A 54,791-nucleotide genomic window follows, 5' to 3' on the forward strand; every position below is an offset into this window, starting at 1 on the left:
GTCACGCCGTGACGAGCGTGCCGATGGTGCGACCGCGCAGAGCGGCCGTGACGTTGCCGCCGGGCTCCATGCCGAACACGCGCATGTTCATGCCGTTGTCCATGCAGAGACTGAACGCGGTGGCGTCGACGACCTTGAGACCGCGCATCAGGGCGTCCGAGTACGTGACGTGGTCGAGCTTCGTCGCGGTGGGGTCGGTTCGCGGGTCGGCGGTGTAGACGCCGTCCACGCCGTTCTTGGCGACGAGCACCTCGGTGGCGCGGATCTCGAGCGCGCGCTGGGCGGCCACGGTGTCGGTGGAGAAGTAGGGCAGGCCCGCGCCGGCGCCGAAGATCACGACGCGCCCCTTCTCGAGGTGGCGCTCGGCGCGCAGCGGGATGTAGGGCTCCGCGACCTGACGCATCTCGATGGCGGACTGCACGCGCGTGGCGGCGCCGGCCTGCTCGAGGAAGTCCTGCAGGGCGAGGGCGTTCATGACCGTGCCGAGCATGCCCATGTAGTCGGCGCGGGAGCGGTCCATGCCGCTCACGGCGAGCTCGGCACCGCGGAAGAAGTTGCCGCCGCCGACGACGATCGCGATCTCCACGTCCTGCGACGCCTCGGCGATCTCGCGGGCGATCTGGCTGACGACGTCGGGGTTGACGCCCAGCTGACCTCCTCCGAACGCCTCACCGGACAGCTTCAGCAGCACGCGCCGCTTGCTCACTACGCTCACACTCGATCCTCTCGTCGCCGATACACGCTACCCGTCGCAGGCGGCAGCACCCTGTGCTCGACCCGCGGATGGCCGCATGCGGCTTCCCCCGGGCAGAGGAAGGGGGCTCGGATCCGCGGATCCGAGCCCCCTTCATCACGTCGTTACGCGCCGACCTTGAAGCGCGCGAAGCCGGTCACGGTGATGCCGGCGTCCTGCGCGACCTTCGCGACGGACAGCTTGTTGTCCTTCGCGTAGTCCTGGTCGAGCAGCGCGACCTGCTTGAAGAACGCGTTCACGCGGCCTTCGACGATCTTCGGCAGGGCGGCCTCGGGCTTGCCCTCGTTGCGGGAGATCTCGGTGACGATCTCGCGCTCCTTCTCGACCTCGGCCGCGGGGACCTCGTCGCGGGTGAGGTACGAGGGGTTGGCGAAGGAGATGTGCTGCGCGATGCTGCGCGCGGTCTCCGCGTCGTCACCCGAGTACGCCACGACCACGCCGACCTGCGGGGGCAGGTCCTTGCTGGTGCGGTGCAGGTAGATCTGGAAGGCGTCGCCGTCCAGCGTGCGCACACGACGCAGCTCGACCTTCTCGCCGATGATCGCCGCCTCGTCCGAGATGAGCTGGTCGACCGTCTGGTCGCCGGCCGAAGCGGCGAGGGCGGCCTCGACGGAGTCCGCACCGGCGGCGGCGGCCGCGTCGGCCACCTTGTCGGCGAGGGCGACGAAGCGCTCGTTCTTCGCGACGAAGTCGGTCTCGCAGGCGAGCTCGACGAGGGTCGCCTTGCCGTTCAGTTCACGCGCGACGACGAGGCCCTCGCTGGTGGCGCGGTCCGCGCGCTTGGCGTTGCCCTTGGCGCCCTTGAGGCGCAGCAGCTCGACGGCCTTCTCGACGTTGCCGTCTGCCTCTTCGAGCGCCTTCTTGGTGTCGACCATGCCGGTGCCGAGCTGCTCGCGCAGCGCCTTGATGTCCGCGATGGTGAAGTTGGCCATGAGTGCGGGCTCTCCTTGATTCGTGGTGGGATCTGAAGCGCCAGGCGGGCCCGATCGGGCCCGCCTGGCGTGAGCTTTACTCCGCTGCGGGAGCGGCAGCGACCTCGGCCGGAGCGGCCTCGGACTCCGCCGGAGCAGCCTCGGTCTCGGCGACCTCGGCCGGAGCGGACTCGACCGGAGCGGACTCCGTGGAGCCCTGCTCGAGGAGCTCGCGCTCCCACTCGGCCAGCGGCTCCGCCTCGCCCTCGGGGTTGTGCTTCTGCTGCAGGCCCTCGGCCGCGGCGTCGGCGATGATGCGCGTCAGCAGCGACACCGAGCGGATCGCGTCGTCGTTGCCCGGGATCGGGTACTGCAGGTCGTCGGGGTCGACGTTGGTGTCGAGGATGCCGATGACGGGGATGCCGAGCTTCTTGGCCTCGTCGATGGCGAGGTGCTCGCGCTTGGCGTCGACGACCCAGAGAGCCGAGGGCGTCTTCGACAGGTTGCGGATGCCGCCGAGCGACTTGTGCAGCTTGGCGAGCTCGCGGCTCTTGAGCAGGAGCTCCTTCTTGGTGAAGCCCGTGCCGGCGGGGTCGTCGAAGTCGAGCTCCTCGAGCTCCTTCATGCGCGCAAGGCGCTTCGACACCGTCGAGAAGTTGGTGAGAAGGCCACCGAGCCAGCGCTCGTTGACGTAGGGCTGGCCCACGCGGGTCGCCTGCTCGGCGAGCACCTCCTGCGCCTGCTTCTTGGTGCCCACGAAGAGGATGGTGCCGCCGCGGGCGACGGTCTCCTTGACGAAGTCGTAGGCCTTGTCGATGTAGCCCAGCGACTGCTGCAGGTCGATGATGTGGATGCCGCTGCGCTCCGTGAGGATGAAGCGCTTGACCTTCGGGTTCCACCGACGGGTCTGGTGTCCGAAGTGAACGCCGCTGTCGAGCAGCTGGCGGATGGTGACGACGGCCATGGTCGTACTCCTTGTCTGGGCGCTCTCGCGCCTTGCGGTTGATTCCGCCGGTCAGTCGACCGGCGAGCCTGGTGCCCGACGCACTCCCGCCCTTCGAGAAGGGACCGAGGGGAGTCGCGCCACGACGTCCGTCCGTGGGACGGAGCCGCTGCGGGCACGCGTAGTCATCCCGATGAGGGATGCGTCTGCCAGCATACCAGGCGGATGCGCCCGCGACGGCGCGTGCACAGCCCCACGACACGCCGCTGTCCCGTTCCCGACGCCGAGCGCGCCGGTCGGCGGCGCGGCTCGCGGCGGAGCCTGAATGCATGCGCCGGATCCTCCTCGTTCTCGTCGTCCTCGCTCTCGTCGGCGTATCCGTCGGCGCCGCTCCCGCGTCGGCCGCCGCGCCGGTGGTCGCCTCTGCGTCCGCGATGGCGACCGCGCCCGCCGACGCGGCGATCGTCCGCATCCGCACGAGCGAGCCGTGGCGATGGCCTGTGTCCCAGGACGTCCGGGTCGTCCGGCCGTTCGCGGCACCGCCCCACCGCTACGGCGCGGGGCACCGCGGCGTGGACCTCGCCGCGGACCAAGGGCCGGTGCTCGCCCCGGCGTCCGGCGTCATCGCGTTCGCGGGTGTCGTCGTCGACCGCCCGCTGCTCACCATCGATCACGGCGACGGGCTCGTCACGACGCTCGAGCCGGTGGCGACCGACCTCCGCGTCGGCGACGCGGTCGCGGTCGGTCAGGAGCTCGGCGAGCTCGCTTCCGGGGGCCACGCCGCCGCTGGCGCCGTCCACTTCGGCGTGCGCCTGCACGGGGAGTACGTCAACCCGCTGCTCCTGCTCGCCGGCGTGCCCCGCGCTGTGCTCCTCCCCTGCTGCTGACCTCGCTCGCTCCTCGGGGCTGCAACTGCGACCACGCGCCCGCCTGAGCGCCCCATGTCTCACTTGCTGCGGCCATTCGGCGCCGAAATCCACAGCGAGTGAGACACGGGTGGAGCTGCTCGAGTGGCGAGGCGCGTGCGGCCGGTGGGAGCTCTCAGGCGCGGGGGTGGGCGAGTCGATAGGCGGCGGCGAGGCGCTCCGTGGACACGTGCGTGTAGATCTGCGTCGTGCCGAGGCTCGCATGGCCGAGGATCTCCTGCACCGCACGGAGATCCGCGCCGCCGTCGAGCAGGTGCGTCGCCGCCGAGTGGCGCAGCGCGTGCGGGCCGGCGGTCTCCACCCCCATCGCGGGTCCCACGGTTCGTGCGACCAGCGCGTACACCGCACGCGGGCCCATCCGTCCACCGCGCGCGCCGAGGAGCAGCGCGCCGCCCGCGCCGTCCGAGCGCGCCGCCAGCACCGGGCGTCCCCGCGAGAGGTACGCCGAGAGCGCCCGCGCGGCGGGTGTACCGAACGGCACGACACGCTCCTTCGAGCCCTTGCCGAGGACGCGCGCGGTGCCCCGCTCGAGATCGAGGTCGTCCACGTCGAGTCCGCAGAGCTCCGACACGCGCACCCCCGAGCCGTACAGCAGCTCGAGAGCCGCATGGTCGCGCAGCGCCGTCGGGTCGCCCTCCTCCGCGGCCGCGGCCATCCGCTTCAGGAGCTCGCCGAGGGATTCGGCGGTTGCGACGTGAGGGAGCGCGCGACCGCGCTTGGGGGTCACCAGTCGCAGGCTCGGGTCGGTCTCGACGAGCACCTCCTCGCGCGCCCAGCGGAACAGGGCCCGCGCGGAGGACGTGCGTCGCGCCACCGTCGAGCGCGCGTCCCCGCGCTGCGTCGCCCGCCACAACCAGTCCCGGAGCGCGTCGAGATCGACCGCGTCGAGTTCGCGATCGCCCACCGCGGACACGAGGTCGGCGAGATCCGCGCGGTATGCGCGCACGGTCGCCGGAGACAGGCGCCGCACGTTCTCGAGGTGCACGGCGAAGGCATCGATCGCGCGGGACAGCTGCATGCTCACATCGTCTCGCCGTCGGGAGGCCAGCCGCGGCCGCCGCGCCGCCATACAGTGCTCACATGGACACCTGGCTTCCCGCCGACTTCGAGCACCCCGCCTTCGTCGCGCTCGACGGCGAAGCGCACCTTCGTCCCATCCGGGCGGCAGACGCGGACATCGACATGATCGCGGTGATGAGCCATCGGCGCATGCTCTGGGAGATCTACGGCGAGGCCTGGGGATGGCCGCCCGCTGGGATGACCCGCGAGCAGGACGAGGAGGACCTCGCCCGTCATGCCCGCGAGATGGTCGAGCACAGGTCCTTCAACTACGCCGTCCTCGCCTCCGACGAGAGCGCGCTCTACGGCTGCGTCTACATCGACCCCGTCGAGACCGAGGACGCTCCGAACGCGGCGGAGGTGTCATGGTGGGTGATCCCCTCGGCGCCCGCGTCGGTCCGGAGGGACCTCGACGCGTTCGTGCCGCGGTGGCTCGCGTCGAGCTGGCCGTTCGCCGAGATCCGATACCCGTTCAACGACGCGGCATGACGGCGGACCTCCTCCGAACAGGAGACGGTCCGCGGTCACGACGTCGGACCCGGCGGCCTACTTGAACGCGTCCTTGATGTTCTCACCGGCGTTCTTGAGATCGGCTCTCGTCTGGTCGCCCTTGCCCTCGTGCTCGAGGCGCTCGTCGTCGGTGGCCTTGCCCGCGGCCTCCTTCGCCTTCCCGGCGAGCTCCTCCGCGGCGTTCCTGATCTTGTCGTCGAGGCCCATGATGCGTCCTTTCGCGATGCAGTCTGCGGATCAACGAAACTAGGCCCGGCGCCGCTCCCGGACAAGGGGTGGACAACTCCGCGCGGCTGCGCCGGCTCGACGATCACCGGAGCGGCGGCTACTCGTCCGCACATCAGCTGAGCACCCACCCGCCCGGGACGCTCCGCACCTCCCCCGCGAGCTCCAGCAGGCCCAGCGCCGCCTGCACGTCGCCGACGGCGAGGCCGCTGCGGCGGGCGATCTCCGGGACGTCGCGCGCCGTGCGCGAGGCGAGCGCATCGCGCACGCGCACCTCCTCCGCCGACGGCTCTCTCGCGCGGTCCCCCGCGTCGAGTCCCTCGCCGAGAAGCTCCAGCACGTCCGCGGTCGAGGTGATGCACTGCGCGTCGAACTCGCGCAGCAGACGGTGGCACCCGGCGGATGTGGCGCTCGTCACGGGACCGGGAACGGCGCCCAACGGCCGGCCGAGCGCGGCGGCGTGCCCCGCGGTGTTGAGCGTTCCGCTCCGGGCGCCTGCCTCGACCACGACGGTGGCGGCGGTCAGTGCGGCGATCAGTCTGTTGCGCTGCAGGAAGCGCCATTTCGTCGGTGTCGATCCCGGAGCGCTCTCGCTGACGATCGCTCCGGTGCGCGCGAGCTCGGTGAGGAGCCGCGCATGGCCCGCCGGGTAGACCCGGTCGGCGCCGCCGGCGACCACAGCGACAGTCAGCCCGCCGCTCCCGAGGGCGGCGCGATGGGCGGCCCCGTCGATGCCGTACGCAGCACCCGATGCGATCGCCACCTCCCGCACCGAGAGGTCCCCCGCCAGCTCCGCCGCGACGTGCTCGCCGTACGGCGTGGCCGCCCGGGCGCCGACGATCGCGACCGATCGCGCCAGCCGCGCGAGCGCCGCCCGATCGCCACGCACCCAGAGTGCGAGCGGTGCGTGGGCTGCCAGATCATCCAGCTGCAGGGGCCACGACTCCTCCTCGGGCGTGAACAGGGCGAGCTCCGCCTTCGCAGCGTCCTGCAGAGTGCGCGCGACGAAGGAGGCCTCCAACCGCGGGCGCCACCGCGCGGACGCCGCCGACAGCGTCTGCGGAGCGAGCTGCAGCGCTGCCAGCTCCGGATCACGCAACCCGGCCTCGGCCATCCGGAGCGCGCGAGCGGGACCGAACGCGGCCACAAGGGTGCCCGCGGTGCCGTCCCCCGGCTCGGTGATCGCGGTCCACGCCGCGCGAGCCAGGCGATCGGGGTCGCCGGCGCCGACTCGCGCTCCGCCCGCCCGCACGGCGGGCTCATCGAGGAGGCTCATGCCACCACTCCCTTCTTGAGGAACAGCGCCCGTCCCACGTCGGCCGCCGTCGGCCGTTCGTGACCGGCGAGATCGGCGACCGTCCACGCCACGCGCAGAACCCGGTCGTAGCCACGCAGCGTGAGGACTCCGCGCTGCAGCGCCACGTCGAGTGAACGCACGGCTGCGGAGTCGAAGGCGCACGGACCGCGGCGCAGCCAGACGCCGGGGACGTCCACGTTGACCTTCCACGGCGTGCCCTCCAGCCGTCGACGGGAGCGCGCCCGTGCGGCCAGCACGCGGCTTCTCGCGGCGGCGGACGTGGTGCCGTCCGCGCCGCGCGTCTGCGCGATGCTGGCGATCCGCTCGACCTTGAGGTCGATGTCGATGCGGTCGAGCAGCGGTCCGGACAGCCGCTGCGCGTAACGCCGGATGAGGTGCGGCGAGCAGGTGCAGTCCCCGCCGCGCACCCCGTACTCCCCGCACGGACACGGGTTCTTCGCCAGGACGAGCTGGAAGCGCGCCGGGAACCGCGCGGTGAACCCGGCCCGGTGGATGTCGATGCTGCCCTGCTCGAGCGGCTGCCGCAGGGCGTCGAGCGTGGATGCCACGGCCTCGGTCGCCTCGTCGATGAACAGGACCCCGCGGCTGGCGCGCGCGATGGCACCCGGGCGCGCGACCCGCGATCCGCCGCCGATGAGCGCCGCCGTCGATGCGGAGTGGTGCGGCGCCTCGAACGGGGGGCGTCGATCGAGACGCGTGACCTGCTCGCCGGCGAGCGACCGGACCGAGGCGACCTCGAGCGCGGCCTCGTCGTCGAGCGGCGGAAGGATCCCGGGCAGTCTGCGAGCGAGCATGGTCTTGCCGGCACCGGGCGGCCCCGACATCAGCAGATGGTGCCCACCGGCCGCGGCCACGATGAGCGCCTCGATGGCGTCCTGCTGTCCGACGACGTCGACGAGATCCAGCTCCTCGGCGGCGACCGGCGCTGCTGTCGCCCCTGGCACCGGCGCCACGTCTGGCACCTCGACCTCCGCGCCGTGCCAGGCGGCGACCTGCGCCAGCGACACCGCCGCGCGCACCTCGGCGCCCACGACGAGCTCGGCTTCCTCACGGTTGCCCCACGGCACGATCACCCGCGGGCGACCGGCTGCGACCGCGGCACGCACCGCGGGCAGCACGCCGGCCACCGGCCGGAGCCGCCCATCGAGCCCGAGCTCGCCGAGATGCACGACTGCCGCGACGCTGGAGCGCCGCACCCGATCGTCAGTGGCGAGAGCGGCGACCGCGATCGCCAGCGCGATTGTTGCAATGGGCCCTGTTCCGACATCGGACGCGCTTGCGACACGCCGGTCGGACTCTCCACGGTGAAGGGCATGTCGGCCATCGCCGAAAACCCGCGGTCTGTGGAGAACGTAGGGCGAAGGGTCCCACATCCGTACGAGGTCGGGGTTACTCGTCTCTTTCAGCCGCGTACGCCTGTGGATGGGTCGGTGGACCGCACTGTGGGAAACGGTGGAGAACTACACGGTTGTAACTACTAGCCCTAGTGGTGCCCCCCAAGGTCGGCACCCATATGTAGCATCGAAGAACCGTACGGGGATGACAAAACGACCCACCTCGGACGGTACCGAAAGCGGGTCGCATGCCTCTCTGCCAGGAGAACAAGGCGAGCCTAGCTGGTTTCGGTGAACCCAAGGGTCGAGATCCTGGAGGATCTCATGGCACAGTTCACAATCAAGCGCGCGAGCAACTCCGTCCACTACTACTGGACGCTGGCGGCCAACAACGGAGAGATTGTCGCCGTCTCCGAGACCTACAACTCGAAGGCCGCCGCGATGCATGGCATCAACTCGGTCAAGGCGATTGCCGGAACGGCCTGGGTCAACGACCTGGCCTGACCTCCGCTCGGGAGAAAAACGCTCCCTGGAACCCATACGGCAACGGGGTCCATCGCTTCCGCGGTGGACCCCTTGTCGCATCCTCACGGAAAGGCTTCAACCCATGCGGGAACCTCTAGCCACCAGCGAGATTCGCGACCTCCTTGACATGGTGGGCGTCGATACGGTCGCGGAGTTGATCGAGTTGCTGCGCGCCGCTCCTGGAACGGGAGCAACGAAATGAAGGCGGATACCTCGGCGCGATGAGCCCAGCCCATGAGAAAGGGGCACCCCCGGCTGACTCGCCAGGAGTGCCCCTCGGGAGAGGACGGGTCAGGAGAACATCTGGCGCAGCCTGTCGAGGTCGCCGGTCTCGAGCTCGCGGGAAATCACGTCCTTGTCCTGCTGGTTGGTGAACATTGCGGACAGCTCGTTGGCCCAGATTGCGCGCATGGTGTCCAGGTTGCCCGCATCGACAGCTGCACCCATCGCCTCAATGGCCTGCTGGTAGGGGATCTGCTGGAAGCCCTCGGGGAACTCAGGCGGCTGGTAGTACGGCACCCACGGAACGTCAGGGTTGGGGTTGAGCCAGAGCACCTGGCCGGGCTGGATCGTGCGGACGTGGTTGAGTACCCCAAGATCGCCTCCGTTCCGGATGCACAGTCGTTCGCCGATCACCTCGCCCACATCGCCTGGTGCGACGGTGTAGGACACAACGTTTCCGTCAGCGTCGAGGCTCACCTCGCCCTCGGCAAACTGTCGCGCGCCCTGGTCCTTGCGTTCCCCGATCAAGCTCGCGCTCATGCGGCCGAAGGTGATTGCCTTCATGCCCTTGCACTCCTCCGGCTCCGTGGCGTCCGGCGCGGAAGTGGCTTCCGGTGCCGACTCGGCTTCGCCAGCCGGGGTAGGAGATGCCTCGGACGTCTGCTCAGCGGCCGGGGCCGTAGTCGTCGCAGGTGCGGGGCTGGCAGTGCACCCAGCGAGCGCGGCTGCGGCGAGGACGACAGTCGCGAGCGACGTGAGCCTGGTTGCTTTGAGCATGCGGCAATTTTTGCGGAAATGGTCGAACATATGGGGCGCTCCTTTGGCGGTGTGATTTGGCACGGTCAGCTGTCGCAGATGTCGTCGGTGGCGAATCCCGAGGGGTGATCCACCGCGTGGTAGCCCTCGGAGACGGGGCTGATGCCGTCAGATACTTCAACCCGGTTCGCCGCAGGGAAGTTGTCGCCGGCCTGTGCCGCGTGGTCGCAGAGGTACAGCATCGCGTCGTTGCCGATCTTCTGAGCCAGCTCGTTGGTTGTCTCGGTGGGTACGTAGATGTAGGCCTTGCCAGCCGACATCGAGACGCTGTCAAACGTGAAGCCCGACTCAGTCAGGAACTTCTCCAGGTCGAGCGGCGCGACGGCAGCCGGAGTCTCAGCCACGTTCGGCTCAGTCAAATCCCTCTGCCTCGGCTCGGCTATTGCCGCTGGGGTGACGTCGCCGCTCGGGTTGACGGCGGCGCCGATGCCACCCGCGATAAGGAACGCCGCGATGAGCAAGACCCACCACTTGAGATACCACGCCTTCTTTTGGACGGCTGAGGACTGAGGCTGCTGCTCGGACATGCGCGGTGCTCCTTCGAGATGTGACTCATAGTCCGTGGACTATGAGTAACATTAGCGTCAGCGTGGACGGATGCCTGCCCCTCCCCATCGCGCTGCTTTTGGCGCGCGCGTGCGCGAGCTCAGGGTCGGTCAAGGCTGGTCACAAGAGGACTTTGCCCACCGCGCGAAACTTGACCGCACGTACGTGTCGGGCATCGAGCGCGGCGTGCGGAACCCGACGCTCGACATCATCCACCGTCTCGCCGAGACGCTCGGCGTGCCTGCCGCCGAGCTCCTGATCGAACACCCGTGAGACGTGGCCGCAGTTCGTCGGCGTGCGGTGGGCAGCGTTGTCGCGGCACAAACATAGAGTTACTCCATGCCGAGACCTCTGCCTGAGCACGAAGAGAAGGACATCCGGAACTACGTCGAAAGTCAGAGCATTGATCACGACGACCCGGACAACCCGGACAATCTCGTTACTCTTGTGCAAAAGGTACGGAGCTATCGGCTGCTCGGCACTGACTACGACGTCTACGACGTGCACATGCCGAAGACGCGTTGGTGGGTCATCACGCAGGGAACGAACCTCTACGATCAGGCGCGCTTCCCGAACTACGACGAGGCGTTCTCGTTCCATGTCGGCATTATGATGCGCCTCTGGGAGCGTGATGGCGTCGCGATTGAAGAGGAACAAGAGGAAGAGATTGGCGCTGCGTGGAGGCGGGTTGAAGCCGCGCGCGACGCCATTGAGTCGGCCCGCGAGGCCGAGGACCTCCAGGCGATCGGCATCGTCTGTCGAGAGGCGATGATCGCCTTCGCCCGCGAGCATCAAACTGCCGCGTGGGTGAATCAGCCTGACGTTCCGCCGCGCGCTGCCGACTTCAAAGGATGGGCAACAGTGTTCGCTCAGTCGCTGTCCAGCGGACGGATGCGGCGGTACCTGAGCGATATCGCCGACAAGACCTGGGATGTCGCCGTCAGTCTTCAGCACGATGCGAACGCGACGGTGTGGGACGCCGAGGTCCTTATCGCTGCGACTGCCCACCTTCTTGACGTGTTCTCGACGTCGATGGTCAAGAACAAGCGGAAGCCACCGACCCGGTGCCCGAAGTGCGGTTCCTACAGGCTCAGCACCGACGGTGATATCACTGCGCGCGATGGGGAGCCGGGTTGGCAGCAGCGCGACGCCTGTGGTGCTTGCAGCTACCGGGGCGAGTACACGTTCACTCCATGGGAGTTCGAGACTGAGCTCGAGCTGAAGGAGTAGGTTGCTCAGCGCTAGGGCACGTCGCGTAAAGGCTTGAGCCAGCTATGGGACTCATCCTCGCACCCTGGCTAAACCAGGCCCTTGGGAAGTTTCGTTTCGCGTCCCTGCTCGTGGATCACCGAAGGTAGTCCAGGCGCACACGTTCGTCATCGACAAGCGTGCACTGGAAGCTTGAGCGGATCTTCGCGCCAAACCCATTCTCAGCGTCGACCTCGCCGGAGATGACTCGGCCCGAGTAAGAGGGAACGTATGGGAAAGACGCGGTGGAAGGCGCCTTGAGATTGTCCTTCACAAGACTTTGACAGGTTACAACGGCCGCATCCATATCCGGGCCTGACGAGTCGCGATTAGCCCCCGAAACGGCAATGGAGATGATGCCGACGATCCCCAGGGCGATGATGGCGAGACAGCCGATTCCCGCGCAACCAATCCCCTGGCGTGGCTGCTTCGCTTCGTCACTTGTCGACCGCGCGGCAATGGCAGCGCCACACGTACTGCAAAAAGAAGCACCCGAAGCGTTCTTATGGCCAACGGGGCAAGTAACGCTCATCGGAGTCCAATCCTTCGCCGGGTGCTGCGCTTAGGCCTGAAGCGCCCCCTTCAGGCCCGAATTTCCTTAAACCATCACTTCATCGAGGCAGGCACGCGTGATCCAAGGACCCTAGTTTCGCGGCGTCATTCACCCGTCAGCGCCTCAATATCCTCATCAGTCAACGGACGACGTATGCCCAACAGAGCAGCAGCTCGCACATGGAAGTCAACAGTCGCTTTACCGGTGGCGGTCGCGGCCTCAAACTCGACCTTCACTTCACCGGCGTCGTCGTCGCCCTTTTCTCGGACAGTGACGGCCGCGACATGGAAGTCGTCTTCAATAGTCTCGCGGATCCGTTCGACGTCCTCACGGACCGTGTCAGGGTTCTCGTTGGCAACTGCAAGCTGACGGCTAAGCCCATGGAGCTCAATCGCGGTGAGATCGAAGTTGCGCAGAGGCGCGGACAGTTCGTCCCACCGCGCGTCGGTCCCGTCGTCGCGCGCCCTCACCTTTCGAGCGTCCGAACCCATCCAAAGCGCCCACCGGTGCACGTCGGCAACAAGACGGCCGTTACGGACCTTCCAAGAAGCAGGCGAGGCTGCTTGTTCATCGTCGGCAATGGTGGGGTTGGGGTACAGCGCCGAGCGCCCTGCTGTCATCAGCCTCGTCGCGCGCTTCACGATCGGCGTGACATCGAGGTCAGCCAGCACAGGGGCCATCGATTCGAGGCGCTCGAGGGTCAGCATCGACGCCAACGCTTCCCAGACCTCGGCGGCGCTTACCTCGGCCGCGCGCCGCAGGACGTAGGGCAGTACGACTCGCAGTTCACCATCGAGAAGGGGCTTCTCCCGCAACGAGTCCAAGGTCTCGCGAGTGGGGCTCTCCTTGAAGAATTCGACGAGGAGACCGGCGGTGCGGTTCAGTCGATCAGCGGTCGCTCCCGTGAATAGCTGTCGAACCGTCGTCTGGAACGCTTTCAGCGCTTCGACGGGTTCGCCTTCCTCCACTGCCGCGATTCGGTCTGCAGCCTTATCACTGAGAAGCCCTCGGCCGCCGCGCACGATGTTGGCTCGAACCAAGCCCGACAACTGCGTGTCCCGCTCTTCGTCGCGCGCGAGCGTGGGGATGCGAGAAGTCGCGGTTACCTCCGTGGCAAGAGTTCTAGTCGACGACGGAAGTTGCTTACGCAAGTCAGCAAGCACCTTCTTCTTCTCGTCGCCCAGTCCGATGAGAAGTGGCTCTTGATCCGCCAGCGACTCCACATCTCGAGCCGCGACTACGCTCGACAACGACCCACGAATGAAGACACGACGCTCTCGTTCCTTGCCTTCCTCCCTCCAGAAGGCAATCAGGTCCGGCACATAGCTGTGGTTGAAATACTCCGTCGTCTTGATCTTCAGTGTTGGGTCGAGGCGCTTGAGCTCGTCAATCACCGCCGTCTTTACGCCATCGATGACGTCTGCCGATCGCGAGTGGGCCTTCGCCTGGCGGACCGCAGCAACGACGGGCGCTTCGTCTTGCATGCCCGCGTGAACCTCGATGGTCATGCTTTACCCTTTCGGTTCAACTTCGCTTCGATCATGCTGAGTTCCTTCGGCGTCAGCGTGAACTCCTGCTGGCGCTTGTTGTACACCAACAGCCACACCCGGTCAGCCATGAGATCAAGGATCTCCTCGTCGATGCTTTGACCATTAAGCAATCCCGTGGTGTCTGCCTCGAGTGCCGCCTTGATATGGGATCGCTTGGTGAGTTTCGGCCACTTACCTTGGGCAAATGGAAAAGTCGTAACCCACATAAACTGCCAGCGAGGGTCCTGCGTGCGAGCGATCTCTGCGGCGGTTGCGCTATATGCAATCGCGAGAAAATCCTGGTAGTCCTTCGGTTGGTTCCCGACCGACGTGTAGGACTTGTTCTCCACGAACAGGATCGACTTTGACTTGTAGATCTGGCCCTTCAGGTCGAACGTCTGCAATCCTCCATCCAGGCAGCCTACGGTGCACTCGGGCGCCCAATCGTAAGCATCAAAATTCAGCTCGATGTGCGTCGTACTTTCTAGCCACCGCTTCGTGCGGAAGACGCCTTTGCGTCCTTCTTCATGAGCAGACTCAGCGCGCAGCGCCACGGAACCTCCAACAGAGAATCGCCCCCTATGGCGAGTGTGTTCACACTATGACACAGCTGACGCCGAGCCCGGCATTCACTCACCCCCGCTCAAACCTTCGCGACCGCACCTACACGCGGTGACGTCCGGGTTAGAACGACGCGGGCTCAACTGGCTGCGCTGGGGGCCAAGGCTTGCCATGGCTGCGGTAGTACGGGGCGAGGGCCTGCCCGACGAGACCAGCACGCCCGACCTGGTCATTCGAGTGATATATCTCCGCCAACCTAGTCCACTGCTGAGGCGTCAATGTGTCAATCGTTGCGATACGTCTAGCGGTGGCGCCCGCGTCCATGTAGTTCTGCGCCCCACTCAGCGAAGAGAGAAGGCCGTCCACGATCTGATCGGAGAACTCAGGGATCCTACTGACCCATTCGAGTACGAGAGCCGCAACCTCGCGAGCGTTCATTTCGTTCCCCTGCGGCCATTGGGTACGACCAATGAACCCTGCGGGGTCAGCAGGGTACCGGATGACGTATCGAGGCACGCCACGTCCTAGCGCCCAGCCGACTTCCTGCTGGCACCAGGGGCTCGTTAGGAATTCGGGATGGACGAGCGCAACGAACGCCTGCATCGTCCGGAGCCCATGTTCGATCTGGTCCTGCCATGGCTGCTCGTACTCCATCGTGTCGTGCGCCACAAAGGCATGAATCCCGGAAACCGCCAGTTCGTCTGCTACCTGACCGACGAACGCCTTGTGATGCGCAGAGTGAGAGAGGAACACGCGCACATACCCGCTGTTCCACAACGACGATTCTGCGTCCTCGATCTGCCCCTGCGCTTCTGCGGGCGCAGCCCCGGTAACTATGGAATAGATCTCCAGCAGGTCCGCATCTGACACGTCTTTGATGCTGTCCTCGAAAGTGAAGTCGTCGCTGTTGAACCCGCCGAGCGGTTGGCAGCCATACTCGATCAGCAGCAGATTGACGCGACGAAAGTCCCAATCCCTGTCTGCGTCGATTACATCGACCAACTGACTCTTGAGGCTGAATCGTTCGCGGCGAGAAAGAGGCACGCGGAGATCCTATCGATGCCCGCGTTCAACGTCAGCCGCTCGCGGGCCGCTGAGGCGCTGCTGCGCTTTGGATACGGTGTTGACGGACCATGGCTTTCCCGTAGCGGTGGTGAGGCCTTCCGCGTTCAGTTTCGAAGCTGTGCCGGTGAGCGTGTGGCTGGCGCGCAGGGTCAGTAGACGGTCAGCCGTGGCCTGAGGTAGCACCGACACCCGCCCCACGTGCTTCCCTGCCCGCTTGGCTGCCTGCATGGCGGCAGAGGTGCGCTCGGCGATAACCTCGCGCTCCCACTCGGCTACCGACATCATCACATTGGCAACGAGCTTGCCGGTGGGGGTGCTGGTGTCCACCCCTAGGTCGATAGCCACGACGGCCCACTTTCGCGCAGTGGCCAGCTTAAGGATGCCCGAGAAGTCATGCACGCTGCGGCTCAGGCGGTCGAGCTTGGCCACTACGATGCCGCCAGCATCACGCGACTTGGGCAGGACGTGCAGCCGAGCCAGCGCGGCCTGTAGCTGCGGCCGCGCGAGTGACTTAGCCGATACCCCTTCATCCACGTACCAGAGCACGTTCCATCCGTGTGCGTCGGCATAACGCTGAATCGACTGCCGCTGGGCGTCCAGTCCGAGACCGCTGCTGGCTTGCTCCTCGGTGGACACCCGCAGGTAACCGATCATCGTGGTCATCGCTCGCCCTCGTCGCCGGTAGCTGTGATGGGTGCGGGGCAGTCCTCATCCAGCGGCGCGCCGGGCCACTCATCACGGGCAAGCTGATGGATAGCGTCATAGTGGCGGCGCTGTGCGGCGTTCATCTGGAGCCTCCCTGGCTTATCGAATATTTGCTCGAATGTGTGAACGTTAGCTACAAGGGGACCCTTTGGGCAACTATTTGCTCAATGATCCGGCTGCGCATAGTGCAATGTGATGAAGTGTCCGCGGCCATGATCGGGGGCGACTGCTCCGCATCCGTCGGCGGCTGCCTCTGTGAGCCGTCTCGGCGGGCTCACAGGGCCTGGCTAGCCCAGGCATGCCAGAGCGGCCCCCTCGAGGTGCGAGAGAGCCGCCCTGGTGCTGAGGCGACGAGTCCCAGCGCTTGGGGTGGGTATAGAAAGCGACGAAAGTCGCTCGCCCTGTCAGCGGGAGATCATTCGACCGGGTCGGCGTAGGTGATCTGGTTGCTCAGGTTGAAGGCCGCGCCGCTGGTGTTCGCCTCGACGAAGGCGAGCGCCGCCGCGGTGTCGGCCGTCTCCGGGTACGCGGCCTTCCACGTCTCGACCACGCCGGACATCCCCGTGTGGGTTGCGCGGATGCCGATGGCGTGCGCCAGAGTCTCATCCCCGTTGGCGATGGCGTCCTGCAGCACGTCCACTGCCTCCTGCTGGTCGATGATCTTGCGCACGCGGTCGGCAGCGTCGCGGCGCAGCAGGATGTTGCTGGCGTCCATTGGCTGGTTGCCGCGGAGTTGCTTCTCAAGGGTGGACTTCAGACCGTTGACGTGGGCGTCCTGATCGGCCTTGAGGTTGTCGAGCTTGTTCCGGGTCTCGACCCTCAGTGCGTCGGCCTTACCGCGCTTGGCCAGGTCCGACGTCATCGGATCATCGAGGATCGCCTTGCGGGCCTTAGCGTGCGCCTCCTTCACCTGCGCGGCGCTCTCCTTGAAGCCGTTCAGCGCGGGGAGAAGGCTCGACTCGATGGCTGCGGTGGTCATCTTGGGCATGGTGCTTCCTTACTTTCGTGAGTGCCGGGAACCGCCCGGCGCGGTGGTCTTGGTCGCTCGCTTGCGCTTCGGGCTGCGGTCGGCCCCGGCCCAGAAGCCTGAGTCGACCTTCGCCGCGGCTGCGTACGAGCCGCATAGATCAGCGATGGGACACGTGGCGCAGACGACCGCGCATGTCGCTCGCTGTTCGTCCGTTAGCTCGTCGGCGGTGAACAGCACTCGTCCGTCGCACGGCGGCGTGTAGTCGTGAAGAACCGCGTTCAGCGCGTCCCACGCTGCGTCAGCGTTCACCGCGGACCTCCTCCTGCGGCGTGCGCGATGAGTCCATACAGCCTTGAGACTTTTTCTCGGCGGCTCGGAAGGTAACGCCTCGCGCGTAGGGTGCCCCGGCGTTACGTGTGTTACCTCTGTTGCCTTCGCGAGAGAGGCAGGTAACAGAGGTAACGCTCCGGGGGTCTACGCGTGAGACTGTTACCGTCGCCGCGCAGCGCAGAGGAATCACTTCCCCTCCCGTTTCGCGCGCTCGGCGCGAAGGTCGACGCCGGCGAGCGCGTGATACGTCCCGCGGGCCTCCTTCACGATCTGCCCGGCATTCGCCGCGCGATTGAGATAGACCTTCACCTTGCTTCCCGCCGCGCCGACTGCTTCGGCTACTTCGCCCGTGGTCAGCGCGACGCGCGAGCTGTTCACGTAGTGCACGATGTCCTGCATCAGCCCGCTGCGTGTTCCGGTGAGTTCAGCCGCCTTAGCAAGCAGGTCGTGAGCAGTGGTCTCAGACCGGCGGAGGTTGATCACGCGCCCGGTCTTAATGTCCTCGCCCCGGGCGTTCTGATAGACAACGGTCTCCGTCTCGAACGAGAACGACAGCCGCGCTCCGGTGTAGTTGCCCTTCTCAACGGTGGCGAACCGCACGTCGGTGTCTTCGTCCTTCACAACGAGGATGTGCGACCGGGATGCGTCCCGCCAGGCGTGCGAGCCCGACAGCTTCTCAGCCGCATTACCAACGCCCTTTTTGTGGTGGTGGACTGCGATCACTGCCACGTTGAGCTCGGTCGCCAGATCGCGAATGGGGTCCAGCGCGGTGCGCACGTCCTTCAGCGAGTTCGGATCGCCCTCGACGTACGAGATGATCGGGTCGAGCACCAGCACCCGCGCGCCGGTTTCGATCAGCGCCTGCCGGATGTCGGCAAGGTCCTCCTGGATCTGCAACGCGGTGTCGCGGCCCTCGTTCGTGACGCTGATGACCTGGAGGCGTCCCGACGACAGGTCGGCGCCAGCAGCTCGCATTCGTGGCTTGAGCACCCGCCCGAGGTCGTCTTCACCGATCGCGGTCAGCACGGTAGCGGGTCCTTTGAGGTCGCCTTCGGCGGTGCCGTTCATGATCTGCGTCACCCACGCGGCGAGCAGGGTGCTCTTGCCGACGTCGGCGGCTCCGGACAGGATCGTCAGCGTTCCCAGCGGAATCACGTCCTGGATCACCCAGTAGATGGGCTCTTCGTCGACGTCGTTGAGGTCGATCAGATTAAGCTGCCGCGCCTTCGCTCTCGGGGCGGGCTTCGGCGGCTTCTCAGGCAACCTGCTCGCCTTCGCCCGCCGGTCGTCTTCGACCCGCGTGATTGCCTTGGCCCAGGCGCGGTCGAACGCGATCAGGAACTTCGGATCGGGAAAGTCGTTGGTGTACCGCGCCCGCGCGGCCTCGTACGCCTCACGGCGACCGTCGCCCCACACGAGCCCCGACACCAGCGGGGTTATCCGGTTGAGCAGGTCGCCGTTGTCGATGCCGTCCTCGGGGAACACGGTTGCCATCCGGCGCGCCCTGTCGGCCCGCGCCTTCTGCTTCGGGTCGGTGGCGGTGCCCGCGCCGTCGAGCCACGCTTCCAGGTCTGCCGCTTCGTAGTTCCAGCCGTCCTTCTTGTGGACCAGCGCCCACTCCGGAGCAGGTGCCAGCTTCGGGCGCGCGGCGAGTTCCGGTCCGTTGTACGCGACCATGCCGATGCCGCTGCGAATGTCCACGCCCGGCATGCCCTTGAGGTCGCGGTCGATGGTGAGCTGTACGCCCTGCGGCGCACGGAAGACGTGGTGCTTCCCGTGGCCACTGCGGCTGGTGTAACTAAACGTCCGCGGAAGACCGAGGCCCGTCGCCTTGAGACTCGCGAAGCCGTCCTTCCCGTGCTTCCGATCCAGGTCTACGACGACGATGCCCGACCGCCCGCAGTGGACGCCGATGCGCTGGCGCGGGTCGTCGGACCACCACGCGCGGATCTGCTTCGGGGACCGTGATGCGCCCCTGTCCCAGCCGAACCCCTTGAGGAACGTGCCGCTCACCGTCAGCGGGAACACGTACCACCCGACCCGCCCGAGGCTGAGCGCGATGTCGAGGTTGCTCACTGCTCGCCCTCGTCATCGTCCTCAATCACCAGATGCATGCGCAGTGGCTTGTCCGGCCCGAAGCGGTACACGTCGGGGTAGAGGTCGCTGAGCAGACGGCCATTGAATGTCTCGCTCAGCGCGCGCCTCATGCTGCCGAGGTCCGGGAACGAGTGCATCTCGAGTTCAGGATTCTCGCGGGTGCCCTTCAGCGTGGCGTACCCGTAGGGGCGCTCGGGGTCAAGCCCAATCACCACGGCCTCAACTGCCTGCGACAGGTGCTGGTGGTACACGCTGATGTTGATGTCGCTCACCGGATACCCCCACGCAGCAGGGCGCTCAAGCGCTTGACCTGATTCGGGGTGAGCGGCGGGGCCTTATCTAGATTGCGCTGGATCGCCTCAGCGATCTTCGCTTCGGCCAGATCGCGGCGTCCCTTGGCTTCGCGCTCGGGGTCGGCGGTGCGCGGGCCGACCATGATGTCGGACCGCGCCTTATGTACGGTCGGGGATTCGGAGGAAGACAACGGAAAGGCTCCTACAGCGGGCGGCGCGCAAGCGCGCCTGTCGTGGAGGTTCCCGCTGAGGAGCCTGATGTCTTTTCAGTTAGAAGCCGACTTACCCGTCAGTGCGGGTCGTGAAGACCGAGTAGGTGGAGGCGTTAGCCGAGGGTGATTTCCGACTCTCCCTTGGCGCGGGCCGCGTCCAGGAGTGAGTGTAGCCGTTCCTGCGTGACCTCCGCGCCGCACGGGAACTTGTACCGAAGATGTATCTCGCCGTCCGCGTGCTCTTCTGAATCTTCCCAAATGAGTGCGAATTCCTCACCGAGGGTTGGCTTGTAACTCGGCAACGGCTTCCACGCACCGTTCACCCTGTCGGTGAATCGCGACAGAAGGCGCGCGTCGTGATCGTGCCCTGAAGCGCGGCAGACGATATTGACTGTGAATGCCATGTACGCTATTATGCCCGGTCCGACTTGCCTAGCAGCTATCTGGCCGTAATGCGGCGTGTTTGGCTCTGTGCCGTATCGGGGCACCGGAGTCGGTGGTAAGCACCGAGACGGCCCTTACGACGGGCGAGGACGGCCACAGAGCCAGCCGCCGGGAGTTGGGCTTAGTGCCGGGCCTTCGGCGTAACGGTCACGCGGCGCATACCGTGCCCGCTGCCCTTGCCGCCCGGCGCGACCGTGATATCGAGCTTGGCCCGGACTACTTCGCGCCGGGTGTCGGCTGGAAGCGCGTCCCACGTGTCGCGGATGGCGCTGCCGCGCGCCTCGTCATCTGCAGGGGCGTCCAGCAAGATGTCGCGCACGGCGTCTTGCAGGGCGGACACAACGTCAGCCGCACTACGCCGGGACAGCGCCTCGGACAGCTCAGCGTCTGCAACTTCGTGCTCCTTCGCCAGCGTGGCGATGCGCGACGCCAGGTGGACGCGATCAGCACCCGGCAGCAGGTACAGGTCTTGCGCGGCTCGGCGCTCGTCCTCAATCCGGCTCAGCTCTGCGCGCGCCTTGATCACATCGGCGGCCTCGGGTGTCGAATCGACCTCGCCCCGCAGAGCGTCCGCGATGAGCGCTGCCATCACTTCCAACACGATGCCCTCTTCAACGGCGCTCGCGACGATCTGCGCGTGTCGGCCCTCGCGCTTGGCCCCGGTCTTCGCAGCAAGCCGCAGCACCCGACAGGCGTAAGCCGGTGACCCGATCCCACCCGACCACGACGTGCCCACCAGCATCGGCGCGCCGCAGGTGCAGGCCATCACGCCGGAAAGCCACCTCTCCCCCGATGCAGGACCGTGCTGCGCACGGGTCCGGTCGCTCAGCAGCGCGCCGACCGCCTCCCAGGTTTCCATATCCACGATAGGCACGATCTGGCTCTCGGGCTGGCGCTCCCCGCGCACGACCAGAATGCCCGCGTTGCGCTCGCGGAGCAGCGCCCGCCGCACCTCGGTCCCGGTCCAGGCGTTGCCGCGCGCCGTCGTCACTCGGGCCTCGTTCCATGCGCGGGTGAGCGAGCGGATGGTGCCACCGCGCAACACGTGCGAATAGCCCTCGCGTAGGAGGTCCGCCTCGATCGAGTGCGGGGTGATGCCGTCAATCTCATATCCGAACACCCGCGGCCGACCGTGCGGCTGACCCTTCGCCGCGCGCTGCTCGCTGGCGCGCCGCTGGCGTTCGGTCTTCCGGCGGACCTCGAACCGGGCGATGGCTGCCAGCATGGTGGCCCGGAACTCACCGTCAGCCGTCGTCAGGTCAATCTCGCCGTCCACCGTAACCACGCGCACGCCCAGTTCGATGAGCTTGGCGAGGTCCTGGATACTCCGCACCAGCCGGTCAACGTCCACCCCGACGACGACCTGAACCTTGCCAGCCTTGATGTCACCTAGCAGCGCGTTCCACCGGGTGCCAGAGCCGCGCTCGGAGGAAGCCGACGTGGCATCATCGGCGTAGTCGCCCACCAGCGTCCAATTGCGCGCCGCGATCAGGGCGTGCGTGCGGGCTAGTCCCCGCTCAATCCCCTCGGGGGCGCGCCGCGATTGCCGTACGTAGGCGGCAGCGAGGTATGACTGAAAGGACATGCCACAAGCATACTTTCGCCAGGTCGAAGCCGGTTCCCTGCTTGGGCAATCCTGCCGGCGACAGGTTCACAGTGAGCCGCCGATACGGCAGCGGCAGCCCGCTGTTCTCGCAGGCGTTGCCGACCCGCCGCGCCGCCTCGCCCAGTGCCCGATCGGCGAGGCCGATGATGCGGATGTCCGGCTGGTGCGCGGTGACGTCGGCCTCCACCTCCACCACCTCGCCGCGCAGGCCGGTGAGCGCGACCGCCCAGGTGCGAGCGACGCTCATCGCAGGTCCTCGAGATGCTCCAGCACGCCGCAGCGCGGATCGGGGCCGACGATGCCCACGGCATCGACATGCAGGCTGCGCCGGTCGAGCGCCCCGGGATGCGCCTGCGCCCACGTCGCCGCGAGGCGCCACAGCCGCTTGAGCTTGCGTGCATCGACGGCCTCGAACGGATGGCCGTAGCCGGTTCCCGAGCGCGTCTTCACCTCGACGACGGCGAGGCGCTCCCCTCGGCACGCGACGATGTCGATCTCACCGGCAGCGCAGCGCCAGTTGCGGTCGAGGATCTCGTATCCCTCGGACGCGAGGTATCGCGCCGCGCGCTCCTCACCGGCTCGACCCAGCTCGTCTTTGCGTGCCATGACGGCAGACTGCCCGGCCGCCTGGCCCCGCGGCGGACGCCTCCCTCATCCGTGGATGGGGTGCGGCGCGGCGCACCCCTGTGCAGACGGCGAAGCGCGAACCAGCGCCGCCGCGGAAGACTACTGGCCGTCGATGGAGAGCTCGTCGGGCAGCTCGAAGTCGCGCCGCGAGAGCTCCTCGATGTTGACGTCCTTGAACGTCAGCACGCGCACCGACTTCACGAACCGGTCAGACCGGTAGATGTCCCAGACCCAGACGTCCTTCATCGTGAGCTCGAAGTAGAAGTCGGTCTCGGTGTCGTGACGCACGACGTCGACCTCGTTGGCCAGGTAGAAGCGCCGCTCGGTCTCGATCACGAACTGGAACTGGGAGACCACGTCCCGGTACTCGCGGAACAGCGCCAGCTCGAGTTCGCGGTCGTAATCCTCGAAGACATCGTCATCCATGGTCATCCCATCCTAGGCGTTCGCCGCGACGTCCCGCGTCGACGGCGGCGCTCAGAAGAGGGCGGGCGCGTCGGCGATCGCCCAGGAGTGACGGTGGTGCGTGCTCAGGCCATGATCTCGGATGGCCGAACGGTGCGTCGCGCTCGCGTAGCCCTTGTTGCTCGCCCACTCGTACGCGGGCGCGTCGTCGTGCAGCCGCACCATGAGGTCGTCGCGGGCGACCTTCGCGAGCACGGATGCCGCCGCCAGCGACGCGCAGTCCCGGTCGCCCTTGATGACCGTGCGAACGTCGAGTCCGCCTCCGCGCACCGGGCTGATGTAGTCGTGGTTGCCGTCGAGCAGCACGACGCCGGCAGCGGGCGCGTAGCCCTGCGCCTCGAGGGCCGCCAGCGCGCGCACCGCCGCGAGCCCGAGCGCGCGGATGATGCCGACCTCGTCCACCTCGGCGGCGGTGGCCCAGCCCAGTGCGCTCGCTCGCACCCACGCGGCGGCTCGCTGAGCCACGTCCGCCCGGCGCCCTGCCGGCACGAGCTTCGAGTCGCGCAGGCCGTCGGGCACTGGCGACGCGACGGCTTGAGCGTCCACGACGGAGGCTCCGATGGTGACCGGGCCCGCCAGCGCGCCGCGGCCGACCTCGTCCAGTCCGAACACGAGGGGCCTCTCCGTCAGCAGCGCGCGCTCCTGATCGAGAGTGGGGGCGGCGACGGTCATCGTGCCGCGCTCGCCTTCTGCTCCTCGCGCTCCTCCTCGTGCTCGGGGATGCCGCGGAACACCTCGTGATGGCCGTCGATGAGCCCGAAGCGCTCGAGCGGCCAGGTGGTGAGGAACACGCGGCCGACGACGTTCTCCAGCGGCACGAAGCCCCCGCCCGGCTGGTCCATGTTGAAGCGGGCGTCCCGGGAGTTGTCGCGGTTGTCGCCGAGCACCCAGAGCGCGCCATCCGGCACCTGCACGTCGAACGGCTCGTTCGACGCTGCGGTGTCTCCCACCGGCAGTTTGAGATAGTCCAGCTCGTCTACGGCGACGCCGTTGACGGAGATTTGGCCGAGCGCGTTGCAGCACTCCACGTGGTCACCGGGCATGCCGACGATGCGCTTGACGAGGTGGTCGTCGGAGTCGCCCGCGGAGAGGCCCACGGTCGTCAGCAGGTGGTCGACGGCCTCGACGATCGGCGCGCGCGGCGCGGGAGCGGACTGCCCTTCGAGCCATCCGCCCGGGTCCTCGAAGACGACGATGTCTCCGCGCTCGTATCCCGTCCACATCGGCGTGAGCTCGTCGACGAGGATGCGGTCGTCGACCTGCAGCGTGTTCTCCATCGACCCGGAGGGGATGAAGAACGACCGGACGACGAACGTCTTGATGAGGAACGACACCACGAGCGCGATGACCACGATGAGGGCGATGTCGCGCAGGAAGGTGAGGAATCCGCGTCCGCGCCGCGTCGGCCGCGCCGCGGTCGTGATGTCGGTGGTCATGGGGTCCTTCGCATCCGCGCCGCCGCGTTGCGGAGGCGTCGATCCAGGTTCTCACGAACGCAGACACCCCGTGCCGAGGGGCACGGGGTGTCTGCGCGAAGAGGTCGCGATCAGCGGCTCTCGCGCTTCTCCTTGATCTTCGCCTTCTTGCCGCGCAGCTCGCGCAGGTAGTACAGCTTCGCGCGACGGACGTCACCGCGGGTGACGACCTCGATGCGGTCGAGGACGGGCGAGTGCACGGGGAACGTGCGCTCCACGCCGACCTGGAAGCTGATCTTGCGGACCGTGAAGGTCTCGCGCACACCGGATCCCTGGCGGCGGATGACGACGCCCTGGAACACCTGAACACGCGAGCGGTTGCCCTCGACGATGTTCACGTGCACCTTGACGGTGTCACCGGGGCCGAACGCGGGGACGTCCGAGCGGAGCGAGGCCGCGTCGACGGCGTCGAGAATGTGCATGACGGTTCTCTTCCTGCGGCCGCCTCAGGTCGACCGCCTTCGAAAATGGGGTATCGCGTGTGCGGTGGGATCCGGTTGCGGACCCTCGGCTCCCCTGTGGCAGAGCGCGAAACGCGCGCGCCGACAGGCGCGGGCGTCACAGCACGACTCTCCATTGTCGCACACCGACATCGGCCATCCGTCACGCTGGTGCGGGAGAGAATGGAGGTCCGACTGGAAGGACACCCCATGATCGAACTGCGCACCCCGGCCGAGATCGAGCAGATGCGCCCGGCCGGCCGGTTCGTCGCCGAGACCCTTGCCACCCTGAAGGACGAGACGCGCGTGGGCACGAACCTGCTGGCGATCGACCGCCGAGCGCACGAGCTCATCCGTCGCGCAGGCGCCGAGTCGTGCTACATCGACTACCACCCGTCCTTCGGCGCCAGCCCGTTCGGCAAGGTCATCTGCACCTCCATCAACGACGCGGTCCTCCACGGCCTCCCCCACGACTACGCGCTGCGCGACGGCGACCTCGTCACGCTCGACTTCGCCGTCGCCATCGACGGCTGGGTGGCGGACTCCGCGGTCTCGTTCGTCGTCGGCACGCCGCGCGACGAGGACCTGAAGCTCATCGACACCACGGAGCGGGCCCTGGACGCGGCGATCGCCGTCGCCACGGTCGGCAACCGCATCGGCGACATCTCGGCCGCCATCGCCGCCGTCGCTCACGGCGAGCGTCTGTCGATCAACACGGACTTCGGCGGGCACGGCGTCGGCCGCGTCATGCACGGCGACCCGCACGTGCCGAACGACGGCCGCCCGGGCCGCGGCTTCCCGTTGAAGCCGGGCCTCGTCATCGCGATCGAGCCGTGGTTCCTGCAGACGACCGATGAGCTGGTGACCGACCCGGATGGCTGGACGCTGCGCAGCGTCGACGGCTCGCGCGGTGCGCACAGCGAGCACACCATCGCCATCACCGAGGACGGGCCCGTCGTCCTCACCGACCGGTCGCACCTGTCCTGAGGACTGCTCCGATGACGACCCTCATCGCCTGCTCGCACGGGACCCGCTTCGAGGAGGGGCGCACAACCATCCGCGCGCTCGTCGAGGAGGTGCGCGCGCTCCTTCCCGGCGTGCGCGTCGAGCAGGCGTTCGTCGACGTCGAGCAGCCCGAGGTCGCGGATGTCGTCGCTCGCGCGGCGGCCGACGGGCCGGCGGTCGTCGTCCCGCTGCTGCTGTCGACCGGGTTCCACACCGAGGTGGATGTCGCGCGGGCCGCGCGTCCGTTCCCTCACGTCGTGCAGGCGCCGCCCCTCGGGCCGCACGATCTGCTCGCCGAGGTGCTCGCCTCGCGCCTGGCCGAGGCCGACGCGGGCGCTCACGAGGGCGACCACGTCGTGCTCGCCGCGGCCGGCTCGAGCAAGCCGGAGGCCGCGCTCGATGTCGAGGAGGTCGCCGTGCGTCTGCGGCGCCTGATCTCCGCCCCGGTGTCGGTCGGCTACGCGGCCGGCGCGGAGCCGCGCATCCCCGATGCCATCGCCGCCGCTCGTGCCGCCGGCGCGGAGCGCGTCGTCGCCGCGAGCTACGTCCTCGCGCCGGGATTCTTCGCCGACGTCGTGCGCGATGCGGGGGCGGATGTCGTCACCGCGCCTCTCGGCGCCGATCGCCGCGTCGCCGAGATCGTCGCGGAACGCTATCGCGCGGGCGTCGCGCAGCTCGCGCGCGCTTGACGCGCGCTCAGCTCTCGCCGCGCAGGTCCTCGGGAAGCAGGTCAGGACGCAACCGCCGCGTGCGCTCGAGGCTCTGCTCGCGGCGCCACCTCTCGACGGCCCCGTGGTTGCCGCTGAGCAGCACGGGCGGCACGACGTGCCCGCGCCAGGAGGCCGGCTTGGTGTAGATCGGGTACTCGAGGAGCCCGATCTCGTGGGACTCCTCGACGAGGCTGTCGGGGTTGCCGACGACGCCGGGCACGAGCCGCGCGACGGCCTCGATCATCGCCATCGCCGCGACCTCGCCCCCGTTGAGCACGTAGTCCCCCAGGCTCAGGAGACGCACACGGCCGCGCGCCGCGTAGTGGTCGACGACCCGCTGGTCGATCCCCTCGTAGCGGCCGCAGGCGAAGACGATCTGGCTCTCGTCGGCGAGCTCGCGCGCGACGCGCTGCGTGAACCGCTCCCCCGCCGGGGACGGCACGATGAGCACCGCGTCCTCGCCGAGCACGGCGTCGAGCGTCTCGCCCCACGGCTCAGGCTTCATCACCATGCCGGCGCCGCCGCCGTACGGCGTGTCGTCGACGGTCCGGTGCCTGTCGTGGGCCGCGTCGCGCAGGTCGTGCACGCGCACGTCGAGGAGCCCGCGGTCGCGCGCCTTCCCGATGAGGGAGACGTCCAGCACGTCGAAGAACGCCGGGAAGATGGTGACGATGTCGACGCGCATCCCTCCAGTCTAGAAGAGGGATGGCCCGGCTTCAGTCGGCGGCGGAGGCCTCCGTGTCGGCGAGGGCGTCGTCGACGGGAGCGGCTTCATCCTCGGGCTCGTCGTCGAGCTCCTCGAAGAGTCCGGTGGGCGGGGTGACGATCACGCGCTCCGCAGCGATGTCGACCTCGGGCACGATGGCCGAGACGAACGGCACCATGACCTCCCGCTCCCCCGACTTCACGATGAGGAGGTCCTGAGCGGGCAGGTGGTCCACGCGCACGACGTGCCCGACCGAGACGCCGTCGCGCACGACGTCGAGGCCCACGAGCTGGTGGTCGTACCAGGCGTCGGGTTCGGGCTGCTCGGCGGCGTCGTCCTGGTCGATCCACAGGATGGCGCGCACGAGGCTCTCTGCCTCGTCGCGGTCGTCGACGCCCTCGAAGAAGACCACGGGCGCCGCGTTCATCCAGCGGAACTCCCGCACGACGATGGACTGGCCGTGCCACTTCGACTGCTCGGGCACCTGCAGGGCGAACGACGCTCCCGGGACGAAGCGTCCGTCGGGGTCGTCGGTGTACAGCTCCAGCTTGAGGGCGCCCTTCAGGCCGTGGGCCTTGAGGATGCGCCCGACGCGCAGCTGGTTCTTGGCGGTGCGGTCGGCCATCAGTCGTCCGCAACGTCGACGCGCACGCGTCGACCGTCGGCGAGAGCGCCGATCACGGTGCGAAGAGCCTTCGCGGTACGGCCGCCGCGCCCGATCACGCGCCCCCGGTCATCCGCGTGGACGTGCACTTCCAGCACGTCTCCTCGCGGTGATGAGGAGGCGACGATCCTCACGTCGTCGGGGTGATCGACGATCCCCTTGACGACGTGCTCGAGCGCGGCGGCCAGCACGATTACTCTGCCGACTCGGCGTCGGCCTCGGCGGCGGGAGCCGCCTCCGCCTTCTTCTCGGCCTTGGGCCGGACGACCGACTTCTTGGCGGAGTCGGGCGAGTACGCGGCCTTCTCCTCGCGGGTCTTCAGGGTGCTCTTGGCGTCCTTGTCGCCGGTGTGCTTGCCCCAGTCGCCGGTGATCTTGAGGATGGCGGCCACCTGCTCGGTGGGCTGGGCGCCCACGGACAGCCAGTACTGCGCGCGCTCGGAGTCGACCTCGATGAACGAGGGCTCCTCGGTCGGGTGGTACTTGCCGATCTCCTCGATCACACGACCATCGCGCTTGGTGCGCGAGTCGGCGACGACGATGCGGTAGTAGGGCGCACGGATCTTGCCCAGGCGCTTGAGACGGATCTTGACAGCCACGATTCTCCTGTGTGGTGAAGAGGGATCGAACGTCGCCCTGCGCGTGGGGTGCACGCTGGCGGAAGCTCTGAGGGTGGACCGATGCTGGATAGAGGGTCGAGCAGGCGGTCCGACCCTCCATTCTGCCAGATGACACACCCATAAGCGAACCGTCCGCCGCGCGAGTCCCGTGTGGAAGGCTGTGCGAATGACGCTGCGCTTCGCCCAGTCCGCCCGCTCGTCCGTCGGAGTGGAGTGGGAGATCATGCTCGCCGACCGCGCAAGCGGCGAGCTCGTGGGCCGCGGCCCGGAGATCATCGACGCGCTCGCGGCGTCCACGGCCGACGAGCGCTTCACCGTCACCGGCGAGCTCCTGACGAACACCATCGAGATCACGAGCGGCGTCGGGGCGACGGCCGCGGAGGCGCTCGCCGACATCGCCGGCGCCGTCGAGGTCGTGCGCGCGAGGGCCGAGCCGCTCGGCGTCGCCCTGCTCTCGGCGGGCAGCCATCCATTCGCGCAGTGGTACGACCAGTCCGTGACGGACAAGACGCGATATCACTCCCTCATCGAGCGCACCCAGTGGTGGGGCCGCAACATGATGATCTGGGGCGTGCACGTGCACGTGGGCGTCGAGGACGTCGCCAAGGTCATGCCGATCGTCGGGGCGCTGACGACCTTCCTGCCGCACATCCAGGCGCTGTCGGCATCCAGCCCGTTCTGGGCGGGCGAGCGCACCGGATACGCGTCGAATCGCGCGCTGGTCTTCCAGCAGCTGCCCACCGCCGGCCTCCCCTGGCCGCTGACGACGTGGGAGGAGTTCGAGGGATACGTCGACGACATGACCCGCGCGCAGATCGTCGCCGACGAGACCGAGGTGCGCTGGGACATCCGCCCCGCCCCGCGCTGGGGGACGGTGGAGATCCGCGTCTGCGACGGCCTCTCGACGGCCGCAGAGCTCGCGGCGATCACCGCCCTCATCCAGACCCTCGTGGAGGGCTTCTCCCGCGAGCTCGACGCCGGCCGCACGCTCGCACCGCTGCCCGCCTGGTACGTGCGCGAGAACAAGTGGCGTGCCGCGCGCTACGGGCTCGACGCGGACGTCATCGTCGGCGCCGACGGCGCGCAGCGGCCGGTGCGCGAGCATCTGGCGGAGACGCTCGAGCGCCTGACCCCGGTGGCGGACGATCTCGGATGCGCGTCGGAGTTCGCGGGAGCGGCAGCCATCCTCGCCACGGGGACGAGCGGTGAGCGGCAGTCGGCGGTCGCCGACCTGTCGGGAGGCGATCTGCGCGCGGTGGTGACGCACCTGATCGCGGAGTTCGAAGCGGGGCGCGCGCTGCCGCCGCGCACCTGATCAGCGACCTCTCGAGGCGATCCGGTTCTGGATGGCGGCGGCGTTAGGGTAGCCTAAGCTCACTACCGACGCCGAGGCGCACGCGCCTCACGATGAAAGGCCATCCGTGCACACCACGCGCGCTCTCGCGTTCGTCGCGACCCTCTCCGCCGCCGCCGCCCTCACCGCGTGCTCCGGCTCCGCTGAGCCCGAGCAGGCCGCCGCAGACGGCGCCCCCGCCGGCGCGTTCCCCGTCACGATCGAGCACGCCCTCGGCAGCACCACGATCGAGAGCGCGCCGACGCGCGTCGCGACCGTCGGCTGGGGCAACCACGACGTCGCGCTCGCGCTCGGCATCGCCCCCGTCGGCGCCGACGACCAGACCTGGTCGATGGACGGCAGCGACGGCCTGGGCCTGTACGAGTGGTCGCTCGACGCGTACGAGGAGCTCGGGGCCGAGGAGCCGGTGATCTTCGACACCGCCGACGGCGTGGACTTCGAGGCGATCGCCGACACCGCGCCCGACGTCATCCTGGCGGGCTACTCCGGCCTCACGGCGGAGGAGTACGCCACCCTCAGCGAGATCGCTCCGACGGTGGCCTACCCAGACGTGCCCTGGTACACACCGTGGCGCGACGCCATCCGCATCGACGCCGAGGCACTGGGGATGGCGGAAGAGGGCGAGGCGCTCGTCGACGATCTCGACACGCAGATCGCCGATGCGACCGCCGAGGCGTCCTTCGCGGGCAAGACCGCCGCGTTCTTCTACATGACGGCCTCCGACCTCTCGACGATCTCCATCTACGCGGTCGACGACTCGCGCACCGCGCTGCTCGGCGACCTCGGCTTCGACATGCCGTCGGCGGCGACCGAGGCCAGCGAGAGCGGCGCGTTCTACGCCGATATCAGCGCGGAGAACGCCGACCAGCTCGACGACGTCGACGTCATCGTCGCCTACGGCGGGGACGACCTGCTGCCCGCCCTGCAGGCCGACGAGCTGTGGAGCACGGTGCCCGCGGTTCAGAACGGCGCGGTCGTCGCGATGGGCACGGGCGACGCGCTGAGCGGCTCCGTGACTCCCACCGCGCTGTCGATCCCCTGGATGCTCGACGACTACGTCGCCCTCCTCGACGACGCGGCGGCGAAGGCGGAGTGACCGCCGCCGCGACCGCGAGCCGCGGACTCCTCATCGCCGCGGGCGTGGCCGCGGTCGCGATCGCGACCGCGCTCTCACTCGCATTCGGATCGCGGACGGTGACGCCCGCAGAGATCACGGAGGGCCTGTCCGCGTGGCTGCGGGGAGAGGTGGCGTCTCAGATCGGCGCCATCGCCGTGCAGCAGCGCATCCCGCGCACCGTGCTCGCGCTCGCCGCCGGAGCCGCACTCGCCCTGTCCGGCGCGCTCATGCAGGCGGTCACCCGCAACCCGATCGCCGACCCCGGCATCCTCGGCGTCAACATGGGCGCGGCGCTCTTCGTCGTGTGCGGGATCGCCTTCCTCGGGATCACCTCTCCCTTCCAGTATCTCGGGCTCGCGCTCGCCGGCGCCGCGCTCGCCGCGCTGTTCGTGTACGTCGTGGGCTCCATCGGCGCCGGCGGCTCCACGCCCATCAAGCTCGCGCTCGCGGGCGCGGCGACGAGTGCCGCGCTCTCGTCGCTCGTGAGCGCTGTGCTCCTGCCCCGAGTGGCCGCGATGAACGAGTTCCGCTTCTGGCAGGTCGGCGGCGTCGGCGGCGCCGACTGGAGCACGATGGCCATCGTCGCGCCGCTCCTCGCGAGTGCCGCCCTCGTCGCCTTCCTGTGCGCCCCCGGCCTCAACGCGCTCGCGCTCGGCGACGACGTCGCGGTGGGTCTCGGCGTGCGCGTCGGGCGCACCCGCGCGGTGGCGGCCACCGCGGGCGTCGTCCTCTGCGCGGCCGTCACCGCGGTCGCGGGGCCCATCGCCTTCGTCGGACTCATGGTGCCGCACGTCGTCCGGCTCCTCTCGGGCCCCGATCAGCGCTGGCTCCTGCCGCTCTCCGCCCTCGGCGGGGCCGTGCTCCTCGCCGTGGCCGACACCATCGGACGCGTGATCGGCACCCCGGGCGAGGTGGAGGCCGGCATCGTCACCGCGTTCGTCGGCGCGCCGGTCCTCGTCGTCATCGCCCGCCGCACGCGCATGAGGGCGCTGTGATGACCGCGCTCCTCGCCTCCGCTCCCCCCGCTCCCGTCGACGCGCTGCGCGCCGGCCGTCGTCGCCGCACCCGCCGGCGCGCGCTCGCGATCGCCGTGCTCGCCGTGCTGCTGATCGCCCTGCTCGCGGCGATGCTCATGCTCGGCCGCACGATCTACCCCGTCTCCGACGTCGTCGCGGTGCTCGCGGGCCGGGATGTCCCCGGTGCGTCGTTCACGGTCGGCACGCTGCGCGTCCCGCGCGCTCTGACCGGTGCGCTGGCAGGCATCGCCTTCGGCGCTGCGGGCAGCACCTTCCAGACCATGCTCCGCAATCCGCTCGCGAGCCCCGACGTCATCGGCATCACATCGGGCGCCAGCGCGGCCGCGGTCGTCGCGCTCGTCGTCCTGCACTGGTCGGGCGCCGCCACCACGCTCCTGGCGCTCGTGGTCGGCATCGCCACCGCGTCCGCGATCTACGCGGCCGCGCGGGGCGGCGAGTCCACCGGCGGACGGCTCATCCTGATCGGCATCGGGATCGGCGCGATGCTCGACGCCGTCGTGTCGTACGTCATCTCCCGCGCAGCCGAATGGGACGTCGCGGTGGCCATGCGCTGGCTGACGGGGAGCCTCAACGGCGCTCGCATGGCCGACCTCGCCCCGCTCGCGGTCGCCGTGGCCGTGCTCGTCCCCGTCGTGCTCCTGCTCTCACGGGATCTGCGCGCGCTCGAGCTCGGCGACGCCTCCGCGACCGCGCTCGGCGTGCGCGTCGACCGGTCGCGGGTGCTGCTCATCGTCGCGGCCGTGGCACTGGCCTGCTTCGCCACCGCCACCACCGGCCCGATCGCCTTTGTCGCGTTCCTCGCCGGGCCCATCGCCTCGCGCCTGGTGGGCCCCGGGACCTCGCTGGTCGTCCCCGCCGCCCTCACCGGCGCCTGCCTCGTCCTCGCGGCCGACCTCATCGGGCAGTTCGCCTTCGACACGGCATTCCCCGTCGGCGTCATCACCGGCATCCTCGGGGCGCCGTACCTGCTCTTCCTCCTCATCCGCACGAGCCGTCAGGGAGGCTCCTCATGACCGTGTCGCACACCCTCGAGACGAGCGGGCTGGTCGCCGGCTACGGCGCGACGACGATCGTCGACGGCGTCGACCTCGTCGTCCCGACCGGCCGCATCAGCGTGATCGTGGGCGCGAACGCCTGCGGCAAGTCGACGCTGCTGAAGACGATCTCGCGCCTGCTCGCCCCGCGCTCCGGCACGGTGCTCCTCGACGGCCGCCGGATCGACCAGCTCCCCACGCGCGAGCTGGCACGGACCCTCGGCCTGCTGCCGCAGCAGCCGATCGCCCCGGAGGGGATCGCCGTCGCCGACCTCGTCGGGCGGGGGCGCCATCCGCATCAGAAGCTCTTCCGCTCATGGTCGACGCAGGACGAGATCGCCGTCGCGGAGGCCCTCGAGGTCACCGGTGTCGCCGACCTCGCCGACCGTTCCGTCGACGAGCTCTCCGGCGGTCAGCGGCAGCGCGTGTGGATCGCGATGGCGCTCGCGCAGGAGACCGACGTGCTGCTCCTCGACGAGCCGACCACCTTCCTCGACGTGACGCACCAGGTCGAGGTGCTCGACCTCCTCACCGACCTCAATCGCCGCCGCGGCACGACGATCGTCATGGTCCTGCATGACATCAACCTGGCCGCGCGCTACGCCGACCACCTGTTCGCGCTTCGCAAGGGGCGCCTCGTCGCCGACGGCGCGCCATCCGACGTCGTCACGCGCGAGCTGATCGCCGAGGTGTTCGACCTCGACGCGATGGTCATCCCCGATCCCGTCTCCGGCACCCCCCTGGTGCTGCCGCGCGGGCGCCATCATGTGCTGACCTCCCCCACCCGCACCGTCCCCGCAGGAGCCTGAGATGCCCGAGATGGAGTTCTTCCGCGTCGCCGTGGCGCGCATCGTCGACCTCACCCCCAGCTTCCGCCGCTTCACGTTCACGGGTGAGCAGCTGCACCGCTACGGCGACCCGGGCTTCGATCAGCGCATCAAGGTCGTCTTCCCTGCGCCGACCGCGGACCTCGACGCCATGCCCACGGGCGACGACTGGTACGCGCGCTGGCGCGAGCTGCCGCAGGACCGCCGTCCGCCCTTCCGCACGTACACCACCCGCGCGGTGCGCCGCGAGGCACGCGAGATCGACGTGGACATGGTCGCGCATGAGGTCTCGGGGCCGGCATCGGCCTGGATCCAGACCGCGCAGGTGGGCGACGAGCTGCTCGTCTTGGCGCCCACGGTGGACTGCACGGGCGTGAGCTACGGGGTGGACTTCGTGCCGCCCGCCCAGGTGGAGCAGGTGCTCCTCGCCGGGGACGAGACCGCCGCCCCCGCCATCGCCGTCATCCTCGAGCAGCTGCCCCTCACGGCGCAGGGCGTCGTCGTGCTCGAGGTGCCCGATGAGCGGGACGCGGCCTACCTCCCCGAGCACCCGGGCTTCCGGGTGCACGTCGCCGGGCGCGGGTCGCGGGAGCGGCACGAGCACCTCGTGCAGACCGTGAAGGATGTCGCCCCCGTGCTGTGCGCGCCGGGGCGCGGCTCCGAGGTGGAGGAGATCGACATCGACGCCGACGTCCTGTGGGAGGTCCCCCGCACCGGCAAGGGCGGTGCCGCGCTTCGGAGCGCGCCGCTCTACGCGTGGCTCGCCGGTGAGAGCGCCGGGATCAAGAGCCTGCGCCGGCACCTCGTCAGCGAGCACGGCGTCGACCGCAGGGCGGTCGCGTTCATGGGCTACTGGCGGCTCGGTCGAGCCGAAGGCTGACGTCAGAGCGTCTCGACGAGGCGCTCGGCGAGCGTCTCGTCGAGGACGACATCGGTGACGAGCCCGGCCGTGAGCGCCGCGCGCAGGCTGGCGAGCTTGTGCGCGCCGGCCACCACGCACACGCGGCGCGGCACCCGCCGCAGCCGGTCGAGATCGGGCCCCGTCGCGCGCGCGTTCAGCCGCACGTCGCGCCACGTCCCGTCGGCGCGGAAGAACACCGTCGCGACGTCGCCGATGACACGGTCCTCCGTGAGGCTGCGGTAGTCGTCCCGATCGAGGTAGCCGCCGACGTACACCCGGCTCGGCACCTCGGCCGACGGCGAGCCGAGGCTGAACAGCGCCACATCCATCCGCCCCTGCACGTCGAGGACGCGACGCGTGCTGCGCTCGCGCCACATCGCCTCGCGGGTGGCGGGGTCGTCGAAGAACGCGGGCACCGGGAACTGCTGCAGCTTCGCCCCGAAGGCGTCGCCGAAGCGCTGCAGCACCTCGCTGGAGTAGTCCACGCCGGTCGTCTGCGTGTTCCCCGCGCCGTTCAACTGCACGATCGTGGTGCCGTGCGTCTCCTTCTGCGGCAGGTAGCGGCTCACGGCCGTCAGCGTCGACCCCCAGGCGACGCCCACGACCATGTTGGAGTCGACGAACTGCGCGAACAGCCGCGCGGCGGTCATCGCCACCCGCTCGAGCCGATCGACCTCGCTCACGCTCGACGGCACCGGCACCACGTGCGCGGCGACGTGGAAGCGCTCGCGCACCCGCTGCTCGAGGAACCCGCCGCGCTCGAGAGGAGAGGTGATCCGGATGTCCACAAGGCCCGTCTCGCGCGCGTGGCTCAGCAGTCGGGAGACGGACGAGCGCGACGTGCCGAGCTCTCGCGCGATCGCCTCCATGGTCCGGTCCTGCATGTAGTAGAGCTGGGCGGCCTTGAGCGCCTGCTCGAGCTTGCCGTCGCGCGGTGCCTCCGCGTCCATGCTCCCGCCCCTTCTCGCCCCTCCCTGCACATATGTGCAGGAGCCTTGCGCGCATGTTCGGTTCGTTCCAGGCTAGACCCGAATCGCCACGAGAGGGAGGCAGGACATGACCGAGAACCAGTCCTCAGCCGAGCGCGCAGCCGTGCGCGAGATCCGCGAGAGCGCACGCACCAGCGTCCTCATCATCGGGGGCGGCATCAACGGCATCTCGACATTCCGCGACCTCGCCCTGCAGGGCATCGACGTCGTCCTCGTCGAACGCGGCGACTTCGCCTCCGGTGCCTCCTCGGCGTCCAGCCACATGATCCACGGCGGCATCCGCTACCTGGAGAACGGCGAGTTCCGACTCGTGCGCGAGTCGGTGCAGGAGCGCAACGGCCTGCTGCGCATCGCACCGCACTACGTGAAGCCGCTCGAGACGACCATCCCGATCTACTCGACGTTCTCGGGCATCCTCTCCGCGCCGCTGCGCTTCCTCACGCACCGCTCCGGCAAGCCGCAGGAGCGCGGCGCGGCGCTCATCAAGATCGGCCTCACGCTCTACGACACCTTCTCCCGTGACGGCGGCACCGTTCCACGGCACCGCTTCCTGGGGCGTCGCCGCTCGCTGCGCGAGCTCCCCGCGCTCGACCCGGACATCAAGTACACCGCGACGTACTACGACGCCTCCATGCACGACCCCGAGCGACTCGCGCTCGACGTGCTCCTCGACGGCGCCGCCGCGCATCCGGGCGCCCGCGCGCTGAACTATGTCGAGGCCGTCGGCCTGACCTCGGAGGGCGTGCTCCTGCGCGACCGGGAGACCGGAGCGGAGTTCCCGATCGCCGCTGACGTCGTCGTGAACGCCTCCGGGCCCTGGACCGACCTCACGAACTCGGCTCTCGGCACGGCGACCCGCTTCATGGGCGGCACCAAGGGCTCGCACATCGTCCTCGACCATCCGGAGCTGCTCGCCGCCACGAAGGGGCGCGAGATCTTCTTCGAGCACTCGGATGGCCGCATCGTGCTCATCTACCCCCTCAAGGGGCGCGTCCTCGTGGGCACGACCGACATCGACGCGGACCCGAGCAAGCCCGCCGTGTGCACAGAGGAGGAGGTCGACTACTTCTTCGACCTCATCCACCACGTGTTCCCGCGCATCGCGGTCGACCGCAGCCAGATCGTCTACCGGTTCGCGGGCATCCGGCCGCTGCCGCGACACGAGGACACCGCGCCCGGCTTCGTGTCGCGCGACTACCGCGTGGAGACCGACCGCTCGGGGGCGGTGCCCCTCGTGAGCCTCGTCGGCGGCAAGTGGACCACCTTCCGCGCCCTGGGAGAGTCGCTCTCCAACACCGTGCTCGACCTCCTCGGCCGCACCCGCACGGTGTCCACGGCCGGGCGGCCGATCGGCGGCGGACGCGACTTCCCGCGCGGCGACGCCGACCGGCGCGCCTGGATCGCCGCGCACCTGGTCGGCGCGGGCGACCGCGCCGAGCAGCTCCTCACCCGCTACGGCACCCGCGCCGCGGACGTGTGGGCGTTCATCGCCGACGGCGACGACGCTCCTCTGGTGGGCGGCGACGTCTCCACGCGCGAGCTGGCGTGGATGGTGCGCGAGGAGCACGTCGTGCACCTCGCCGACGTGGTGCTGCGCCGCACGAGCATCGCCTTCACAGGCGCCGCCGACGCCGATGTCCTCGACGAGCTGGCTCGCGCGCTGGCGCCCCTGCTCGGCTGGGACGAGGACAAGCGCGAGGCGGAGATCGAGCAGGCGCGCACGCTGCTGAACGACCTGCACGGTCTGGCCATCCCCGACCGCGCGCATCACTGACCGGGCCCTCCTCCGTCGAGACCTCGCCGGAGTCACCTCCGATCGCCCGCATCGCCGCGGCAGAGGGGCCGCGGCGCCCCAGAGAAAGGTCGATGAAGACATGGAAGATGTGAATCTCGGACTTTACTTCGTGTCCGAGCTGGTCGGCACCGCGATGCTGATCCTGCTCGGATGCGGTGTGGTGGCCAACGTGGTGCTCGCGAAGACGAAGGGCTTCGCCGGCGGCACGCTCATGGTGAACTGGGGATGGGGACTCGCGGTCTTCGCGGGCGTGCTGGTCGCCGCGTACTCCGGCGCCATCATCAACCCCGCCGTGGGCATCGGCCTGCTGATCGCCGGCAAGATCTCGTTCGTCATGTTCCTCGTCGCCCTGGCGGCGGAGCTCATCGGCGCGATCATCGGCGCCGTGCTCTGCTGGGCGGCGTACCGCCAGCACTTCGACGAGGAGGAGGACCCGGCCAACAAGCTCGGCGTCTTCTCGACCGGTCCGGCCATCCGGTCGTATGGGGACAACCTCGTCACCGAGATCATCGGCACGTTCGTGCTCGTCTTCGTCATCTTCGCCTTCGCCGACTACGGCGACATCGAGGTCGGCGTCCCCGGCGGCCTCGGCCCGCTGGCCGCGCTGCCCGTCACGCTCCTCGTCGTCGGCATCGGCGCGTCGCTCGGTGGCCCCACCGGGTACGCGATCAACCCAGCTCGCGACCTCGGCCCGCGCATCGCCCACGCCATCCTCCCCATCAAGGGCAAGGGCTCCAGCGACTGGGCCTACTCATGGGTTCCGGTCGTCGGGCCGCTCGTCGGCGGCGCGATCGCCGCGCTCCTCGCCCCCGCCCTCCTCAGCCTCGCCGCCTGACCCCGTAACGCGTTCAAAGGAGAAACACCACCATGGCCGAATACATCATCGCGATCGATCAGGGCACGACGTCCAGCCGTGCGATCGTCTTCGATCGGAAGGGGACCATCATCTCCACTGGTCAGAAGGAGCACGAGCAGATCTTCCCCAAGCCGGGATGGGTCGAGCACGACCCGATGGAGATCTGGCGCAACGTCCAGGAGGTCATCGGCCTCGCCCTGAGCCGCGGCGACCTCACTCGGCACGACATCGCCGCGGTCGGCATCACCAATCAGCGCGAGACCGCCGTCGTCTGGGACCGAAAGACCGGACGCCCCGTCTACAACGCGATCGTCTGGCAGGACACCCGCACGCAGCCGATCGTCGATCGCCTCGCCGGGGATCAGGGCGTCGACCGCTTCAAGGACATCGTGGGACTGCCGCTGGCGACGTACTTCTCGGGCACGAAGATCGCCTGGATCCTCGAGAACGTCGACGGTGCCAAGGAGAAGGCCGAGGCGGGCGACCTCGCGTTCGGGACCACCGACTCCTGGGTCCTCTGGAACCTCACCGGCGGGACGGATGGCGGTGTGCACGTCACCGACGTCACGAACGCCTCGCGCACCCTCTTCATGGACCTCGAGACGCTCGAGTGGCGCGACGACATCCTGTCCGAGTTCGGGGTGCCGCGCTCGATGATGCCGGAGATCCGCTCCTCCTCCGAGGTGTACGGGGCCGCCAAGAGCTCGTCGCTGCTGCGCGAGACGCCCATCGCGGGCATCCTCGGCGACCAGCAGGCCGCCACGTTCGGGCAGGTCGCGTTCCAGGCTGGCGAGAGCAAGAACACGTACGGCACCGGCAACTTCCTCATCTTCCAGACCGGAGAGGAGATCATCCGGTCGAAGAACGGGCTGCTCACCACGATCGGCTACAAGCTCGGCGACGGCCCGACGCACTACGCCCTCGAGGGCTCGATCGCCGTCACCGGCTCCCTCATCCAGTGGCTGCGCGACCAGCTCGGCATCATCTCCTCGGCACCCGAGGTGGAGAAGCTCGCCGCGCAGGTCGACGACAACGGCGGCGTCTACTTCGTGCCCGCGTTCTCCGGTCTGTTCGCCCCCTACTGGCGCCCGGATGCCCGCGGCGCGATCGTGGGGATGACGCGGTACGTGACGAAGGGGCACATCGCCCGCGCCGCGCTCGAGGCCGTCGCCTATCAGACGCGCGACGTGCTCGACGCGGTGAACGCCGACGCCGGTGTGGACCTCACCGAGCTGAAGGTCGACGGCGGCATGGTCGCGAACGACACCCTGATGCAGTTCCAGGCCGACGTGCTCGGCGTGCCGGTGGTGCGGCCCGTGGTCGCGGAGACCACCGCGCTGGGTGCCGCATACGCGGCCGGTCTCGCCGTCGGGTTCTGGTCGGGTCTCGACGACCTCACCGCGAACTGGCAGGAGGACCGCCGCTGGGAGCCCTCGATGGACGAGGAGGAGCGCGACCGGCTGCTCCGCCAGTGGCGCAAGGCCGTGACGAAGTCGATGGACTGGGTGGACGACGACGTGAGCTGATGCGCTGACGGGCGCTGACGCGGAGCGGGTCTCGGGATTCCGGGGCCCGCTCCGCCGTCGTCAGGGCAGGAGGCTCTCGCCGAGCGGCGAGGGATTCACCGCGACCTCCCACCGGAATCCGTCGGGGTCGACGAAGTAGCCCGAGTAGCCGCCCCATTCGCGCCACGAGGGCGGCTCGGTCCGCGCTCCGGCAGCGCGTGCGAGTGCGAGCACCGCGTCGACCTCGGCGGGCTCCCGCACGTTGTGCGCGAGTGTCACCGGCGGCGTGCCACCTGCCGCGACCGGGCCGATCTCGACCTCAGCGTGCGCATGGTCCCAGAGCGACAGCAGCAGCCGCTGCCCCACGCGGACCATCAGCACCTCGCCGGGGACGTCCACCTCGGGCGCCCAGCCGAGGCCATCCGCGTAGAAGCGCCGCGACGCCGCCACGTCGTCCACGATCAGGGTGATGAGGCTGACGCGCTGATCCACGACGACAGTGTGGCACCGGCGCCGCGGCGCCGCCACCCGTGCGAAGAGCGCTCAGCCCTTGCCGAACAGCTTCTGCAGCTCGGCCAGGTCCGCCTCGGTGGGCTGCGGCGCGCCGCCGGCACCCAGGCCGAAGCCCGATCCGGTGGGCGCTGTCGGCACCTCGGGCAGGGCGGAGTTCTCCGCGGCGCGCTTCGCGGGGTTTCCCGACCGCGAGCCCTGGCTCTTCTTGCCCTTCTTGCCGCCGCGCTTCGCGGAGGCGCCCGGCTTGCCCATGCCGGGCATCGCGCCCATGCCGGGGATGTTGGGCGTGCCGCCGCGGGCGACCGTCTTCATCATCTTCGCCGCCTGCTCGAAGCGCGTCACGAGCTGGTTGACGTCGGTGACGGTCATGCCCGAGCCGCGGGCGATGCGGAGGCGGCGCGAGCCGTTGAGGATCTTCGTGTTCGTGCGCTCGGCTGGCGTCATCGAGCGGATGATCGCCTCGGTGCGATCGATCTCGCGCTCGTCGAAGTCGTCGAGCTGCTGCTTCATCTGGCCCATGCCCGGGAGCATCCCGAGCATCTTCTTCATGGAGCCCATCTTCTTCAGCTGCTGCATCTGCTGCAGGAAGTCGTCGAGCGTGAACTGATCGGTCGCGAACTTCTCAGCGACCTTGCGGGCCTCCTCCTCGTCGAAGGCCTGCTGCGCCTGCTCGATGAGGGTGAGGATGTCACCCAGGTCGAGGATGCGGCTGGCCATGCGGTCGGGGTGGAACTCCTCGAGGTCCTCGAGCCCCTCGCCCGTCGACGCGAAGATGATCGGGCGCCCGGTCACGGATGCGACCGAGAGCGCGGCACCGCCGCGCGCGTCGCCGTCGAGCTTCGACAGCACGACGCCGGTGAAGTCGACGCCCTCCTGGAAGGCCTTCGCCGTGTTCACCGCGTCCTGGCCGATCATCGCGTCGATGACGAACAGCACCTCGTCGGGCTGCGTCACCCGGCGGATATCGGACGCCTGCTTCATGAGCTCGGCGTCGACGCCGAGGCGGCCGGCGGTATCGATGATGACGATGTCGTGCTGCTGGCGGCGAGCGTGCTCCACACCGTCGCGCGCCACGCGCACCGGGTCGCCGACGCCGTTGCCGGGCTCGGGCGCGTAGATCGCCGCGCCCGCGCGCTCTGCCACCACCTGGAGCTGGTTCACCGCGTTGGGGCGCTGCAGGTCGGCGGCGACGAGGATCGGCGTGTGCCCGTCCTTCTCGAGCCGGCGCGCGAGCTTGCCGGCGAAGGTGGTCTTGCCGGATCCCTGGAGGCCGGCGAGCATGATGACCGTGGGCGGGGTCTTCGCGAAGGCGAGACGACGCTGCTCGCCGCCGAGGATGCCGACGAGCTCCTCGTTGACGATCTGCACGACCTGCTGCGCGGGATTCAGCGCCTTGTTGACGTCGTCGCTCAGGGCGCGCTCGCGCACGCGGGCCGAGAACTCCTTCACGACCTGCAGCGCGACGTCGGCGTCGAGCAGGGCGCGACGGATCTCGCGGACGGTGCCGTCGACATCCGCCGCCGACAGCTTCCCCTTCGTGCGGAGATTGCGGAAGGTCTCGGTGAGGCGGTCGGAGAGCGTGCCGAAAGTAGCCATGATGAGTCGATTTTACCCGGCCGCGGGCGGGTTCGCGCGCCGCGGGACCGCGGGCGCCACCGCCAGGGCCGCCGCGACCACGTCGCGCAGCGAGCTGACGCCCGGGCCGGCGTGCGCCCAGTGCCGCAGGGCGCTCACCACGGCTCCCGCGTAGCCGGCGCCGATGACGTCGGCGGCGAGCGGATCCTGCCCGCCTCGACGCAGCGCGGCCGACAGCAGTGCCGCCACCCTGGCCATCCGCACCGCAGCCTCGCGCTCGAGATCGGCGGCGATCCCCATCGCGTCGGCGTGAGTGAAGGCCAGCGCGAGCGCGTCAGGACGCAGATCGTCGGCGAAGGCGAGGATGGCGCGGTGCAGGTCGGCCGTACCGAGCGGCGCCCCAGATGCCTGGAGGTCGTCGGCCAGTTCGTCGAGGCGCTCGTCGAGTCCCGCCCACAGCAGCCCCGATTTGGAGCTGGCGTAGTTGAAGAAGCTGGACCGGCTCACGCCGGCACGGTTCGCGATGTCCGCGATGGAGGTGGCGTCGAACCCCTGCTCGAGGAACAGCTCGCAGGCCGCCTCGGCGAGCGTCTCGCGCGAGGACGCTCGGGGTCGCCCGGCTCTCGAAGTGGCCATCCGACCCAGGCTAGCGGCCCTCAGACCGCCTGCGCGAAGCCCAGGTCGGCGCCGGCGGCGATGTGCGCGAGATGCGGCGGGATCTCCCGTCCCTTCGACGCCATCGACTGCGCCCACAGCCGGCCGGCCCGATACGACGAGCGCACGAGCGGACCGGCGAGTACGCCGAGGAAGCCGATCCGCTCGGCCTCCTCCTTGAACGCGACGAACTCCTCCGGCTTCACCCAGCGCTGCACCGGCAGATGCCGCGGCGACGGCCGGAGGTACTGCGTGATCGTGATGATGTCGCAGCCGGCGTCGTGCAGGTCGCGCAGCGCGTCGACGACCTCGTCGGGCGTCTCGCCCATCCCGAGGATGAGGTTGGACTTCGTGATGAGGCCGGCATCGTGCGCCTGCGTGATGACGTCGAGCGACCGCTCGTACCGGAAGGCGGGGCGTATGCGCTTGAAGATGCGCGGCACCGTCTCCACGTTGTGCGCGAACACCTCCGGACGCGCCTCGAAGATCTCACCGAGGAGCGCGGGATCGCCGTCGTGCTCGTTCGCGAGCAGCTCGACGCCGGTGCCGGGGTTGAGGTCGTGGATCCGCCGCACGGTCTCCGCGTTCAACCACGCCCCCGTGTCGGGAAGGTCGTCGCGGGCCACGCTCGTGACCGTCGCATAGCGCAGCCCCATCCGCCGCACGCTCTCGGCGACCCGTCGCGGCTCGTCGATGTCGTACTCCGCGGGCTTGCCGGTGTCGATCTGGCAGAAGTCGCAGCGGCGCGTGCACTGGGAGCCGCCGATGAGGAACGTCGCCTCGCGGTCCTCCCAGCACTCGAAGATGTTCGGGCAGCCGGCCTCCTGGCACACCGTGTGGAGATCCTCGCTCTTCACGAGCGCATGCAGCTCGCGGTACTCCGGCCCCTGGCGCGCGGTGGTCTTGATCCACGACGGCTTCCGCTCGATCGGGGTCTGGGCGTTCCGCACCTCCAGCCGCAGCAGCCGCCGACCATCCGGCGCCGCACTCATGCCGCCACCGCCGCTTCCTCGGCGGCGAACGCCGCGACCACGGCGTCCACGACGTCCGCGGGCCTCACCCGGCGTTCGGTCTCGGCGCTCATGGTGGTGACGCCGGCGTCGGCGATGCCGCAGGGGACGATCTGCGAGAAGCCGTCGAGGCCGTTGTCGCAGTTGAGGGCGAAGCCGTGCAGCGAGACACCTTCGGTGACGCGCACGCCGATGGCTGCGACCTTGTCATCGCGCCCGTCCCCGACCCAGACGCCGCTGCGCCCGGCCACGCGACGACCGGCCACATCGTGCTCGGCGACCGCCGCGATGAGGATCCGTTCGAGACGCCGCACGTGGTCGACGACGGCGTGGGGCTGCGGCAGGCGCAGGATCGGGTAGCCGACCAGCTGTCCAGGGCCGTGCCAGGTGATCTTCCCGCCCCGGTCGACGTCGATCACGGGGGTTCCGTCGCGCGGGCGCTCGTGCGGCTCTGTGCGACGTCCGGCCGTGTACACGGGCTCGTGCTCGAGGAGGATCAGGGTGTCGGCCCTCTCCCCCGCGACCACCTCGGCGTGGATCCGGCGCTGGAGCGCCCAGCCCTCCTGGTACGGCACCCGATCGGGCCCGAGACCCGCCACCAGCACGTCGATCACCACTGCTCCCCCTTGCGTTGCATTTCTGGATGGCGTCCAACAATAGCGCGCGATGTCGAAGCTGCGGCCGCGCTCCGACGGATCACGCCCGCTCGCGACGCCGACTCCGAGACCGCGTCCACGCTCCTGGACCGCGCCTCCCCTCGCAGAGAGGATGCGCGGCGTGCTGTCTCGGAGCGTCGGCGCGGAGTCGCCCGCGGAGCTCGAGCCACCCGGCACTCGACACGCTTGGCGAGCCGGCATTCCTCCGGCGGAGTATCTTGGACTCCGTCCACTTTTCCTCGTCGAAAGCCGTCATGCCCTCTCGCGCCCTCGCCGCCGCCGCCCTCCTGGCCCCGCTCGTCCTTCTCGCCTCGTGCGCCGCACCCGATGCCGGCGAGGAGGCCACCCCCGAGGAGGGCGGCACGCTCGTGTACGCCACCGGCGACGCGGAGCCGACCTGCCTCGACCCGCACGTGGGCGGCAACTACCCGCAGGCGCTGCTCAGCACGCAGTACCTCGAGCCGCTCTTCGGCCGCGACGCCGAGGGCGCGATCCAGCCGTGGCTCGCCACCGACTGGGAGACCTCCGGCGACGGGCTGACGTGGGATCTGACGCTCCGTGACGACGTCTCCTTCACCGACGGCACGCCGTTCGACGCCGAGGCCGTCAAGGCGAACATCGAGCACCTGCAGGACCCCAGCACCGCCTCGTCGACGGGCTACCTCGCCGTGGAGCAGATCGACGAGATCGAGGTCGTCGACGCAGCGCACGTGCGGCTGCGCCTCTCGACGCCGAAGTCCGCTCTCCTCGAGGCGCTCAGCCAGCCATGGACGGCGATGGAGTCGCCCGCCGGCATCGCCCGCGGCCAGGACGAGAACTGCCAGGCCCCGATCGGCACCGGTCCGTTCGTCGTCGACGAGTGGGTGCCGCAGCAGCGCGTCGTGCTCTCGCGCAACGACGACTACGTCGCCACGAACCCCGAGGCCGACCACGACGGCGCCGCGCACCTCGACGGCATCGAGTGGCGTTTCATCCCCGACGCCGCGACCCGCCAGGCCGCCCTCGCCTCTGGCGAGGTCGACGTCATCGACAACCCGCTGCCGTCCGACATCGTGTCCGCGGAGGGCCAGGGCATCGAGCACATCGACGCACCGCGTCCCGCGTCGTCCAACCGCATCGAGCTCAACAGCGCACAGGCGCCGTTCGACGACATCCGCGTGCGCGAGGCGTTCGTGCGCGCGGCTGACCCCAACCCGGGCATCGAGTCGCTGTTCCTCGGCACCGCCGAGCGCTCCTACTCGCCGCTGTCGAGTATGGAGCCTCTCGCCTACGCCGACCCGGCGCTGTTCGAGACCGATGCCGACGCGGCATCCGCGCTCCTCGACGAGGCCGGATGGACCGAGCGCGACGACGACGGGACGCGCCTGAAGGACGGCGAGCGGCTCACCGTCCGCTTCCCCGTGTCGACGGACCAGTCGACGGCCGCCGAGCAGTCGCTGTTCGAGCAGATCCAGGAGAACGCCGCCGGCGTCGGGTTCGACGTGGTGCTCGACCCCGTCGACCTCTCGACCTGGTACGGCGCGCTGGGCGCCCACGAGTACGAGGCCGTGAGCGCGCCGTACACGACGGTCGGACCCGACGTGCTGCGCATCCTCTACCACTCCTCGGGAACCGTGCCGGCGCCATCCGGGTACTTCGCCAACCACGCGATGCTGCAGCTGCCCGAGCTCGACGAGGCGCTGGACGCGGCGGCCTCCGCCCTCGACCCCGACGAGCGCTACACGGAGGCGCAGCGGATCGTGCTGGAGAGCTACGCCGTGCTGCCGCTCTACGACCAGCAGAACCACTTCCTCGTGAAGGGGGCGACCGGCATCGCCACCCTCGGGACCGTCGCGACGCCGACGTTCGTGAACGCCCAGCTGACCGACTGACGCAGCGGATGGCGGCGATACGGTGGCTTGCCGCGCGCTTGGCGCGCGCGGTGCTCGTCGTGTGGATCGTCGCGACCGTGGTGTTCTTCGCGCTGCGCGCGTCGGACGATCCGCTCGAGGCGATCCTCGGCGGCCCCGGGTCGCAGGCGGGCCCGGAGGCGGTCGCGGCGGCGAAGCGCGAGTACGGGCTGGATCAGCCGCTCCTCGTGCAGTACGCGCTGCAGCTCGGCCGGGTCGCCACCCTGCAGCTGGGCGACTCGTACGCCCGGCGCCAGAGCGTCGCGGAGCTCATCTGGCAGCAGCTGCCGTCGACGCTCGTGCTGGCCGTGCTCGCGCTGGCTCTCGCGTGGGTGCTCGCCGTGATCGGCGCGATCATCGCGACGACCGCGCGCGGGCGGGTCGGCCGCGTCGTGAACGCCCTGCTCCGCGGGGTCGAGATCGCCGCCACCGTGATGCCGCAGTTCTGGCTCGGCGCGGTGCTCATCCTCGTGTTCGCGTCGACGCTCGGCCTCCTGCCCGCCACGAGCGCTGGCAGCTCGCCGGCGGAGCTCGTCCTGCCCGTGGTGACCCTCGCCATCCCGATCGCGGGTTTCCTCGCGCAGGTCTCGCGCGACGCGCTCCTCGAGGCCGACCGCACCCCCTTCGCCACCAGCGCCCGGGCCCGCGGCGCCGGCGAGCCGCGACTGCTGCTGCATCACACGCTGCGTCATGCGTCGCTGCCCGCCCTCGCGCTGTCGGGTTGGGCGTTCGGCAACCTCCTCAGCGGCGCAGTCGTCGTCGAGGTGCTGTTCGCACGCCCGGGGCTCGGCCGGCTGCTGCAGGAGGCGGCGCTCGCACGCGACGTGCCAGTCGTCATCGGCGCGGTGTCGATCGTCGCGGTGCTGTACGTGGCGGTCATCGTCATCGCCGACGCCGCCGAGCTCCTGGTCGACCCGCGACTGCGCGGACCGCGCCCCGCGGCGGTCCGCATGCCCGACGTGGCGGTCGGCTCATGAGGGCGCGTCTGGGATGGCCGGGGATCGTCGCGCTCGTCCTCCTCGCTCTGCTCGTCGTGGCCGTGGTCGCCCCGGGCGTGCTCGCCCCGCGGGATCCCCTCGCCATCGATCCGGCCGCCGCGTTCCTGCCGCCGTCGGCCGGCCATCCGCTGGGCACAGACGAGTCGGGGCGCGACGTGCTCGTGCGCATCGTGCACGGGGCCGCGGCGTCGGCAGGCATCGGCGTCTGGGCGACCACGCTCGGCATCGGGCTCGGCCTCGTCATCGGGTTCGCCGCCGCATTGGGGCCCCGGTGGCTCGAGGCCGCGCTGGGCCGCATCGTCGAGGTGCTGTTCGCCCTCCCCACGCTCGTCATGGCGCTGCTGCTCGTCGCCGTGCTCGGCGCCGGCACGCAGAGCTCGGTGCTCGCGATCGGGCTCGCCACGGCGCCCGGCTACGCGCGTGTGCTGCGGTCGCGCGTGCAGGGCGTCGCCCGCAGCGACTACGTCGGGTACGCGCGCCTGGAGGGGACGCCCGCGGGGACGGTCTTCCTGCGGCACGTCGTGCCGAACACGCTCTGGCCGCTCGTCGCCACGGCGACCCTCGGCATCGGGCAGGCGATCGTGTGGGTGTCGGCGCTGAGCTTCCTCGGTCTGGGCACACCGCCGCCGTCGCCCGAGTGGGGCGCCATGCTCGACGCGGGCCGCGTCTACATCTCGTATGCACCCTGGCTCACGGTGTTCCCGGGGCTCGCGATCGTCGCCACCGCGACGGTGCTCACGGTGCTCGGCCGACGTCTGGGAGGCGCACGATGACGCTGCTCGAGGCCGCGGGACTCCGCGTGACGCTGCCCGGTGCCGGCGAGGTGCTGCGGGGCGTGGATCTGACTCTCGCACCCGCCGAGTGCCTCACCGTGGTGGGCGAGTCCGGCGCGGGGAAGTCGGTGCTCGCGCGAACCCTCCTCGGCCTCACCCAGCAGGATCCCGGCGCGCGGGTGACCGCTGAGCGGCTGTCCTTCGACGGCCGCGACGTCAGCCGGCTGGGGGCGGGCGGATGGCGCCGCCTGCGCGGGCAGGACATCTCGCTCGTCCTGCAGGATGCACTGCAGTCGCTCGACCCGCTCCGCACACTCGAGGCCGAGGTGGGCGAGGCGCTCGCCGTCCGCGGCGTCCCCCGCCCACGACGCCGGGCCCGGGTCACCGAGGCGCTGGAGAGCGCAGGGCTCCCCGACGCCGGAACTCGCCTCGGCCAGCGTCCGGGCGAGCTGTCGGGCGGGATGCGCCAGCGCGCGCTGATCGCGTCGGCCGTGGTGGGCGGCGCGCGGGTCATCATCGCGGACGAGCCCACCACGGCCCTCGATGCGACGACGGCCGTGCACGTGCTGGCGCTCCTCGCCCGGCTGCGCGACGAGGGAGCTGCGCTCCTGCTCATCAGCCACGATCTGGGAGCGGTCGCGCGCGTCGCCGACCGCATCGCGGTGCTGTCCGCCGGCGAGGTGGTCGAAACCGGCCCGCGTGCGGCGCTCCTCGCCGAGCCCGCGCACCCCGTCACCCGCGCGCTGCTCGCGGCGCGGCCCTCCGGCGCCAAGCCCGCGCCGGCCACCGCACCGGGCGGCGACCTCATCACAGGCACCGGGCTCACCCGGCGATACCGCTCTCCCCACGGGGCCACGGTCGCCGCGGTCGACGGCGTGGATGTCGTCGTCCGCGCGGGCGAGACGCTCGGCGTCGTCGGCGAGTCGGGGTCGGGGAAGTCCACCCTCGCGCGCCTTCTCATCGGCGCCGAGGCGCCCGACGCCGGTTCGCGCACGCTCGCCGATCCCGCGCCGCGCGTGCGCCTGGTGCCGCAGGACCCGCTGGCGTCGTTCGACCCGCGCCACGACGTCGCGCGCATCCTGCGCCACTCGCGCCGCCTCGGCGCGCCCGAGCCCGCCGAGCTCCTCGCCCGCGTGGGACTCGACTCGGCCCTCCTGCGCCGCCGCCCCGCGCAGCTCTCCGGCGGGCAGCGTCAGCGCGTCGCGATCGCCAGGGCGCTCGCCGGCCGCCCCGACGTGCTCGTCTGCGACGAGCCGGTCTCGGCGCTCGATGTCACCACGCAGGCCGGCATCCTGCGGCTGATCGCGGATCTGCAGCGCGACGAGGGACTCGGTGTCGTCTTCATCTCCCACGACCTCGCGGTCGTCCGGATGGTCAGCGACCGCGTGGCGGTCATGCGAGCCGGGCGGGTGGTCGAGACCGGCGCCACCGAGAAGGTCTTCGCGGCTCCCGCGCACGCCTTCACGCGCGAGCTCATCGCGGCCGCGGGCTGATCCCCGCGCCTACTCTGCGCTGGTGACCGAGTGGATGCCGCCGTCGCTGCGGAGGTTCACCAGCAGCACGTCGTCGGTGGCGTCGGGGTCGAGCGCGTACTCCAGCACCGCGAACGGGTCGGCGCCCCCGTGCTCATCGGCGAGGATCGTCATGCTCATGAGGTTGAGCGAGCGGATGATGTCGACCGCCGCATCGCCGGAGATGTCGACGAGCAGCTCCTCGAGCGCGTCACCGAGGGTCTCCTGCTGCATGATGATGTACTCGGTCACCTCGCTGGCCCGATTGTCGACCTCGGCGAGCATCGCCTCGCGGCTGCGCCGGTCGACCTCCTCGAGCGAGGCCACGATGGATGCGGCGGCGTCGAGCGCCTCCTTCGAGACGTCCTCCTGGTCGGGCGCGGTCAGGTCCACCGACACGGTCTGGTCGCCGAGCTCGACGTTCTCCGACCAGAAGATCGAGCCGTCGGGGCCGGATTCCAGAAGCCCGAAGAAGTCGTGTTCGATCGCCATGTCGTCAACTCAACCATCCGCGCCGTCAGTCGACAAGCGACGCAGCGAACACGTGCGGCGTGAAGCCGGTGAGGTCGCCGATGCCCTCGCCCTGCCCGAGGAGCTTCACGGGGATGCCCGTGCGCTCCTGCACGGCGAGGACGAATCCGCCCTTCGCAGAGCCGTCGAGCTTGGTGAGCACGAGCCCGGTGACACCGGCGTGCTCGAGGAACGCCTGCGCCTGCATCACGCCGTTCTGACCGGTCGTCGCATCGAGCACGAGCAGCACCTCGCTGATCGGCGCCTGCTTCTCGATGACGCGGCGGATCTTCGTGAGCTCGTCCATGAGCCCGCCCTTGGTGTGCAGGCGACCGGCGGTGTCGACGAGCACGATCTCGGTGCCCGTGCGCTTGGCGTGCTCGATGGTCTGGAAGGCGACGGACGCCGGGTCCTGGCCCTCGCGGTCCGGCCGCACGATCGCGGCGCCGCCGCGCTCAGCCCATGTGGCGAGCTGCTCCACGGCGGCCGCGCGGAAGGTGTCGGCCGCGCCGACCACCACCGAGCGGTTGTAGCGGCGCAGGAAGTGCGCGAACTTGCCGATGGTGGTGGTCTTGCCCACGCCGTTCACCCCGACCACGAGCACGACGGCCGGGCGCTCGGTGAGCTTCAGCGTCGTGTCGAACTTCGCGAAGTGCTCCTCGAGCGTCTCCTTGAGCATGCGCTGCAGGTCGCGCGGGTCGGTGGTGCGGTACCGCTCGACCTTCTCGCGCAGCTCCTCGACGATCCGCTCGGTGATGTCGGGGCCGAAGTCCGCCGTGAGAAGGGCGGTCTCGAGGTCGTCCCACGTGCTCTCGTCGATCGTGGGCTTGACGAACATCCCGCGCAGCGCGCGCCCGAGTGACCACTTCTCCGCCATGATCCCAGCCTAGTTCGCGGCGCGCGTGGAGACGGTCACGGTGAAGCGGCTGTTGCGCGCGGCCTGGCGGGTCGGGCCGACGAGGCGCTGCAGTGCGGGGCGGTAGCCGAGCGGCGAGTTCCACACGCACCACAGCTCGCCGCCCGGCCGCAGCACGCGCGCGGCGTCGGCGAACAGGCGCGGCGCGATGGCGGACGTGACCGCGGCACCGGAGTGGAACGGCGGGTTGAGCAGCACGAGGTCGGCCGAGGCGTCGGGGCGGCCGGAGAGCGCGTCGTCCTGCACGACGTGGATGCGCTCGGCGCCGTTGGCGGCTGCCGTCGCACGAGCGGAGGCCACCGCCGCCGCGGACTGGTCGGAGGCGATCACCTCCGCGTCGGGATGTGCGAGCGCGTAGGCGGTGGCGAGGATCCCGGTGCCGCAGCCGAGGTCGATGACGCGATCGGCGGCGGGCATGTCGGGAAGGAACTCGAGCAGGAAGCGCGTGCCGATGTCGACGGACGCTCCCGCGAACGCGGCGCCGTGCGCGACCACCGTCAGCCCGACGTCCTCGTGGCGGACGACTCTCGGCCATCCGCTCGCCGTCGCCGGCAGCGGGCCGGAGGCGTGCAGCACGCGGCTCTTGCTCGCGGCCCTGCTGGCCTGCACGTCGCCGAAGTGGCGGGCGAGCACGCCGTTCATGGCCAGCGTCATGTGCTTGATGCGTCCACCGGCGACGACCGCGACATCCGCCGCCGCATGGGCGGCGACGAGCCCGGCGATCTCGTCGAGGGCGTCCAGCGCTCGCGGCAGCTGCAGCAGCACGAGCCGCGCGCCGCGCACGAGCTCGGGGCCCAGCGGAAGCTGCTCGGCCGCGGACAGGTCGACGCCTCGCTCGTCCGCGTTCCGCTCCAGCGCCCTCCGGCCCGTGATGGAGTCCTGGTGCACGCGCACCCGGAACCCGGCGGTCACGAGCGGCAGCGTGAGCGCGCCGTAGCGGTCCCCGATCACGACGACCTCGCCGCCGGTCGTCCGCTCGAGCGCCGGCCCTGCCTGGGCGAGGATGAGCCGATCGCTCGCGTCGGCCGCGACGAGATCGTGCGCTTCGACATCCGGGCGTCGGCGGAGCCCCGGCGCGATGGCGTCGAAGCCGTCGAGGACGGTCACGAGGCCATCCGCTCGCCGACGCGCTGTGCGACACGCTGACCGACCACGGCGGAGACACCGTCCTGCCGCATCGACACCCCGTAGAGCGCGTCGGCGATCTCCATGGTGCGCTTCTGATGCGTGATGACGAGCAGCTGACTCGACGCGCGCAGCTGCTCGAACACGCCCAGCAGGCGGCCGAGATTCGCGTCGTCGAGAGCGGCCTCCACCTCATCGAGGATGTAGAACGGGCTGGGCCGCGCCTTGAAGATCGCGGTGAGAAGGGCCACCGCCGCGAGCGACCGCTCGCCGCCGGAGAGCAGCGACAGGCGTTCGATCTTCTTCCCCACCGGACGCACCCTCACCTCGATGCCGGTGGCGAGCAGATCGTCGGGGTCGGTGAGCGAGATGCTGCCGGTGCCGCCGGGGAAGAGGATCGGGAAGACCTCCTGGAAGGCCGCGCGGGTGTCCTCGAACGCGTCCGCGAAGATCGTCTGCATCCGCTCGTCGAGGTCGGCGATGATCGTCATCAGGTCTTTCCGCGTCTGCACGAGATCGTCCAACTGCTCGGTGAGGAACCGATGACGCTGCTCGAGGGCGGCGAACTCCTCCAGGGCCAGGGGGTTCACCCGCCCGAGCTGCGAGAGCTTCCGCTGGGCGTCGCGCAGACGGCGCTCCTGCGCTCGGCGGTCATATGGGGCGGCCGCGCCCGCCTCGTCGGGGACGGGCTGGTCGGGCCCGTACTCGGCGACGAGGACCTCCTCCGACAGCCCCAGCTCGCTCGCGACGCGCTCGAGAAGCGCGGTGAGGTGGAGCTTCTTCTCGTGGATCTGCAGCTCGATGCCGTGCACGCTCTCGGTGAGCCCGGTCAGCCGCTCGCGCACCTGGCGCTCCTGCTCGCGCAGGTCGCGCAGCTCCGCGGTCATCGCCGAGCGCGCGGCCTCGGCCTCGGCGAGCGCGAGGCGCGCCTCGGTCGCGGAGCGGTCGACGGAGTCCAGGAGGGGCGGCAGGTCGGCGGCGACCCCCGCCGCGATCTCGCGCTGGCCCCGGCGGATGACCGCACGCCGAGCCGCCTCCGCGGCGGCGGCCTGCTCCCGCTCGCGCTGACGCTCGAGGCCCGCGGCACGACCCTCGGCCGCGCGCACGCGCTCGCGCAGCGCCTCGATCTCCAGTCGTGCGGCGACCTCGCTCTCACGCGCGGTCTCGAGCGCGCGCAGCAGCGGGTCGCGACCCGACGCGTCGAGCACCGGACGCGGCTGCTCGAGTGCCGCGTCGAGGTCGGCCGCAGCCCGCCGTGCCTTCTCCTCCGCCTCGGCAACCGCACCCGCCGCCTGGTCGATCCCCGCCTCGAGGCGCTCGCACTCCGCGATCGCGGCCTCATGACGCATCGTCACGCGGTTGACGTGCTCGGCGTGCTGGGCGAGCTGGGCATCATGCTCGCGCAGCTCCTGCAGGCGCTCCCGGGCCGACCGACGCGCGCCCTGCAATCGCTCGCATGCGTCCTCGCGCGCTGCGGCCAAGGTCGCGAGCGTCTGCTGCAGCTCGGCCAGCCGCTCGCCGGCCGCATCGCGCTCGGCCTGCAGCTCGAGCCGCGACCGGTCGCCGCCGCTGCCCGCGCGCAGCGTGTGGGTCGTGCAGACCTCGCCCGCTCGCGTCACCGCCGTGAGCCCGTGATCTGCGCCGGCGAGTGCCGACCGTGCCGCCGCCAGGTCGTCGACCACGACGACGTGCGTGAGGAGTCCGCGGATGCCCTCCGGGGCGGTGACGACGTCGGCGGCGGGGATCCCGGCGCTGCCGTCAGCACGGGTGAGCGCATCGGCGGTCAGGGCGGGGTCGGCGATGACGACGTCGATCGCGCCCACTCCCTCCGCCTGCCGTGCGGCGGCGAACGCGGCATCGGCATCGTCGACGAGCAGCCCCTCGGCCAACGGACCGAGGACCGCGGCGATGGCTGCTTCGAACCCGGGCCGGACGTGGACGCTCTCCCCCACCAGGCCGCGCACGCCGGGCGCGCCCTGCGCGATCAGGGCGGCGGCGGCGTTCCGCACGTCGAGCGCGCTCCCGAGCGCGGCGACCTTGGCCGCAAGAGCGTCGGCCTCCCGCTCGGCCGCGCGGTGCTCCTCGCGCAGCCGGTCGACCGCGCCCTCCGCTTCGGTCGCCGCGCGCTGCGCGTCCTCGTAGCGAGCCTGCATCCCCGCCGCCGCTCCCTCGGAGACCGTGGCGTCGTCGAGCTCCGCGAAGGCCGCCCCCGCTTCACGGCGCCGCTCGTGAGCCGCGTCGAGGGCGTTCTGCTGGCGGAGGACCCCGCCGCGCACGGCGGCGAGTGCCTGCTGGGCCGCCTCCGCCGCGCCGCGCAGCGTCGTCACCCGCAGGTCGTGGGCCGCGACCGCCGCGCTCTGCTCGGCGATCCGCACGTCGAGGGCGTCGAGCTCGGCGCGCGCGGCTGCCACCCGGCGGGCGGCGTCGATCGCGGCGTCCTCGGCCGCACCCACCCGGTCCCGGGTCTCGACGATGCGCGCGCGGGCGGCATCCACGTCGCTCGCGCGCACCGTGACCTGCGCGGGTGCGGTCTCGTCTGCTGCGAGCATCGCGAGCCGCTGATTCGCCAGGGTGTAGAGACCGCGAAGGCGCTCCTGCACCTGCTCGAGCCCGAAGAGCGTGCGGCGCGCCTCATCCACGCCCTCCGCGTTCTGCTCGCGTTCCAGCACCGCGATGCGCGTCTTCACGGCGTCGGCTCGCTCCTGCAGCACCAGTCGCTCGGCGTGCCGTTCGTGCTCGTCGCGGGCGTGATCGGCGAGCGCCTGGCGCAGCTGCACGACGTCGTCGGCGAAGATCCGCGCCTTGGCGTCGCGCACCACCGCCGCGATCGTCT

61 protein-coding genes (1 of these 61 only partly in view) are annotated in these 54,791 nt (G+C 69.9%); 20 read left to right on the plus strand and 41 right to left on the minus strand.

The window, feature by feature from the left end:
• Position 1: 1 nt before the first annotated feature.
• From pyrH to rpsB, 3 genes are all read right to left on the minus strand, one after another.
• Positions 2–715, minus strand: coding sequence for a UMP kinase (gene pyrH, locus QWJ90_RS06235; protein WP_156241416.1), 714 nt, complete (start codon positions 713–715; stop codon positions 2–4).
• A 143-nt stretch (positions 716–858) separates the two neighbouring features.
• Positions 859–1,686, minus strand: a complete 828-nt coding sequence (tsf, locus tag QWJ90_RS06240) for a translation elongation factor Ts (protein ID WP_290106832.1) — start codon at positions 1,684–1,686, stop codon at positions 859–861.
• A gap of 76 nt (positions 1,687–1,762) precedes the next feature.
• Complete coding sequence (gene rpsB / locus QWJ90_RS06245; RefSeq protein WP_290106833.1) at positions 1,763–2,629, minus strand: 30S ribosomal protein S2; 867 nt, start codon at positions 2,627–2,629, stop codon at positions 1,763–1,765.
• A gap of 308 nt (positions 2,630–2,937) precedes the next feature.
• Here rpsB and QWJ90_RS06250 point away from each other — a divergent pair, with 308 nt between their 5' ends.
• The gene (locus tag QWJ90_RS06250) at positions 2,938–3,495 is read left to right on the plus strand and encodes a murein hydrolase activator EnvC family protein (RefSeq protein WP_290106834.1); all 558 of its coding nucleotides are present in this window, start codon (positions 2,938–2,940) and stop codon (positions 3,493–3,495) included.
• A gap of 154 nt (positions 3,496–3,649) precedes the next feature.
• Here QWJ90_RS06250 and QWJ90_RS06255 read toward each other — a convergent pair whose 3' ends face one another.
• Positions 3,650–4,552, minus strand: coding sequence for a tyrosine recombinase XerC (locus tag QWJ90_RS06255; protein WP_290106835.1), 903 nt, complete (start codon positions 4,550–4,552; stop codon positions 3,650–3,652).
• A gap of 62 nt (positions 4,553–4,614) precedes the next feature.
• Between QWJ90_RS06255 and QWJ90_RS06260 the strand changes: the two genes are divergently transcribed.
• Complete coding sequence (locus tag QWJ90_RS06260; RefSeq protein WP_290106836.1) at positions 4,615–5,082, plus strand: GNAT family N-acetyltransferase; 468 nt, start codon at positions 4,615–4,617, stop codon at positions 5,080–5,082.
• 57 nt (positions 5,083–5,139) lie between these two features.
• Here the strand turns inward: QWJ90_RS06260 and QWJ90_RS06265 are convergent, their stop codons facing one another.
• The 3 genes from QWJ90_RS06265 to QWJ90_RS06275 form a co-directional block, all read right to left on the minus strand.
• On the minus strand, positions 5,140–5,310 hold the full coding sequence (locus QWJ90_RS06265; protein WP_290106837.1) for a CsbD family protein: 171 nt from the start codon (positions 5,308–5,310) through the stop codon (positions 5,140–5,142).
• A 133-nt stretch (positions 5,311–5,443) separates the two neighbouring features.
• On the minus strand, positions 5,444–6,604 hold the full coding sequence (dprA, locus tag QWJ90_RS06270) for a DNA-processing protein DprA (protein ID WP_290106838.1): 1,161 nt from the start codon (positions 6,602–6,604) through the stop codon (positions 5,444–5,446).
• Positions 6,601–8,019 carry a YifB family Mg chelatase-like AAA ATPase gene (locus tag QWJ90_RS06275; RefSeq protein ID WP_290106839.1) on the minus strand — a complete coding sequence of 473 codons (1,419 nt, stop codon included), beginning with the start codon at positions 8,017–8,019 and terminating at the stop codon, positions 6,601–6,603. The genes dprA and QWJ90_RS06275 overlap by 4 nt, the downstream gene beginning before the upstream one ends.
• A gap of 285 nt (positions 8,020–8,304) precedes the next feature.
• Between QWJ90_RS06275 and QWJ90_RS06280 the strand changes: the two genes are divergently transcribed.
• Positions 8,305–8,484 carry a YegP family protein gene (locus QWJ90_RS06280; RefSeq protein ID WP_290106840.1) on the plus strand — a complete coding sequence of 60 codons (180 nt, stop codon included), beginning with the start codon at positions 8,305–8,307 and terminating at the stop codon, positions 8,482–8,484.
• Positions 8,485–8,796: 312 nt separating this feature from the next.
• Here QWJ90_RS06280 and QWJ90_RS06285 read toward each other — a convergent pair whose 3' ends face one another.
• Positions 8,797–9,534 (minus strand): hypothetical protein, encoded by a 738-nt coding sequence (locus tag QWJ90_RS06285; RefSeq protein WP_290106841.1) that lies wholly within the window; start codon positions 9,532–9,534, stop codon positions 8,797–8,799.
• A 35-nt stretch (positions 9,535–9,569) separates the two neighbouring features.
• Positions 9,570–10,070, minus strand: a complete 501-nt coding sequence (locus QWJ90_RS06290; protein WP_290106842.1) for a hypothetical protein — start codon at positions 10,068–10,070, stop codon at positions 9,570–9,572.
• Between the two features lie 70 nt (positions 10,071–10,140).
• On the opposite strand from QWJ90_RS06290, the gene QWJ90_RS06295 reads away from it, so the two are divergent.
• Both QWJ90_RS06295 and QWJ90_RS06300 read left to right on the plus strand, forming a co-directional pair.
• Positions 10,141–10,362: a helix-turn-helix domain-containing protein gene (locus tag QWJ90_RS06295; RefSeq protein ID WP_290106843.1), complete on the plus strand. Its 222-nt coding sequence runs from the start codon at positions 10,141–10,143 to the stop codon at positions 10,360–10,362.
• 66 nt (positions 10,363–10,428) lie between these two features.
• Entirely contained in the window at positions 10,429–11,319 is an 891-nt protein-coding gene (locus tag QWJ90_RS06300; RefSeq protein ID WP_290106844.1) for a hypothetical protein, read from the plus strand.
• 115 nt (positions 11,320–11,434) lie between these two features.
• Here QWJ90_RS06300 and QWJ90_RS06305 read toward each other — a convergent pair whose 3' ends face one another.
• From QWJ90_RS06305 to rplS, 18 genes are all read right to left on the minus strand, one after another.
• Positions 11,435–11,869: a hypothetical protein gene (locus QWJ90_RS06305; RefSeq protein ID WP_290106845.1), complete on the minus strand. Its 435-nt coding sequence runs from the start codon at positions 11,867–11,869 to the stop codon at positions 11,435–11,437.
• A 125-nt stretch (positions 11,870–11,994) separates the two neighbouring features.
• A complete protein-coding gene (locus QWJ90_RS06310) occupies positions 11,995–13,398 on the minus strand; it encodes a hypothetical protein (RefSeq protein ID WP_290106846.1) in 1,404 nt (467 codons plus the stop codon).
• Positions 13,395–13,973: a hypothetical protein gene (locus tag QWJ90_RS06315; RefSeq protein WP_290106847.1), complete on the minus strand. Its 579-nt coding sequence runs from the start codon at positions 13,971–13,973 to the stop codon at positions 13,395–13,397. Before QWJ90_RS06315 ends, QWJ90_RS06310 begins: the two co-directional genes overlap by 4 nt.
• Positions 13,974–14,103: 130 nt before the next feature.
• Entirely contained in the window at positions 14,104–15,024 is a 921-nt protein-coding gene (locus QWJ90_RS06320) for a toll/interleukin-1 receptor domain-containing protein (protein WP_290106848.1), read from the minus strand.
• Between the two features lie 9 nt (positions 15,025–15,033).
• The gene (locus QWJ90_RS06325) at positions 15,034–15,708 is read right to left on the minus strand and encodes a recombinase family protein (protein WP_290106849.1); all 675 of its coding nucleotides are present in this window, start codon (positions 15,706–15,708) and stop codon (positions 15,034–15,036) included.
• Positions 15,709–16,165: 457 nt separating this feature from the next.
• Positions 16,166–16,738, minus strand: coding sequence for a hypothetical protein (locus QWJ90_RS06330; protein WP_290106850.1), 573 nt, complete (start codon positions 16,736–16,738; stop codon positions 16,166–16,168).
• A 9-nt stretch (positions 16,739–16,747) separates the two neighbouring features.
• Positions 16,748–17,029, minus strand: coding sequence for a WhiB family transcriptional regulator (locus tag QWJ90_RS14870; RefSeq protein ID WP_354670421.1), 282 nt, complete (start codon positions 17,027–17,029; stop codon positions 16,748–16,750).
• 207 nt (positions 17,030–17,236) lie between these two features.
• Positions 17,237–19,126: an AAA family ATPase gene (locus QWJ90_RS06335; RefSeq protein WP_290106851.1), complete on the minus strand. Its 1,890-nt coding sequence runs from the start codon at positions 19,124–19,126 to the stop codon at positions 17,237–17,239.
• Positions 19,123–19,419: a hypothetical protein gene (locus tag QWJ90_RS06340; RefSeq protein WP_290106852.1), complete on the minus strand. Its 297-nt coding sequence runs from the start codon at positions 19,417–19,419 to the stop codon at positions 19,123–19,125. Before QWJ90_RS06340 ends, QWJ90_RS06335 begins: the two co-directional genes overlap by 4 nt.
• Positions 19,416–19,631, minus strand: a complete 216-nt coding sequence (locus QWJ90_RS06345) for a hypothetical protein (protein WP_290106853.1) — start codon at positions 19,629–19,631, stop codon at positions 19,416–19,418. Before QWJ90_RS06345 ends, QWJ90_RS06340 begins: the two co-directional genes overlap by 4 nt.
• 134 nt (positions 19,632–19,765) lie before the next feature.
• Positions 19,766–20,056, minus strand: coding sequence for a hypothetical protein (locus QWJ90_RS06350; protein WP_290106854.1), 291 nt, complete (start codon positions 20,054–20,056; stop codon positions 19,766–19,768).
• Between the two features lie 161 nt (positions 20,057–20,217).
• Positions 20,218–21,681: a recombinase family protein gene (locus tag QWJ90_RS06355; protein WP_290106855.1), complete on the minus strand. Its 1,464-nt coding sequence runs from the start codon at positions 21,679–21,681 to the stop codon at positions 20,218–20,220.
• Positions 21,614–21,949 (minus strand): magnesium chelatase domain-containing protein, encoded by a 336-nt coding sequence (locus QWJ90_RS06360; protein WP_290106856.1) that lies wholly within the window; start codon positions 21,947–21,949, stop codon positions 21,614–21,616. The genes QWJ90_RS06355 and QWJ90_RS06360 overlap by 68 nt, the downstream gene beginning before the upstream one ends.
• Positions 21,946–22,308, minus strand: coding sequence for a YraN family protein (locus QWJ90_RS06365; RefSeq protein ID WP_290106857.1), 363 nt, complete (start codon positions 22,306–22,308; stop codon positions 21,946–21,948). The genes QWJ90_RS06360 and QWJ90_RS06365 overlap by 4 nt, the downstream gene beginning before the upstream one ends.
• A gap of 120 nt (positions 22,309–22,428) precedes the next feature.
• Complete coding sequence (locus tag QWJ90_RS06370; protein WP_156241436.1) at positions 22,429–22,755, minus strand: DUF2469 family protein; 327 nt, start codon at positions 22,753–22,755, stop codon at positions 22,429–22,431.
• Between the two features lie 51 nt (positions 22,756–22,806).
• Complete coding sequence (locus tag QWJ90_RS06375) at positions 22,807–23,466, minus strand: ribonuclease HII (RefSeq protein ID WP_290106858.1); 660 nt, start codon at positions 23,464–23,466, stop codon at positions 22,807–22,809.
• Positions 23,463–24,230, minus strand: a complete 768-nt coding sequence (gene lepB / locus QWJ90_RS06380) for a signal peptidase I (RefSeq protein ID WP_290106859.1) — start codon at positions 24,228–24,230, stop codon at positions 23,463–23,465. Before lepB ends, QWJ90_RS06375 begins: the two co-directional genes overlap by 4 nt.
• 110 nt (positions 24,231–24,340) lie before the next feature.
• The gene (gene rplS, locus QWJ90_RS06385; RefSeq protein ID WP_156241442.1) at positions 24,341–24,691 is read right to left on the minus strand and encodes a 50S ribosomal protein L19; all 351 of its coding nucleotides are present in this window, start codon (positions 24,689–24,691) and stop codon (positions 24,341–24,343) included.
• A gap of 228 nt (positions 24,692–24,919) precedes the next feature.
• On the opposite strand from rplS, the gene map reads away from it, so the two are divergent.
• Both map and QWJ90_RS06395 read left to right on the plus strand, forming a co-directional pair.
• The gene (gene map, locus QWJ90_RS06390; RefSeq protein WP_290106860.1) at positions 24,920–25,696 is read left to right on the plus strand and encodes a type I methionyl aminopeptidase; all 777 of its coding nucleotides are present in this window, start codon (positions 24,920–24,922) and stop codon (positions 25,694–25,696) included.
• Between the two features lie 11 nt (positions 25,697–25,707).
• Complete coding sequence (locus QWJ90_RS06395) at positions 25,708–26,403, plus strand: sirohydrochlorin chelatase (protein ID WP_290106861.1); 696 nt, start codon at positions 25,708–25,710, stop codon at positions 26,401–26,403.
• 7 nt (positions 26,404–26,410) lie between these two features.
• Here the strand turns inward: QWJ90_RS06395 and trmD are convergent, their stop codons facing one another.
• From trmD to rpsP, 4 genes are read right to left on the minus strand one after another with little or no spacing between them, the layout of a single operon-like run.
• The gene (gene trmD, locus QWJ90_RS06400; RefSeq protein WP_290106863.1) at positions 26,411–27,109 is read right to left on the minus strand and encodes a tRNA (guanosine(37)-N1)-methyltransferase TrmD; all 699 of its coding nucleotides are present in this window, start codon (positions 27,107–27,109) and stop codon (positions 26,411–26,413) included.
• A gap of 31 nt (positions 27,110–27,140) precedes the next feature.
• Positions 27,141–27,755, minus strand: a complete 615-nt coding sequence (gene rimM / locus QWJ90_RS06405; RefSeq protein WP_290106864.1) for a ribosome maturation factor RimM — start codon at positions 27,753–27,755, stop codon at positions 27,141–27,143.
• Entirely contained in the window at positions 27,755–27,985 is a 231-nt protein-coding gene (locus QWJ90_RS06410; protein ID WP_156241452.1) for an RNA-binding protein, read from the minus strand. The genes rimM and QWJ90_RS06410 overlap by 1 nt, the downstream gene beginning before the upstream one ends.
• A 2-nt stretch (positions 27,986–27,987) precedes the next feature.
• Positions 27,988–28,392: a 30S ribosomal protein S16 gene (rpsP, locus tag QWJ90_RS06415; protein WP_290106865.1), complete on the minus strand. Its 405-nt coding sequence runs from the start codon at positions 28,390–28,392 to the stop codon at positions 27,988–27,990.
• Between the two features lie 187 nt (positions 28,393–28,579).
• On the opposite strand from rpsP, the gene QWJ90_RS06420 reads away from it, so the two are divergent.
• The 6 genes from QWJ90_RS06420 (at position 28,580) to QWJ90_RS06445 (ending at position 34,662) form a co-directional block, all read left to right on the plus strand.
• Positions 28,580–29,728, plus strand: a complete 1,149-nt coding sequence (locus QWJ90_RS06420) for a glutamate--cysteine ligase (protein ID WP_290106866.1) — start codon at positions 28,580–28,582, stop codon at positions 29,726–29,728.
• Between the two features lie 106 nt (positions 29,729–29,834).
• Positions 29,835–30,863 (plus strand): iron-siderophore ABC transporter substrate-binding protein, encoded by a 1,029-nt coding sequence (locus tag QWJ90_RS06425; RefSeq protein WP_290106867.1) that lies wholly within the window; start codon positions 29,835–29,837, stop codon positions 30,861–30,863.
• Positions 30,860–31,879 carry a FecCD family ABC transporter permease gene (locus tag QWJ90_RS06430; protein ID WP_290106868.1) on the plus strand — a complete coding sequence of 340 codons (1,020 nt, stop codon included), beginning with the start codon at positions 30,860–30,862 and terminating at the stop codon, positions 31,877–31,879. Before QWJ90_RS06425 ends, QWJ90_RS06430 begins: the two co-directional genes overlap by 4 nt.
• Complete coding sequence (locus tag QWJ90_RS06435; RefSeq protein WP_290106869.1) at positions 31,879–32,934, plus strand: FecCD family ABC transporter permease; 1,056 nt, start codon at positions 31,879–31,881, stop codon at positions 32,932–32,934. Before QWJ90_RS06430 ends, QWJ90_RS06435 begins: the two co-directional genes overlap by 1 nt.
• Complete coding sequence (locus tag QWJ90_RS06440) at positions 32,931–33,764, plus strand: ABC transporter ATP-binding protein (RefSeq protein ID WP_290106870.1); 834 nt, start codon at positions 32,931–32,933, stop codon at positions 33,762–33,764. The genes QWJ90_RS06435 and QWJ90_RS06440 overlap by 4 nt, the downstream gene beginning before the upstream one ends.
• 1 nt (position 33,765) lies before the next feature.
• Complete coding sequence (locus QWJ90_RS06445) at positions 33,766–34,662, plus strand: siderophore-interacting protein (RefSeq protein ID WP_290106871.1); 897 nt, start codon at positions 33,766–33,768, stop codon at positions 34,660–34,662.
• Positions 34,663–34,664: 2 nt separating this feature from the next.
• Here the strand turns inward: QWJ90_RS06445 and QWJ90_RS06450 are convergent, their stop codons facing one another.
• Positions 34,665–35,633, minus strand: coding sequence for a sugar-binding transcriptional regulator (locus tag QWJ90_RS06450; RefSeq protein WP_290106872.1), 969 nt, complete (start codon positions 35,631–35,633; stop codon positions 34,665–34,667).
• A gap of 106 nt (positions 35,634–35,739) precedes the next feature.
• Between QWJ90_RS06450 and QWJ90_RS06455 the strand changes: the two genes are divergently transcribed.
• The 3 genes from QWJ90_RS06455 (at position 35,740) to glpK (ending at position 39,849) form a co-directional block, all read left to right on the plus strand.
• On the plus strand, positions 35,740–37,446 hold the full coding sequence (locus QWJ90_RS06455; protein ID WP_290106873.1) for a glycerol-3-phosphate dehydrogenase/oxidase: 1,707 nt from the start codon (positions 35,740–35,742) through the stop codon (positions 37,444–37,446).
• Positions 37,447–37,546: 100 nt separating this feature from the next.
• The gene (locus QWJ90_RS06460) at positions 37,547–38,302 is read left to right on the plus strand and encodes an MIP/aquaporin family protein (RefSeq protein ID WP_290106874.1); all 756 of its coding nucleotides are present in this window, start codon (positions 37,547–37,549) and stop codon (positions 38,300–38,302) included.
• A 32-nt stretch (positions 38,303–38,334) separates the two neighbouring features.
• Positions 38,335–39,849: a glycerol kinase GlpK gene (gene glpK / locus QWJ90_RS06465; protein WP_290106875.1), complete on the plus strand. Its 1,515-nt coding sequence runs from the start codon at positions 38,335–38,337 to the stop codon at positions 39,847–39,849.
• 60 nt (positions 39,850–39,909) lie between these two features.
• Here glpK and QWJ90_RS06470 read toward each other — a convergent pair whose 3' ends face one another.
• Genes QWJ90_RS06470 through lipB form a run of 5 tightly spaced genes read right to left on the minus strand, consistent with a single transcriptional unit; the run spans position 39,910 to position 44,194 of the window.
• Entirely contained in the window at positions 39,910–40,320 is a 411-nt protein-coding gene (locus tag QWJ90_RS06470; RefSeq protein ID WP_290106876.1) for a VOC family protein, read from the minus strand.
• 51 nt (positions 40,321–40,371) lie between these two features.
• Entirely contained in the window at positions 40,372–41,937 is a 1,566-nt protein-coding gene (gene ffh / locus QWJ90_RS06475) for a signal recognition particle protein (protein WP_290106877.1), read from the minus strand.
• A 12-nt stretch (positions 41,938–41,949) separates the two neighbouring features.
• On the minus strand, positions 41,950–42,552 hold the full coding sequence (locus QWJ90_RS06480; protein WP_290106878.1) for a TetR/AcrR family transcriptional regulator: 603 nt from the start codon (positions 42,550–42,552) through the stop codon (positions 41,950–41,952).
• A 20-nt stretch (positions 42,553–42,572) separates the two neighbouring features.
• Entirely contained in the window at positions 42,573–43,562 is a 990-nt protein-coding gene (gene lipA / locus QWJ90_RS06485) for a lipoyl synthase (RefSeq protein ID WP_290106879.1), read from the minus strand.
• A complete protein-coding gene (gene lipB, locus QWJ90_RS06490; RefSeq protein ID WP_290106880.1) occupies positions 43,559–44,194 on the minus strand; it encodes a lipoyl(octanoyl) transferase LipB in 636 nt (211 codons plus the stop codon). The genes lipA and lipB overlap by 4 nt, the downstream gene beginning before the upstream one ends.
• Positions 44,195–44,490: 296 nt before the next feature.
• Between lipB and QWJ90_RS06495 the strand changes: the two genes are divergently transcribed.
• Genes QWJ90_RS06495 through QWJ90_RS06510 form a run of 4 tightly spaced genes read left to right on the plus strand, consistent with a single transcriptional unit; the run spans position 44,491 to position 49,389 of the window.
• A complete protein-coding gene (locus tag QWJ90_RS06495) occupies positions 44,491–46,107 on the plus strand; it encodes an ABC transporter substrate-binding protein (protein ID WP_290106881.1) in 1,617 nt (538 codons plus the stop codon).
• Positions 46,108–46,115: 8 nt separating this feature from the next.
• The gene (locus tag QWJ90_RS06500; protein ID WP_290106882.1) at positions 46,116–47,102 is read left to right on the plus strand and encodes an ABC transporter permease; all 987 of its coding nucleotides are present in this window, start codon (positions 46,116–46,118) and stop codon (positions 47,100–47,102) included.
• Positions 47,099–47,896 carry an ABC transporter permease gene (locus QWJ90_RS06505; RefSeq protein WP_290106883.1) on the plus strand — a complete coding sequence of 266 codons (798 nt, stop codon included), beginning with the start codon at positions 47,099–47,101 and terminating at the stop codon, positions 47,894–47,896. The genes QWJ90_RS06500 and QWJ90_RS06505 overlap by 4 nt, the downstream gene beginning before the upstream one ends.
• Positions 47,893–49,389, plus strand: a complete 1,497-nt coding sequence (locus QWJ90_RS06510; RefSeq protein WP_290106884.1) for an ATP-binding cassette domain-containing protein — start codon at positions 47,893–47,895, stop codon at positions 49,387–49,389. The genes QWJ90_RS06505 and QWJ90_RS06510 overlap by 4 nt, the downstream gene beginning before the upstream one ends.
• A 9-nt stretch (positions 49,390–49,398) precedes the next feature.
• Here the strand turns inward: QWJ90_RS06510 and QWJ90_RS06515 are convergent, their stop codons facing one another.
• The 4 genes in view from QWJ90_RS06515 to smc are tightly spaced (at most 25 nt apart) and all read right to left on the minus strand, a layout consistent with a single transcriptional unit that may run on beyond the window.
• Positions 49,399–49,899 carry a DUF2004 domain-containing protein gene (locus QWJ90_RS06515; protein WP_290106885.1) on the minus strand — a complete coding sequence of 167 codons (501 nt, stop codon included), beginning with the start codon at positions 49,897–49,899 and terminating at the stop codon, positions 49,399–49,401.
• Positions 49,900–49,924: 25 nt separating this feature from the next.
• Positions 49,925–50,794 carry a signal recognition particle-docking protein FtsY gene (gene ftsY, locus QWJ90_RS06520; RefSeq protein WP_290106886.1) on the minus strand — a complete coding sequence of 290 codons (870 nt, stop codon included), beginning with the start codon at positions 50,792–50,794 and terminating at the stop codon, positions 49,925–49,927.
• 9 nt (positions 50,795–50,803) lie between these two features.
• Complete coding sequence (locus QWJ90_RS06525; protein ID WP_290106887.1) at positions 50,804–51,940, minus strand: class I SAM-dependent methyltransferase; 1,137 nt, start codon at positions 51,938–51,940, stop codon at positions 50,804–50,806.
• Positions 51,937–54,791 carry the 3' portion of a chromosome segregation protein SMC gene (smc, locus tag QWJ90_RS06530; protein ID WP_290106888.1) on the minus strand. Its footprint extends 646 nt past the window's final position, so the window shows 2,855 of its 3,501 coding nt (coding positions 647–3,501); the start codon falls outside the window, past its right edge; its stop codon occupies positions 51,937–51,939. Before smc ends, QWJ90_RS06525 begins: the two co-directional genes overlap by 4 nt.

Origin of the sequence: Microbacterium oryzae (assembly GCF_030406385.1) — a bacterium.
GTDB classification, from domain to species: Bacteria; Actinomycetota; Actinomycetes; order Actinomycetales; family Microbacteriaceae; genus Microbacterium; species Microbacterium oryzae_A.

Coding starts and splice junctions, on each gene's coding strand:
- tsf (WP_290106832.1), bottom strand. CDS start 1,686: ATGGCCAACTTCACCATCGCGGACATCAAGGCGCTGCGCGAGCAGCTC.
- rpsB (WP_290106833.1), bottom strand. CDS start 2,629: ATGGCCGTCGTCACCATCCGCCAGCTGCTCGACAGCGGCGTTCACTTC.
- QWJ90_RS06250 (WP_290106834.1), top strand. CDS start 2,938: ATGCGCCGGATCCTCCTCGTTCTCGTCGTCCTCGCTCTCGTCGGCGTA.
- QWJ90_RS06255 (WP_290106835.1), bottom strand. CDS start 4,552: ATGCAGCTGTCCCGCGCGATCGATGCCTTCGCCGTGCACCTCGAGAAC.
- QWJ90_RS06260 (WP_290106836.1), top strand. CDS start 4,615: ATGGACACCTGGCTTCCCGCCGACTTCGAGCACCCCGCCTTCGTCGCG.
- QWJ90_RS06265 (WP_290106837.1), bottom strand. CDS start 5,310: ATGGGCCTCGACGACAAGATCAGGAACGCCGCGGAGGAGCTCGCCGGG.
- dprA (WP_290106838.1), bottom strand. CDS start 6,604: ATGAGCCTCCTCGATGAGCCCGCCGTGCGGGCGGGCGGAGCGCGAGTC.
- QWJ90_RS06275 (WP_290106839.1), bottom strand. CDS start 8,019: ATGTGGGACCCTTCGCCCTACGTTCTCCACAGACCGCGGGTTTTCGGC.
- QWJ90_RS06280 (WP_290106840.1), top strand. CDS start 8,305: ATGGCACAGTTCACAATCAAGCGCGCGAGCAACTCCGTCCACTACTAC.
- QWJ90_RS06285 (WP_290106841.1), bottom strand. CDS start 9,534: ATGTTCGACCATTTCCGCAAAAATTGCCGCATGCTCAAAGCAACCAGG.
- QWJ90_RS06290 (WP_290106842.1), bottom strand. CDS start 10,070: ATGTCCGAGCAGCAGCCTCAGTCCTCAGCCGTCCAAAAGAAGGCGTGG.
- QWJ90_RS06295 (WP_290106843.1), top strand. CDS start 10,141: ATGCCTGCCCCTCCCCATCGCGCTGCTTTTGGCGCGCGCGTGCGCGAG.
- QWJ90_RS06300 (WP_290106844.1), top strand. CDS start 10,429: ATGCCGAGACCTCTGCCTGAGCACGAAGAGAAGGACATCCGGAACTAC.
- QWJ90_RS06305 (WP_290106845.1), bottom strand. CDS start 11,869: ATGAGCGTTACTTGCCCCGTTGGCCATAAGAACGCTTCGGGTGCTTCT.
- QWJ90_RS06310 (WP_290106846.1), bottom strand. CDS start 13,398: ATGACCATCGAGGTTCACGCGGGCATGCAAGACGAAGCGCCCGTCGTT.
- QWJ90_RS06325 (WP_290106849.1), bottom strand. CDS start 15,708: ATGACCACGATGATCGGTTACCTGCGGGTGTCCACCGAGGAGCAAGCC.
- QWJ90_RS06330 (WP_290106850.1), bottom strand. CDS start 16,738: ATGCCCAAGATGACCACCGCAGCCATCGAGTCGAGCCTTCTCCCCGCG.
- QWJ90_RS06350 (WP_290106854.1), bottom strand. CDS start 20,056: ATGGCATTCACAGTCAATATCGTCTGCCGCGCTTCAGGGCACGATCAC.
- QWJ90_RS06355 (WP_290106855.1), bottom strand. CDS start 21,681: ATGTCCTTTCAGTCATACCTCGCTGCCGCCTACGTACGGCAATCGCGG.
- QWJ90_RS06360 (WP_290106856.1), bottom strand. CDS start 21,949: ATGAGCGTCGCTCGCACCTGGGCGGTCGCGCTCACCGGCCTGCGCGGC.
- QWJ90_RS06365 (WP_290106857.1), bottom strand. CDS start 22,308: ATGGCACGCAAAGACGAGCTGGGTCGAGCCGGTGAGGAGCGCGCGGCG.
- QWJ90_RS06370 (WP_156241436.1), bottom strand. CDS start 22,755: ATGGATGACGATGTCTTCGAGGATTACGACCGCGAACTCGAGCTGGCG.
- QWJ90_RS06375 (WP_290106858.1), bottom strand. CDS start 23,466: ATGACCGTCGCCGCCCCCACTCTCGATCAGGAGCGCGCGCTGCTGACG.
- lepB (WP_290106859.1), bottom strand. CDS start 24,230: ATGACCACCGACATCACGACCGCGGCGCGGCCGACGCGGCGCGGACGC.
- rplS (WP_156241442.1), bottom strand. CDS start 24,691: ATGCACATTCTCGACGCCGTCGACGCGGCCTCGCTCCGCTCGGACGTC.
- map (WP_290106860.1), top strand. CDS start 24,920: ATGATCGAACTGCGCACCCCGGCCGAGATCGAGCAGATGCGCCCGGCC.
- QWJ90_RS06395 (WP_290106861.1), top strand. CDS start 25,708: ATGACGACCCTCATCGCCTGCTCGCACGGGACCCGCTTCGAGGAGGGG.
- trmD (WP_290106863.1), bottom strand. CDS start 27,109: ATGCGCGTCGACATCGTCACCATCTTCCCGGCGTTCTTCGACGTGCTG.
- rimM (WP_290106864.1), bottom strand. CDS start 27,755: ATGGCCGACCGCACCGCCAAGAACCAGCTGCGCGTCGGGCGCATCCTC.
- QWJ90_RS06420 (WP_290106866.1), top strand. CDS start 28,580: ATGACGCTGCGCTTCGCCCAGTCCGCCCGCTCGTCCGTCGGAGTGGAG.
- QWJ90_RS06435 (WP_290106869.1), top strand. CDS start 31,879: ATGACCGCGCTCCTCGCCTCCGCTCCCCCCGCTCCCGTCGACGCGCTG.
- QWJ90_RS06440 (WP_290106870.1), top strand. CDS start 32,931: ATGACCGTGTCGCACACCCTCGAGACGAGCGGGCTGGTCGCCGGCTAC.
- QWJ90_RS06445 (WP_290106871.1), top strand. CDS start 33,766: ATGCCCGAGATGGAGTTCTTCCGCGTCGCCGTGGCGCGCATCGTCGAC.
- QWJ90_RS06450 (WP_290106872.1), bottom strand. CDS start 35,633: ATGGACGCGGAGGCACCGCGCGACGGCAAGCTCGAGCAGGCGCTCAAG.
- QWJ90_RS06455 (WP_290106873.1), top strand. CDS start 35,740: ATGACCGAGAACCAGTCCTCAGCCGAGCGCGCAGCCGTGCGCGAGATC.
- QWJ90_RS06460 (WP_290106874.1), top strand. CDS start 37,547: ATGGAAGATGTGAATCTCGGACTTTACTTCGTGTCCGAGCTGGTCGGC.
- glpK (WP_290106875.1), top strand. CDS start 38,335: ATGGCCGAATACATCATCGCGATCGATCAGGGCACGACGTCCAGCCGT.
- ffh (WP_290106877.1), bottom strand. CDS start 41,937: ATGGCTACTTTCGGCACGCTCTCCGACCGCCTCACCGAGACCTTCCGC.
- QWJ90_RS06480 (WP_290106878.1), bottom strand. CDS start 42,552: ATGGCCACTTCGAGAGCCGGGCGACCCCGAGCGTCCTCGCGCGAGACG.
- lipA (WP_290106879.1), bottom strand. CDS start 43,562: ATGAGTGCGGCGCCGGATGGTCGGCGGCTGCTGCGGCTGGAGGTGCGG.
- QWJ90_RS06495 (WP_290106881.1), top strand. CDS start 44,491: ATGCCCTCTCGCGCCCTCGCCGCCGCCGCCCTCCTGGCCCCGCTCGTC.
- QWJ90_RS06500 (WP_290106882.1), top strand. CDS start 46,116: ATGGCGGCGATACGGTGGCTTGCCGCGCGCTTGGCGCGCGCGGTGCTC.
- QWJ90_RS06505 (WP_290106883.1), top strand. CDS start 47,099: ATGAGGGCGCGTCTGGGATGGCCGGGGATCGTCGCGCTCGTCCTCCTC.
- QWJ90_RS06510 (WP_290106884.1), top strand. CDS start 47,893: ATGACGCTGCTCGAGGCCGCGGGACTCCGCGTGACGCTGCCCGGTGCC.
- QWJ90_RS06515 (WP_290106885.1), bottom strand. CDS start 49,899: ATGGCGATCGAACACGACTTCTTCGGGCTTCTGGAATCCGGCCCCGAC.
- ftsY (WP_290106886.1), bottom strand. CDS start 50,794: ATGGCGGAGAAGTGGTCACTCGGGCGCGCGCTGCGCGGGATGTTCGTC.